The 44,453-nt window shown below is 69.1% G+C and carries 48 protein-coding genes and 7 pseudogenes; 31 read left to right on the top strand and 24 right to left on the bottom strand.

Annotation, left to right across the window (positions count from 1 at the left end; genetic code table 11):
* The first annotated feature begins 270 nt into the window (after positions 1–270).
* Positions 271–708, top strand: a complete 438-nt coding sequence (locus ACWCQ6_RS24150; protein ID WP_451092392.1) for a GNAT family N-acetyltransferase — start codon at positions 271–273, stop codon at positions 706–708.
* Here ACWCQ6_RS24150 and ACWCQ6_RS24145 read toward each other — a convergent pair.
* Together ACWCQ6_RS24145 and ACWCQ6_RS24140 are read right to left on the bottom strand one after the other, a co-directional pair.
* Entirely contained in the window at positions 684–905 is a 222-nt protein-coding gene (locus ACWCQ6_RS24145) for a hypothetical protein (RefSeq protein WP_451092390.1), read from the bottom strand. The genes ACWCQ6_RS24150 and ACWCQ6_RS24145 overlap by 25 nt on opposite strands.
* A 1,010-nt stretch (positions 906–1,915) precedes the next feature.
* A complete protein-coding gene (locus ACWCQ6_RS24140) occupies positions 1,916–2,794 on the bottom strand; it encodes an alpha/beta fold hydrolase (RefSeq protein ID WP_451092388.1) in 879 nt (292 codons plus the stop codon).
* Positions 2,795–2,906: 112 nt separating this feature from the next.
* On the opposite strand from ACWCQ6_RS24140, the pseudogene ACWCQ6_RS24135 reads away from it, so the two are divergent.
* Positions 2,907–4,843: pseudogene (locus ACWCQ6_RS24135) on the top strand (AfsR/SARP family transcriptional regulator).
* Positions 4,844–4,954: 111 nt separating this feature from the next.
* On the opposite strand, the pseudogene ACWCQ6_RS24130 reads toward ACWCQ6_RS24135, so the two are convergent.
* The 3 genes and pseudogenes from ACWCQ6_RS24130 to ACWCQ6_RS24120 all read right to left on the bottom strand — a co-directional run.
* Positions 4,955–5,404: pseudogene (locus ACWCQ6_RS24130) on the bottom strand (Tn3 family transposase); the annotation flags it as partial.
* A gap of 182 nt (positions 5,405–5,586) precedes the next feature.
* On the bottom strand, positions 5,587–6,267 hold the full coding sequence (locus ACWCQ6_RS24125) for a tyrosine-type recombinase/integrase (RefSeq protein ID WP_451092386.1): 681 nt from the start codon (positions 6,265–6,267) through the stop codon (positions 5,587–5,589).
* A gap of 49 nt (positions 6,268–6,316) precedes the next feature.
* On the bottom strand, positions 6,317–6,523 hold the full coding sequence (locus ACWCQ6_RS24120; RefSeq protein WP_451092384.1) for a DUF5988 family protein: 207 nt from the start codon (positions 6,521–6,523) through the stop codon (positions 6,317–6,319).
* A 139-nt stretch (positions 6,524–6,662) separates the two neighbouring features.
* Between ACWCQ6_RS24120 and ACWCQ6_RS24115 the strand changes: the two genes are divergently transcribed.
* The 4 genes and pseudogenes from ACWCQ6_RS24115 to ACWCQ6_RS24100 form a co-directional block, all read left to right on the top strand.
* Positions 6,663–6,995, top strand: a complete 333-nt coding sequence (locus tag ACWCQ6_RS24115) for a hypothetical protein (RefSeq protein WP_451092382.1) — start codon at positions 6,663–6,665, stop codon at positions 6,993–6,995.
* A gap of 42 nt (positions 6,996–7,037) precedes the next feature.
* Positions 7,038–8,555, top strand: coding sequence for a helix-turn-helix domain-containing protein (locus ACWCQ6_RS24110; protein WP_451092380.1), 1,518 nt, complete (start codon positions 7,038–7,040; stop codon positions 8,553–8,555).
* Positions 8,556–9,125: a transcriptional regulator gene (locus ACWCQ6_RS24105; RefSeq protein ID WP_451092378.1), complete on the top strand. Its 570-nt coding sequence runs from the start codon at positions 8,556–8,558 to the stop codon at positions 9,123–9,125.
* Between the two features lie 62 nt (positions 9,126–9,187).
* A pseudogene (locus ACWCQ6_RS24100) lies at positions 9,188–9,522 on the top strand (DUF2268 domain-containing putative Zn-dependent protease); the annotation flags it as partial.
* 18 nt (positions 9,523–9,540) lie between these two features.
* Here the strand turns inward: ACWCQ6_RS24100 and ACWCQ6_RS24095 are convergent.
* From ACWCQ6_RS24095 to ACWCQ6_RS24085, 3 genes are all read right to left on the bottom strand, one after another.
* The gene (locus ACWCQ6_RS24095) at positions 9,541–10,305 is read right to left on the bottom strand and encodes an SAM-dependent methyltransferase (RefSeq protein WP_451092376.1); all 765 of its coding nucleotides are present in this window, start codon (positions 10,303–10,305) and stop codon (positions 9,541–9,543) included.
* A 386-nt stretch (positions 10,306–10,691) separates the two neighbouring features.
* Positions 10,692–10,910, bottom strand: a complete 219-nt coding sequence (locus tag ACWCQ6_RS24090) for a hypothetical protein (protein WP_451092374.1) — start codon at positions 10,908–10,910, stop codon at positions 10,692–10,694.
* A 200-nt stretch (positions 10,911–11,110) separates the two neighbouring features.
* Positions 11,111–11,314: a hypothetical protein gene (locus ACWCQ6_RS24085; RefSeq protein WP_451092372.1), complete on the bottom strand. Its 204-nt coding sequence runs from the start codon at positions 11,312–11,314 to the stop codon at positions 11,111–11,113.
* A gap of 761 nt (positions 11,315–12,075) precedes the next feature.
* Between ACWCQ6_RS24085 and ACWCQ6_RS24080 the strand changes: the two genes are divergently transcribed.
* Both ACWCQ6_RS24080 and ACWCQ6_RS24075 read left to right on the top strand, forming a co-directional pair.
* Complete coding sequence (locus ACWCQ6_RS24080; RefSeq protein ID WP_451092370.1) at positions 12,076–12,528, top strand: MarR family transcriptional regulator; 453 nt, start codon at positions 12,076–12,078, stop codon at positions 12,526–12,528.
* Positions 12,525–12,836 (top strand): replication initiation protein, RepL2, encoded by a 312-nt coding sequence (locus ACWCQ6_RS24075; RefSeq protein ID WP_451092368.1) that lies wholly within the window; start codon positions 12,525–12,527, stop codon positions 12,834–12,836. The genes ACWCQ6_RS24080 and ACWCQ6_RS24075 overlap by 4 nt, the downstream gene beginning before the upstream one ends.
* Before the next feature lie 162 nt (positions 12,837–12,998).
* Here ACWCQ6_RS24075 and ACWCQ6_RS24070 read toward each other — a convergent pair whose 3' ends face one another.
* Positions 12,999–13,994 (bottom strand): alpha/beta fold hydrolase, encoded by a 996-nt coding sequence (locus ACWCQ6_RS24070; protein WP_451092366.1) that lies wholly within the window; start codon positions 13,992–13,994, stop codon positions 12,999–13,001.
* Positions 13,995–14,139: 145 nt separating this feature from the next.
* Here ACWCQ6_RS24070 and ACWCQ6_RS24065 point away from each other — a divergent pair, with 145 nt between their 5' ends.
* Positions 14,140–14,772, top strand: a complete 633-nt coding sequence (locus ACWCQ6_RS24065) for a helix-turn-helix domain-containing protein (protein WP_451092364.1) — start codon at positions 14,140–14,142, stop codon at positions 14,770–14,772.
* A gap of 127 nt (positions 14,773–14,899) precedes the next feature.
* On the opposite strand, the gene ACWCQ6_RS24060 is transcribed toward ACWCQ6_RS24065, so the two are convergent.
* Both ACWCQ6_RS24060 and ACWCQ6_RS24055 read right to left on the bottom strand, forming a co-directional pair.
* Positions 14,900–15,499: a cysteine hydrolase gene (locus tag ACWCQ6_RS24060; RefSeq protein ID WP_451092362.1), complete on the bottom strand. Its 600-nt coding sequence runs from the start codon at positions 15,497–15,499 to the stop codon at positions 14,900–14,902.
* A gap of 111 nt (positions 15,500–15,610) precedes the next feature.
* Positions 15,611–16,855 (bottom strand): MFS transporter, encoded by a 1,245-nt coding sequence (locus ACWCQ6_RS24055; RefSeq protein ID WP_451092360.1) that lies wholly within the window; start codon positions 16,853–16,855, stop codon positions 15,611–15,613.
* Between the two features lie 140 nt (positions 16,856–16,995).
* On the opposite strand from ACWCQ6_RS24055, the gene ACWCQ6_RS24050 reads away from it, so the two are divergent.
* Entirely contained in the window at positions 16,996–17,934 is a 939-nt protein-coding gene (locus ACWCQ6_RS24050) for a LysR family transcriptional regulator (RefSeq protein ID WP_451092358.1), read from the top strand.
* Between the two features lie 173 nt (positions 17,935–18,107).
* Here ACWCQ6_RS24050 and ACWCQ6_RS24045 read toward each other — a convergent pair.
* Positions 18,108–18,221: pseudogene (locus ACWCQ6_RS24045) on the bottom strand (AraC family transcriptional regulator); the annotation flags it as partial.
* A 197-nt stretch (positions 18,222–18,418) separates the two neighbouring features.
* On the opposite strand from ACWCQ6_RS24045, the gene ACWCQ6_RS24040 reads away from it, so the two are divergent.
* Entirely contained in the window at positions 18,419–19,648 is a 1,230-nt protein-coding gene (locus ACWCQ6_RS24040; protein WP_451092356.1) for an outer membrane protein assembly factor BamB family protein, read from the top strand.
* 49 nt (positions 19,649–19,697) lie between these two features.
* Here ACWCQ6_RS24040 and ACWCQ6_RS24035 read toward each other — a convergent pair whose 3' ends face one another.
* From ACWCQ6_RS24035 to def, 4 genes are all read right to left on the bottom strand, one after another.
* Entirely contained in the window at positions 19,698–19,922 is a 225-nt protein-coding gene (locus ACWCQ6_RS24035; RefSeq protein WP_451092354.1) for a hypothetical protein, read from the bottom strand.
* Between the two features lie 75 nt (positions 19,923–19,997).
* Positions 19,998–20,921 carry an RNA polymerase sigma-70 factor gene (locus tag ACWCQ6_RS24030; RefSeq protein WP_451092352.1) on the bottom strand — a complete coding sequence of 308 codons (924 nt, stop codon included), beginning with the start codon at positions 20,919–20,921 and terminating at the stop codon, positions 19,998–20,000.
* Positions 20,922–21,073: 152 nt separating this feature from the next.
* A complete protein-coding gene (locus tag ACWCQ6_RS24025) occupies positions 21,074–21,547 on the bottom strand; it encodes a carboxymuconolactone decarboxylase family protein (RefSeq protein WP_451092350.1) in 474 nt (157 codons plus the stop codon).
* Between the two features lie 401 nt (positions 21,548–21,948).
* A complete protein-coding gene (gene def / locus ACWCQ6_RS24020) occupies positions 21,949–22,608 on the bottom strand; it encodes a peptide deformylase (protein ID WP_451092348.1) in 660 nt (219 codons plus the stop codon).
* 126 nt (positions 22,609–22,734) lie between these two features.
* Between def and ACWCQ6_RS24015 the strand changes: the two genes are divergently transcribed.
* The 5 genes from ACWCQ6_RS24015 to hemC all read left to right on the top strand — a co-directional run bounded on the left by ACWCQ6_RS24015 (position 22,735) and on the right by hemC (position 25,737).
* Entirely contained in the window at positions 22,735–23,304 is a 570-nt protein-coding gene (locus ACWCQ6_RS24015) for a helix-turn-helix domain-containing protein (protein ID WP_451092346.1), read from the top strand.
* 331 nt (positions 23,305–23,635) lie between these two features.
* Positions 23,636–24,046, top strand: a complete 411-nt coding sequence (locus tag ACWCQ6_RS24010; protein WP_451092344.1) for a VOC family protein — start codon at positions 23,636–23,638, stop codon at positions 24,044–24,046.
* Positions 24,047–24,135: 89 nt separating this feature from the next.
* On the top strand, positions 24,136–24,378 hold the full coding sequence (locus ACWCQ6_RS24005) for a hypothetical protein (protein WP_451092342.1): 243 nt from the start codon (positions 24,136–24,138) through the stop codon (positions 24,376–24,378).
* Entirely contained in the window at positions 24,379–24,642 is a 264-nt protein-coding gene (locus ACWCQ6_RS24000) for a hypothetical protein (protein ID WP_451092340.1), read from the top strand.
* Positions 24,643–24,801: 159 nt separating this feature from the next.
* Entirely contained in the window at positions 24,802–25,737 is a 936-nt protein-coding gene (gene hemC / locus ACWCQ6_RS23995) for a hydroxymethylbilane synthase (protein WP_451092338.1), read from the top strand.
* 252 nt (positions 25,738–25,989) lie between these two features.
* Here the strand turns inward: hemC and ACWCQ6_RS23990 are convergent, their stop codons facing one another.
* Positions 25,990–26,724, bottom strand: a complete 735-nt coding sequence (locus ACWCQ6_RS23990) for a dienelactone hydrolase family protein (RefSeq protein ID WP_451092336.1) — start codon at positions 26,722–26,724, stop codon at positions 25,990–25,992.
* 100 nt (positions 26,725–26,824) lie between these two features.
* Between ACWCQ6_RS23990 and ACWCQ6_RS23985 the strand changes: the two genes are divergently transcribed.
* Positions 26,825–27,316: a MarR family winged helix-turn-helix transcriptional regulator gene (locus tag ACWCQ6_RS23985; RefSeq protein WP_451092334.1), complete on the top strand. Its 492-nt coding sequence runs from the start codon at positions 26,825–26,827 to the stop codon at positions 27,314–27,316.
* A gap of 65 nt (positions 27,317–27,381) precedes the next feature.
* Positions 27,382–27,585, top strand: a pseudogene (locus ACWCQ6_RS23980) (hypothetical protein); the annotation flags it as partial.
* A gap of 135 nt (positions 27,586–27,720) precedes the next feature.
* Here ACWCQ6_RS23980 and ACWCQ6_RS23975 read toward each other — a convergent pair.
* Complete coding sequence (locus tag ACWCQ6_RS23975) at positions 27,721–27,993, bottom strand: hypothetical protein (RefSeq protein ID WP_451092332.1); 273 nt, start codon at positions 27,991–27,993, stop codon at positions 27,721–27,723.
* 595 nt (positions 27,994–28,588) lie between these two features.
* Here ACWCQ6_RS23975 and ACWCQ6_RS23970 point away from each other — a divergent pair.
* From ACWCQ6_RS23970 to ACWCQ6_RS23955, 4 genes are all read left to right on the top strand, one after another.
* Entirely contained in the window at positions 28,589–29,104 is a 516-nt protein-coding gene (locus ACWCQ6_RS23970; protein WP_451092331.1) for a toxin-antitoxin system HicB family antitoxin, read from the top strand.
* Positions 29,105–29,180: 76 nt separating this feature from the next.
* Complete coding sequence (locus tag ACWCQ6_RS23965; protein ID WP_451092329.1) at positions 29,181–30,026, top strand: DUF4097 family beta strand repeat-containing protein; 846 nt, start codon at positions 29,181–29,183, stop codon at positions 30,024–30,026.
* Between the two features lie 97 nt (positions 30,027–30,123).
* The gene (locus tag ACWCQ6_RS23960; RefSeq protein ID WP_451092327.1) at positions 30,124–31,107 is read left to right on the top strand and encodes an ATP-binding cassette domain-containing protein; all 984 of its coding nucleotides are present in this window, start codon (positions 30,124–30,126) and stop codon (positions 31,105–31,107) included.
* On the top strand, positions 31,104–31,895 hold the full coding sequence (locus ACWCQ6_RS23955; protein ID WP_451092325.1) for an ABC transporter permease: 792 nt from the start codon (positions 31,104–31,106) through the stop codon (positions 31,893–31,895). The genes ACWCQ6_RS23960 and ACWCQ6_RS23955 overlap by 4 nt, the downstream gene beginning before the upstream one ends.
* A 480-nt stretch (positions 31,896–32,375) precedes the next feature.
* Here ACWCQ6_RS23955 and ACWCQ6_RS23950 read toward each other — a convergent pair whose 3' ends face one another.
* Positions 32,376–32,885 (bottom strand): GNAT family N-acetyltransferase, encoded by a 510-nt coding sequence (locus ACWCQ6_RS23950; protein ID WP_451092323.1) that lies wholly within the window; start codon positions 32,883–32,885, stop codon positions 32,376–32,378.
* 252 nt (positions 32,886–33,137) lie between these two features.
* Here ACWCQ6_RS23950 and ACWCQ6_RS23945 point away from each other — a divergent pair, with 252 nt between their 5' ends.
* Both ACWCQ6_RS23945 and ACWCQ6_RS23940 read left to right on the top strand, forming a co-directional pair.
* Positions 33,138–33,911 (top strand): hypothetical protein, encoded by a 774-nt coding sequence (locus ACWCQ6_RS23945; protein ID WP_451092321.1) that lies wholly within the window; start codon positions 33,138–33,140, stop codon positions 33,909–33,911.
* Positions 33,912–34,074: 163 nt separating this feature from the next.
* Positions 34,075–34,674 (top strand): DinB family protein, encoded by a 600-nt coding sequence (locus ACWCQ6_RS23940; protein ID WP_451092319.1) that lies wholly within the window; start codon positions 34,075–34,077, stop codon positions 34,672–34,674.
* Positions 34,675–34,856: 182 nt separating this feature from the next.
* Here ACWCQ6_RS23940 and ACWCQ6_RS23935 read toward each other — a convergent pair whose 3' ends face one another.
* Entirely contained in the window at positions 34,857–35,750 is an 894-nt protein-coding gene (locus tag ACWCQ6_RS23935) for an RNA polymerase sigma-70 factor (RefSeq protein WP_451092317.1), read from the bottom strand.
* 283 nt (positions 35,751–36,033) lie between these two features.
* On the opposite strand from ACWCQ6_RS23935, the gene ACWCQ6_RS23930 reads away from it, so the two are divergent.
* The gene (locus ACWCQ6_RS23930) at positions 36,034–36,483 is read left to right on the top strand and encodes a cupin domain-containing protein (RefSeq protein ID WP_451092315.1); all 450 of its coding nucleotides are present in this window, start codon (positions 36,034–36,036) and stop codon (positions 36,481–36,483) included.
* Positions 36,484–36,828: 345 nt separating this feature from the next.
* Here ACWCQ6_RS23930 and ACWCQ6_RS23925 read toward each other — a convergent pair whose 3' ends face one another.
* Positions 36,829–37,302 carry a carboxymuconolactone decarboxylase family protein gene (locus ACWCQ6_RS23925; protein WP_451092313.1) on the bottom strand — a complete coding sequence of 158 codons (474 nt, stop codon included), beginning with the start codon at positions 37,300–37,302 and terminating at the stop codon, positions 36,829–36,831.
* A 389-nt stretch (positions 37,303–37,691) separates the two neighbouring features.
* On the opposite strand from ACWCQ6_RS23925, the gene ACWCQ6_RS23920 reads away from it, so the two are divergent.
* A complete protein-coding gene (locus ACWCQ6_RS23920) occupies positions 37,692–38,150 on the top strand; it encodes a universal stress protein (RefSeq protein WP_451092311.1) in 459 nt (152 codons plus the stop codon).
* A gap of 278 nt (positions 38,151–38,428) precedes the next feature.
* Here ACWCQ6_RS23920 and ACWCQ6_RS23915 read toward each other — a convergent pair whose 3' ends face one another.
* Positions 38,429–38,740, bottom strand: coding sequence for a hypothetical protein (locus ACWCQ6_RS23915; RefSeq protein ID WP_451092394.1), 312 nt, complete (start codon positions 38,738–38,740; stop codon positions 38,429–38,431).
* Between ACWCQ6_RS23915 and ACWCQ6_RS23910 the strand changes: the two are divergent.
* The 4 genes and pseudogenes from ACWCQ6_RS23910 to ACWCQ6_RS23895 form a co-directional block, all read left to right on the top strand.
* Positions 38,740–39,261 (top strand): annotated as a pseudogene (locus tag ACWCQ6_RS23910) (sigma factor-like helix-turn-helix DNA-binding protein); the annotation flags it as partial. The gene ACWCQ6_RS23915 and the pseudogene ACWCQ6_RS23910 overlap by 1 nt on opposite strands.
* A 414-nt stretch (positions 39,262–39,675) precedes the next feature.
* A complete protein-coding gene (locus ACWCQ6_RS23905; RefSeq protein WP_451092309.1) occupies positions 39,676–40,317 on the top strand; it encodes a class I SAM-dependent DNA methyltransferase in 642 nt (213 codons plus the stop codon).
* Between the two features lie 209 nt (positions 40,318–40,526).
* Positions 40,527–41,198, top strand: a complete 672-nt coding sequence (locus ACWCQ6_RS23900; RefSeq protein ID WP_451092307.1) for a HEAT repeat domain-containing protein — start codon at positions 40,527–40,529, stop codon at positions 41,196–41,198.
* Between the two features lie 3 nt (positions 41,199–41,201).
* Positions 41,202–42,206 carry a HEAT repeat domain-containing protein gene (locus ACWCQ6_RS23895; protein WP_451092305.1) on the top strand — a complete coding sequence of 335 codons (1,005 nt, stop codon included), beginning with the start codon at positions 41,202–41,204 and terminating at the stop codon, positions 42,204–42,206.
* A 162-nt stretch (positions 42,207–42,368) separates the two neighbouring features.
* Here the strand turns inward: ACWCQ6_RS23895 and ACWCQ6_RS23890 are convergent, their stop codons facing one another.
* A complete protein-coding gene (locus tag ACWCQ6_RS23890) occupies positions 42,369–43,547 on the bottom strand; it encodes a GDSL-type esterase/lipase family protein (RefSeq protein WP_451092303.1) in 1,179 nt (392 codons plus the stop codon).
* Between the two features lie 89 nt (positions 43,548–43,636).
* Positions 43,637–44,206: a TetR/AcrR family transcriptional regulator gene (locus tag ACWCQ6_RS23885; RefSeq protein WP_451092301.1), complete on the bottom strand. Its 570-nt coding sequence runs from the start codon at positions 44,204–44,206 to the stop codon at positions 43,637–43,639.
* Between the two features lie 71 nt (positions 44,207–44,277).
* Here ACWCQ6_RS23885 and ACWCQ6_RS23880 point away from each other — a divergent pair.
* Positions 44,278–44,358 (top strand): annotated as a pseudogene (locus tag ACWCQ6_RS23880) (FBP domain-containing protein); the annotation flags it as partial.
* Positions 44,359–44,453: the final 95 nt, after the last annotated feature.

Genomic DNA, 44,453 nt, shown 5'->3' with positions numbered 1-44,453 from the left:
AGGCACTGACCAGTACAGAAGGGTCAAGCTGCCGTCGGTGTGCGATCCAACCGCAGTGTTACATCCGATGAAATTGCGGCCACTTGGAACATCGGTGTCAGATCGCGCGTTAAGCCCTCGTCGGCCCTGGTAGGCGGCCGGCGAGTCGCCAGCGACGGGGCCGATCTGAAGTCGTAGTGGTAATGACGGCTATTCGTCGGGGGTGAGTGGTCGACAGACCCGTCCTGCTGGAGCGACGGTGCGGTGTCGGTCGACGGATAAGCTCCTGGCATGAACATCCGTGTAGAGATCATCCGGGAGGCGAGTCAGGAACTCGTCGACGCTTTCAGTAGGTTGCTTCCGCAGTTGTCTTCGACTGCCAAGCCCCTTGACTACGAAGCGATCGGCCGGATGGTGACCTGTGATGCCAACACGGTGCTCGTCGCACGAACGCCTGACGCGATCGTCGGCACCCTGACACTGGTGCTGTTGCCCTTGCCGTCCGGCTTGCGGGCCCGCGTCGAGGACGTGGTCGTCGACAGCGCGGCGCGAGGCCAGGGAGTCGCTGGCCTTCTCACTCAGGAGGCCCTGCGGCTCGCCCGGGAAGCGGGTGCCCGGACGGTTGATCTCACCTCCCGACCGGATCGTGCGGCGGCGAACCGGCTGTATGAGCGTCTCGGCTTCCAGGCCCGACAGTCCACGGTCTACCGCTCCTCGATCGATGCGTAGGCGAGGTAGTCGGTGCCAGCTCGTTCCGCGTAGCGCATCGCTGTGATGGCGCTGATTCCCAGTGCGTCCGCGAGGACAGAGGGCGGGGCCTCGCGGACCATCTGCAGCCAGGCGCGCGAACGAGCGGCCAGGGGCCGGATGCCGATAGCGCGCAGGATGTTCGCGACGGCGTGGACGTGCATCGGGCGGCCGGGCATGAAGCCGGGAAACAGTGAATGGAGGTTGGGTTCGCGGCTGTGTTGAGCCCAGGGGGGCCGTCAGATGAACGCGAATCACGGCTGCCGCCGGATCTGGCACGTCCAACCAGTCTGAACCGAAGCCGACCTGGAGCCCGCCAGGACCGTCGCGTAGTTGATCGGTGCGAAGTTTGACGATCCGGGAGAGCGGCTGGCCGAAGAGGACGAGCATCAGGCCGATGGCCCGATGGCCCGATGGCCCGATGGCCCGATGGCCCGATGGCCCGATGGCCCGATGGGCAGCGGGCAGGGTGTCGTGGAGTAGGAGCGCCCGCATGGTGTTCAAGTACTCGTCCTCACTGGCCAGGGGGCTGGTCCGGCTGGTCGGCAAGGGGAGGGTGATGTTGCGGACGAGACGCTGCCGGATGGCCCAGTAGAGGAGGTTGTTGGCGTGCTGGCGGGTAGTGGTGCCGTTGCCGAACCACGCGTCGATGTCGTGCTGGGTGCACTCGCCCAATGAGCGGCCTCGGTTCCCGAGCCAATGCAGGAACTGGACGGCGACGGTGACGTGCTGCTTGGCTCGGAGGACGGCGCCGGCGGCCACGGGTGCGGTGCGGGCCTGGTCCCGTAGCCGCCGCTTCAGGTGCCAGCGGCTGTAGCGTTCGATGAGGCGGCGCTGGTCGGGGTCGTTGATCGCGTCGAGCTTGGGAGTGCCCGCTGCCGCATCGAATAGCTCCCGGTAGCCGTCGAGCCACTGCTGCACGACCTTCACCGACCAGGGAAAGACGGTCAGGACGCTGCGGCGCTTGGGCGCGGAGCCCTTGGCCGCCTTGCCCCAGCGGACATAGACCACGCCCAGGTCCCCGAACTCGGGGGCGTGCGGGTTGCGGCCGAAGTCGGCGAGTTCCAGTTTGATCACTTCGCGGCGGCGCAGCCCCCACGCCAGCGAGGAAAGGAAGAAGACGCTGATCTCCGAAAGCCGAGGGCCCAGCCGGCCGACCGTGCCCCGCCGGTGAGTCGAACCGGGGAGCTCAGCGGGCCAGCAGGTCCTGGATCGCCTCCGCGATCTCGTCGGGTGCCTCCTCGGCCATGAAGTGCCCCGCTCGGGTCAGCCGGTGGTCCAGGTCCGATGCCCACGGCTTCCACACCGTGGCGGCGTCATAGCCCAGCTGTGCGCCCCAGTCCTGTTGGATGACCGTCACGGGCATGGCCAGCTGCGCCCCTGCGTCCAGGTCCGCCTGGTCGTGCGTGACGTCGATGCCCGCCGAGGCCCGATAGTCCGCGACGATCGACGTCACTGCCGCGGCGCTCGCCCGCAGGTATTCGGCACGCACATCCTCCGGCATGGCGGTCGCGTCGTTGGCCCAGGCGTCGAGGAACGAGCCGAAGAACACGTCCGCGCTATTGGTGATCATCGTCTCCGGCAGGCCTGGCGGCTGTGCCATGAGGAAGAGGTGGTAGCCGACCGCCGCCGGGACGCCGTGCAGGACGTTCCACATGTCGAGCGTCGGCACGATGTCGAGGATGCCCAGGTGCGTGATGGTCTCGGGATGGTCCAACCCCGCCCGGAAGGCGATCAGGGCGCCCCGGTCGTGGCCGACGAGGGCAAAGCGCTCGTGCCCGAGCGCCGCCGCCAGGTTCACGACATCGGCGGCCATGGTGCGCTTGGCGTACACATCGGGGTCGGTGGCCGCCGGCTTGTCGCTGGCGCCGTAGCCCCGCAGGTCAGGACAGATCACCGTGTGCTCGTCGGCGAGCCGCTCGGCAACGTGTCGCCACATCAGGTGGGTCTGGGGGAAACCGTGCAAGAGCACGACCGGGCTGCCGCTGCCGCCGACAGCGGCAGCCAGCTCGACACCGTTCACACCGGGCAGGCGGATGTGATCGAAGCCGGGAATGGTGAGCGCCATGAAGGGCCGTCCTTTCGGGTCGGGGACTGACCCGATCAGCCTGTGCGACAACGATCAGCAGCCGATCAGTACGGTTGGGCGCAGCCGGCCCCCAGCACGGAGGATGGGGGGCATGCGAATCGACGTGCTCGGTGCCGTGCGGGCCCTCCGCGAAGACGGCAGTGCGGTTGACCTGGGCGGACCCCGCCATCGTGAGGTACTCGCCCGGCTCGTCGCCGCCGAGGGACGGATGGTCACCACCGACACCCTGGTCGACGACCTGTGGACCGATCCACCGGCCCGCGCCGTGGGCGCTTTGCGTACGTTCGTTGCCGCGCTGCGCCGCGCCCTCGAGCCCGACCGGCCGCCCCGCAGTCCGCCGCGCGTCATCGTCACCGAAGGTCCCGGCTACGTGCTGCGCCTGCCGCGCGAGGACGTGGACGTGCATCGGTTCCAGGACACCCTGGCCCGGGCCCGGCGCAACCCCGACACGGTGGCCGAACTCGGCGCGGCGCTCGCGTCCTGGCGCGGAGTCGCCTACGCCGACGTACTCGGCTCCCCATGGGCGCAGCCGAGCGGATCCGGCTGGAGGAGCTGAGGTTGGAGGGGGTGGAACTGCGTGCCCGTATCCTCCTCGAGTCCGGGGACGGGGCCGATCTCGTCGCCGAACTGGGTGCCCACGTCGCCGAGCACCCGTGGCGCGAGCCGGCCTGGGGGCTGCTTGCCCGCGCGCAGTACCGCGCGGGCCGCCAGGCCGACGCGCTGGCCACCCTCCGCCGCGCCCGCACGATGCTCATTGATCAACTCGGACTGGACCCCGGTGCCGATCTTCAGCGCTTGGAGATGGACATCCTCAACAGATCCACGCCCCTCGAAGACGCCCGCACCGCGTGGGGCGGCCCTGGTGTCCGGCTCGGCCCGCGCACCACCGTGGAGCTGGCCCGCACTCTCGCGCTGGCGGGCGGTGACGCCCTCGTCCACTCGCGGCGCGACCGCCTCGCCGCAGCCCAGGCGGCGGAACGCACGGGAGACGTCTCCCTGACCGCTCGGATCATCGGTGCCTACGACGTGCCCGCCATCTGGAGCCGTGCCGACGACCCCGAGCAGTCCCGCGCCGTCGTCGCGGCTGCCGAGCGGACCCTCACGGCGCTCGGCCCGGACAGCCCCGCCGACCTGCGCGCCCGCCTCCTGGCCACGATCGCCGTCGAGAGCCGCAGCGCCGACCTGTCCGGGAGCGAGCTGAGGCGCGCGCAGCAGGCGGCACGGCAGGCCGAGGCGCTGGCACGGGACCTGGCCGATCCCGCCCTGCTGACGTTCGCCCTCAACGGGGTGTTCCTGCAGTCCTTCACCCACCTCGGGCTCGCGGCGGTACGGGACCAGATCGGCGCCGAGATCCTCGACCTGGCCACCCGGCACGAGCTGCCGAACTTCGCCGTACTCGGACGACTCATCCGCCTTCAATCCGCCTCGGCCCTCGGCGACCTCGACGCCGCAACTTCACATGCCAAGGCAGCCGAACAGCTCGCCGCCACCACCGAGGCGCCCCTCGTCTCCGTCCTCACCCGGTGGTTCAGGGCCCGGGCCACGGCCGCCCGCAGCACCGAACCCGGCGGACCGACCGCCGCCACGGCCGCAGCGCACTTCCGTGCTGCCGAGGACGCCCTCCGGGCAGCCGGAATGCCCGGGCTGCACCGCGGCCTGTTCCCGCTCGCCCTACTGGGCCTGCGCTTGCTGCACGACCGGCCCGCGCCCACCGACCCGCACCTCGACTGGGGCCCGTACCGTCCTTGGGCGCAACCCCTCGTGCTGCTCGCCCAAGACCGGGGCGAGGAGGCCCGTGCCGCGCTCGTCGCGACGTCCGAACCACCGCGTGACCACATGCAGGAGGCCCTGTGGTGCCTGACCGCCCGCGCCGCCGTACGCCTTGGCGAGCGCGGAATCGCCGCACACGCCGAGACCGCCCTGCGTGATGCCTGCGCAGAACACGCCGGCGCAGCCAGCGGCATGCTGACCCTGGGCCCGGTGGCGCGGTACCTGGCAGAGGCGGAGGCATGTGCCGGAGCGAGGTGAGCGAAAGCAATCCGCGAACCCTGAGCCGCCCAGTCCGGCACGGGACGGAAACATCCTGTCCAGACCGGGCTGATCGCGGCATGAAGTGCGTGAACAGCGCGATGCACGGTGGGAGATGTGGTGATGGCCGATGCCGCCCGGCTCGCCGTGGCGCACGCTCGTCTGGGACAACAGGTTGTTGAGGTAGGTGCCCGTGTGGTTGCCGTCCGCGGCGACTGTGGAGCCGTCACCCCGCACCTGGGGGATGTCCAGGCGGCTGTGCGCGTTGACCAGGTCGGCAATCGCCTCGTTCAGCGCGGGGATGGAGAAGTGCCGGTTCGTGGCCAGCGACAGCTCGTGCCCGGCGAGCCGGGATGTGGCGGGCGGCCTCGTAGGGACCCATGTTGGTGCCTCACGAAGGTGGTGATGACGTACTGGCCGAAGGGGCCCTTCAACTTCGGCTCGTGCCCGAGGCCGGGCCGAAACGGCGCCACCACTCCACCCGGTACGCCGTGCGGGAGATGATCCCGAGCAATGAGCGCTCCGGCATCCTCGCCTTGACCTCGTGTTTTCTTGCTCCACCGGACGAACTCACATCTGCGGTGGCCGCGGTCTGAGGCCGAGCAACCATCCGTGACTGGCAGTTCGCTCCAGACCGGCTCAGGCCGCAGGTCATCTCAGCCCCGATCAGCCCCGAGTCCGACTCAGCGCTACATGCCACCTGGCCGTAGCCATACGAGAACAGGGCTGTGAGTCCCGCGGGTTCACGCAAACTGAAGGGTTCTTGGTGGGAACCCAAGGGTCGGTCGCTGTGCTTCACGGTGCTGGCTCCGCGAGTTTGCCCCCAACTCACGACCACGCCGCTGCCTGGCTCTCTGGGCGGCCCATTCTTCAAGGCTCCGCGCTCCGGGCCAAGTTCTTTTGCCGAGGGCACTGTCGAGTGCTCGGCTGCCTGTTCCAGCAGTGCCCGCGCAGAGTCCGCGTAGCGGATGGCAGTCTTCTCGTCGATGCCGAAGACGAGCGCGAGGTGCCGCGGGCCTCTCCCAGCACCCGAGCGGCCTGCCGGGCCCGGACCAGCCAGGGGTTGGCCAGGTCGGAGTGGAGTTCCCGGTCGAACCGGCGGGTCCTTCCAGCCGCTTCGCGGCCCGCTGCTGCCCGGTCACCCAGGCGTCCTCGACCCGGGTCTGCTGGACGTGGATGTACCGCATTGTGGTGGCGATCCAGGAGTGTCCGAGGACCGCTTGGATCCCGAGCAGACCAAGGCCCCCGAGGTAGAGCTCGGACGCGCAGAAGGGCCGCAGGACGTGCGGCGTCAGCGTGTCGGCCCAGCCGGGCAGATGGGTCTTCGCTGCGGCGGCCAGGCCGTTGCGCAAGGCGTCGTCGCCGACGCGGCGCGAGGAGCCGTCGGTGTTCTTGCGCTCGGAGGGGGACAGCGGGCCCCGCATCGGTCGGCGCCTCCTGCCCCGCGGTGCGGCGGAGGACGCCTGAGGGGCCCTAGCCGGGAACCTCCGTGCGCTCCCACCATTCGTAGACGGGCAACTGCCCTTCGGTCGTTTCCTGGTGGCGTGAGGTGGCCCTGAAGTGTTCGTACCCGCCACGGAACGGGATCTTGATGTCGGGTCCGGGTGGGGTGAGCGGGACGATCCGGTCGGGAAGATCGTCGGGGCCGCCTTCGAGGACTGCTTTCGGTGCGTCGGTCATGGCGAGAGTTTCTCCGGGTGGTGGTCCGGCTCCTTCATGACGCGCCGAAAGGCCCATCGCCGCCCACCGCTCCCCACTCCGACGGCGCGCATGGTAACTTTGTAACAAGTTGGAGAGTATGTCTCCGGGAGGTGGACGGGTGCTGCAGATCCAGATCGGCCCCGAGCGCGCGGCGGACCCGGACGACCGCCTGATGCGGACCACCCTCGGGTGGCGCCGGGGCATGAGCGAAGACGAGGCGTGGGAAGCCGGCCGGGGCATCTGGAAGTTCAACGCCGACCGGGCCCTGTCGCAGGACGAGGTGCAGATCATCAACACCGAAGGCACGGTCCTCGCGGTCGCCAGGATCGTCGGCATCTCCAAGCACGGTGACCGTTACGCTCTCGAGGGCGAGCTCCTCCGCGACGATCCCCGCGTCGGCCGTCCGACCCGTAGCCCGCATCTGTCCCGTAACCCCGTCACCTACATCTGACGGGCCCCATGACACCTCAGTTGCCGCGAAGGGAGCGCTCTGGTGAGTGACTTCGACGCCATTGACGCGCTACTCGCGGCTGTCGGTCCGCAGGCCGAGCTCCCGCGGCCGGAGGTCCGCCGGGAGCTGCGGGAGCGGGCCAGGCTTTCCAAGGCCCAGGTGGCCCGTACGCTCGGCGTGAGCCCCAGCACGGTCGGCGCGTGGGAGAGCGGCCGCGACCCGGCGGACGAGATCCGCGCCAAGTACGCGTATCTGCTGGACGGACTGGCCGCCAAATTCACCACCGGGACGGCGAAGGAAGCGGCGCCCGCGGACAACGAGGGCGAAGCCACGGGCGAGACCGGCGACGAGACCGGGGACGAGGTGGAGTCCCTCGCCGCCGCCGAGCCGTGTGTGCTGTGCGGATCACCGGCCAGGCACCGGGTGGCGGGCTTCGCCCAGCATCTGGACCCGGCCGACTGTCGTCCTGCCGTCACCGCACCGCCCACCGTCACGCAGGCTGCCACCACGCAACCCATCGTCGCATCGCCCACAGCCGCGCCGCCCGAAACCCGGCCCTCCCGTGGCCCGGCCAAGCGCGCGTTCCAACAACAGTCCGGGCCCGGGGACCTGATCGGCCGGACGGTCCGGGCGGTGCTCGCCGAGCACCAGGGCGATGTCGACGCGGCCCTCGTGGCACTGCTGAAGCGGGCGATCCCGGACGCGATGCGGCTGCTGGACGAGACCCGCAAGGGAGCGCGGTACGACATCGTCGCGCACCCGTGGATCCCGGACATCCTCCGCAAGCAGACCTCCAGGGGCGCGGACCAGATCTGGGAGGCGCGCCCCAAGTGGACCCGCCGCGAACTGCCGCCCGGCCGCCACGAGGTGACCGCACTCGACATCAACGGCGCCTACCTCTCCGCCTTGAAGACCCACCTCCCGCTCGGCCAGCTGGAACACACCACCGGTTTCGCTCACGACCGCCGCCGCGCCGGCGTCCACCTGATCACCCCGCCAGAATGGGAACACGGGGCGGTGCTGCCCAACCCGATCGGCAACCGGGACGAGCCCGGTCCGTTGTGGGTCACCGAACCGACCCTGCGCCTCCTGCTGCGCCTCTCCGGCCCGAAACACGCTCTGTGCGCGCCCCCGGAGATCCACGAGTCCTACACGTCCGGTGCGACGGAGAACCTCCTTGAGAAGTTCCGCGTCGCCCTCAAGGACGCCCGGGACACGGCGATCGCCGAGGACGACGAGGTGACGCTGGAGTACGTGAAGGCGATGTACTCGAAGTTCGTCTCCACTATGGGGGAGTCGAACTACAACCGCGAGCTCTACCGCCCGGACTGGATGCACATCATCCGCAGCCAGGCGTTCTCCAACCTCTGGATGAAGGCCCTCAAAGCCCACAACGAGGGCCTCACCGTCGTACGCGCGATGGGCACCGACGAACTCCACGTCATCGGCGACTGGCACCGCGTCTTCACCGAAGGACGCGGCGTGACCGAGGTCAAGACAAAGGACATCTACACCGCGGGCACCGACGACACCGAGGACATGCCGGGGGAGGCGGAGTAGATGCCCGAGAGGACCATCGATTTCGGGAAGTTCGGTGCCCGGGGCATCAAGGGCAGCGACGCCGTCGCGCGCAAGCTCGACGAGCTGGCGGACGGCATCGTCACCCCGGTCACCGTGAAGCGCGGCCTGATGGCCCGGCTGCACTACCTGACCCGGACCGACCACAGCCGCAGGGCGGCAAGGGACGCCGGGCTGACGGTGACCGACCGGACGCTGAAGGCGTGGCTGGAGGAGCGGCGCCGGCCGTCCAACGCCAACCTGGAACGCATCGACGCCGCCTACCGCCAGGTGCGCCGCCAGAACGTCGCGCGGTACCTGCTCCGGCGCCTGAACGCCGACGGCGGGACGCGGGTGGAGATCCATCCGCTGAACCAGTCGCAGGTGCCGCGACCGCTTCAACGGGTGGTGGAGTACCGCACGATGAACGTCCGCCGCTGGGACCGCATCGTCGAGGCCTGGGCATCCGGCGACCAGCAGGGCCTGGACGATGCCTGGGAGGACGTCATCGTCGACCTGGGGTCGCAGTGGGGGCAGTACGAGTACGTCACCAACATCGGCTTCGCCGCGTAGCCGGTCGCTCCGCCGCCGCACGACTTGCTCCTCCTGCAACAGGAGGTCCTACGGTCCCTGCCATGAAGATTGTTGTTCATGACACGGCGTCCGCCATGTTCGATCTCTTGCACAGCCCGTCGGAGGAGCGGCCCGACGCCCTGCGGGACATGCTCGGCCCGCTGCAGAGCGGTGCGCTGCCCGAGGCCAGGAGTGCCGAGACCGTCCATGTCGTGCTGGTGCTCGGCGACCCCGATGACGACCACCTGACGGTGCGCAGCGCCGACTACTTCGGCATGGGCGGAATCCCGGGGCGATCCAGCTGACGATGTGGCCCACCGCGACCAGCCTGGCGAAGATCGGCGATGTCACCGCGTATGAGCTCCACCACAACGTGCGGTACGCCAACGTGTTGTGGTGCAGGTGCCACTGCCGGTCAGCCCATGGGGACCAGCGTGAGGTAGGCCATCCCGAGCACACCCCGGTAGCCCCTCAGCCAGCTCGCCCGGTGCCGTTCCACGCGCTCGCGGGTCTCCTTCGCCAGCGGGTGGTCCGGGTGAGTGGCCAGCCACTCCTCCGCGTCCGACTGATAGCCGGACTCGAAGTCCTCCCACTCGTCGTCGCCCGCCGTCTCGATCCAGACGGGCCGGAACCCGGCGGACACGGCGAGGTCGACGAGTCCGGCCAGATCATGGAACTCGTCGGCACGGGCGTTTGGCCACATCGCGGCCAGTTCGGCCGTGGTGGGGGAGCGCTGCCAGAAGCACTCGGCGAGCAGGACCCGCCCGCCGGGCGTGACGATCCGGCGCAGCGCACGCAGGGCGCCCGCAGTGTGCTCGGGCGGTTCCGCAGTGCTGAGGGCGTGGCTGGCTCCGAGACACAGGACGAGGTCGGCGGACCCGTGCGGCGCCTCCTCGGCGGCCCCTTCGACGAACTCCACGCGTCCGGTCAGTGCACGGGCCTCGGCGTTCGCGCGCCCCCGGGCGATGTCCTCGCCGTTGAGATCGATTCCGGTCCCGCTCGCCCCCGGCACCGCTTCGAGGACCCGGAGCATCAACTCCCCCCAGCCGCAACCGATGTCCAGCACTCGTGCGGGGGCGGCCCGGCCGAGCCGGTCGACGATCCGCGCGGCCCGCGCCTCGGAGAGGGGGCCGTGGAAGGTGAGCCGGGTCAGGCGAGGCGGAAGATCGGTCTCAGTCATGCGGCACACGCTAACGCCGATGGGCCTGCCACGTACACCGAGTTTCGCTTCCGCCGCACCGGATCACGTCGGATTCATCAGGGCCACAGGCCGACGTTTTCCCGTCCGACGCGGACCTCCACCAGATGACGTCCTTGTCGAGCCGGGACTTCCGGACGGCTTGGGCCATCGTCCGGCAGACGTACCTTCGGAATCGGAGTACGCCCCGAACAAGCCCGATCGCGCCCCGACCACGTCCCAAGCTGCGATCGACCGATGAGATTTGATACCGCTCATGACGTCGCAGCGCCCCGGAACGGGGGAGTGTCCGGGGCGCTGCTGCCTGTGTGCCGATTCGCGGCGCGGGGCGGTGTTTCAGACCTTGGCTGCGGAGATCTTTACGTCGTTCACGGTGCAGGCCGGCGGGCCTTGGCGGTGGCCTGCTTCCTGGCGACGGTCTCAGTGGCGGTGCCGGTGGATCCGGATGCGCCCGAGCCGACGGTGGTCGAACCCGAAGCGTCCGTGCTTTTGTCGCTCTTGCTGCTCGTGCCCTGCTCGGCGGAGACGATCACGGCGGCCCCGCTGCCCGTCGGGCTGTCGTCACTGCCGCAGGCGGTGAGCGCCATGCTGGGGGGCGGCGATGCCAGTCGCGGCGAGTACGGCAGGAGGGCGGACGGAGGTACGCAAGTGGGACTCCCCGTGAGCTGTGCGGTGGTCGGTGCTTGCTGCCGAGGGTGGCGGCTGGTCTGTTCATAGTTTTGGCCTCCGCGCTGTCGTTATGGTGACGTCCGGCTGACGTATCACTGACGCTCTTACCGCACCTCCGTCAGGGGACGAGGAGCAGTCGGCCCAGGATGCCGCCCTCGGCCAGTCGGCGGTGGACCCGCGCCGCTCCGTGGAGGGGCAGGGCGCTGGCCGCCCGCGCCCGGACGAACTCCTTGTTCCCGGCCCCGGCGTAGACCACCAGCCGCAGCCCGCACGGGGGCCGGTTGTCACTCCTGCTCGGCGCGCGCGACGCGAAGAACGCCACGGCAGCAAAGTGACGCCAGCGAAATGCGGCTCTTCGCGCCCACTGGTCGGTGCATCCTCGGCCCCTGAGGGGCCTCCGATGCGCCGACGGGGTCCGCAGGGGATCGGGCGACTGCGGGAGTTCAGGGGTGGTAATGGGCAGAGGGGCTGAGGTCGGTGGGGCTGATCGAGGCATACATGGCGGGTGTTCCGTCGCCTGCGGCCGCGTCGTGGCGTGCTTTCGCGGGCTGAGGAAGGGGGGTGCGAGCAAGGGTTTCACCGACGGGACTGAGCGGGGACAAGCATGAGGGCCCTGTCGGAAGTCACGGAGCCTCGCCTTGCACGACTGCTTTTCGCAGCCCGAGGTGCTGTGGAGCTGTCGGGTCGACGGCCTGTCCTACCTGTTAGAGAGCGCGCAGATCTCAAAGCTTCCTTGACCTGCCAAAACACGTACTTCCATCGGGTTCTGTCGATCTGGCAGCCAGTTCTGAGGATCGTGCACCCGGTTTCTGGGATCTGGGTAGGCCGCTTCAAGGATCGTGGTGCCCAGATCCTGAGAACCGTGACCACGTCCGTAGGACCTGAGTAGATTGACGTCACGTACATCAGCAGGTGCCGTAATCAGGGTGCGTCGGCCGCAGTGACGGATCGATGACAGGCCGATCGACACGTCCTGGGAGCAGGGTTCATGCACTTGGTGCTCATGTACGTTAAGTTCATCTGGTCGGCCCCCGGGTCGCTGTTCATGTACATCGCAGCTATGCCCAGTCAGGGGAGGGCCCGTTGGGAGCGGTACGCAGACTGGTCGATGCCGACACGGGCGAAGCCATTCCCTATGCGCCCTACGCCTTCTCCGGCGAACACATCCAGGTCGACAAGGCCAGGGTCGAAGCGATCACCGAGAGCAGGGAATTCACCCCGAGCCAGAAGTACATGGTGCTGTGGTGGATCGGAGTCTCCCCACAGGGCATGGCGCCGCTGAGGGCGACCGGTGCGGACATCGCCAAGAAGGTCGGCATGACCGCCGATGCCGTCGGCAAGATCAACCGGAAACTTCTGAAGCGGCGCATCCTGGTCGAGCGCGGACGTATCGGCAACTACAGGCTGTACCGCATCAGCCCGTACATTGCCTTCCACGGAACCGGCGTCGAGCAGCGGGAAGCGATCAAGACGTGCAACCCGCCGGACATCCCCGGCTTCGACAACACCATTCCTTCGCTCTGGGAGGCTCAGTGAACAACGACGACAAGCAGAAGCTCCTGGACGTCCTCCACCGCACTGCCGGCATGACCGCCAACCAGCGCCTGGTCGTCATGCTCTACGCGATGCACCCCACCGACCGTGCCGGTGCGGTCATCGAGACCGGCGCCAACCTCGCCAAGCTCGTCGGTATGTCTCCGACTGTCTTCTCCCGGACCAGGCGCCAGGTCATCGAGGCCGGCTGGCTCGAGGAATCCGACCGGCTCGCACACATCAGCTACTACCGGCTCAGCGTGAAAAGCACAGGAGAGGACATCGTCATCCCCCTGCGCCGCGCAACCTGAAACGGCTTCGAGGGGCAGAGTTCATGTACGTGAGGTCAATGACTACGGGTCCCGGGACCCGTACTCATTGACCTCACGTACATGACAGTTGAGTGGACAAGCTCTACACCGCTCAGCCGACGCCGCCAGGCACGGCAGGAAGCGGAGGTGCGCCGCCACGGGTCACGCGGTGGGGTGCAGGGAATCGAGCCAGGCGGTCAGGAGGTGGTTGACCTCGTCGGGGCGTTCCTGCTGGAGCCAGTGGCCGCAGCCGTCGAGGATGTGGGAGGAGGCCAGGCCGGGGAGTGTGGCCGGGTAGGCGTTGATCGCGTCGGCCATCCAGGTCGTGGAGGCGTCCAGGCCGCCGCCGATGAACAGGGCGGGCTGCTTGATGGGGGCGCCGCTGTACGGGGCGAGGTCCTTCCAGTCGCGGTCCATGTTGCGGTAGCGGTTGAGTGCCCCGGTCATGCCGGTGCGCTCGAACTCTTCGGCGTACACGTCGAGGTCGCCCTCGGTCAGCCAGGAGGGCAGTCGGCCGCCGGGGAAGCGGTCGCGCAGTCGGCCGCCGGTGCGGTTCACGAAGTGTGGGTCGGACTCGGCCCTCGTCGGCATGGTGTCGGCGGACAGGGCTGCGTAGAAGCCCGCGAGCCAGCCCCGGACATCGGGCTCGATCTCGGCCTCGGCACGGCCCGGCTCCTGGAAGTACGAGACGTAGAACTCCTCGTCGCCGCCCATCTGCGCGAAGACGTCGGTGGGGCGGGGGCCGCCGGGCGGGGCGTAGGGGACGCTCAGCAGCCCGACGGCGCGGAAGACCTCGGGGTGGAGCAGCGCGGAGGTCGCCGCGATGTTCGAGCCCCAGTCGTGCCCGATGATCACCGCTGTCTGCTCGCCGAGGGCGTGCACGAGCGCGATGTTGTCCTCCACCAGGGCCAGCATCCGGTACGCGTCCGTCGCGGCCGGCTTGGAGGAGCGGCCGTAGCCGCGTACGTCGAGCGCGACGGTCCGGTATCCGGCTGCCGCGAGTGCCGGGAGCTGTCGGCGCCAGGAGTACCAGGACTCGGGGAAGCCGTGGACGAGCAGGACCAGCGGCCCGGAGCCCTGCTCGACCAGATGCAGCCGCCCGGCGGGGGCCTCGATGGTGCGATGGCGCAGGTCGGTGGAGGGAGTGGGCTGGTGCATGGCTTCTCCTCGGGTGCACGGGTGGCCGCGGTTACGTTCCGATCATGTGGTGCGGTGGCCGAGAGGGGCGACCAGCCTTGCCATTCGGGCAAACCTGCAGGACCGGGGCGGTGGATGCGGCCCGGCTGGAAGGAGCGGGGCGACGATGACGGACGACGGCACAGCCGACACGCTGGCAACCATGGGCCCCCGGCTGCGGGCCGTGCGCGAGCGGCACGGTGCAACGCTCACCGACGTCAGCCGTACGACCGGCATTGCCCTGAGCACGCTGTCGCGGATCGAGACCGGCCGGCGCAAGCCGACCCTGGAGGTGCTGCTGCAACTGGCGAAGGCGTACGGCGTCTCGCTGGACGAACTGGCCGGCACCGCATCCGCCACGGTGGCCGGAGCACGTACCTCCGTGCCGCGGCGTCCGGGGGAGGACAAGACGGTCCTGCCGCTGACCCGGTACGTCGGTGGGCTGCACGCCCACAAGCACGTCCTGCCCGCCACCGGCGAGCAGGACGTGCGGCCGCGGCAGGTGTCCCACGAAGGGTACGAATGGCTGTGCGTGATGTACGGACGGCTATGGCTGGCCCTCGGTGAACGCGACCTCGTCCTCACTGCCGGGGAAGTCGTCGAGTTCGACACCCGTACCCCACACGGAGTCGCGAACGCCGGATCCGACGGACCGGTCGAGTATCTGGTCATGTTCGGGCCCCAGGGCGAACGCCTGCGACGGCACACCGACGTCAACACCATCGCACCAGGCCGACCGGCACCGGGCGAGAGCAGGTGAGACAGAGGCCCGGACCCGATTGCGGTGGTGACGGTCGCCTTGGAGCGGGCTGCTGCGGAACGCGGTCAAAGGCGCGGAGTTCCGGGTGAGGTGCAGCGGCCGTGGGCGGGATCGGCTTGCGGTTCGGTCATGCGGTCCGGAGCAGGGCGTGCAGCTCGGCGGTGTCGATGATGTGGGCCCGTGAGGGGAAGACCCGGTGGAGCAGGAGGTTGTGGACTTCGGTGTCCGGGTCGGCGACGCCGTCGGACAGGACGTAGAGCCGGTAGTCGCGGTCGGCCGCGTCGACGACGGTGGACAGGACGGCACCACTGGTACTGACGCCGGAGACGATCAGCGTGGTGATGCCGTGCCTGCGCAGCTGCTGGTCGAGGTCGGTGGTGGACATACCGCCGTAGCGGATCTTGCGCACGACGATGTCGCAGTCCTGAGGAGCCAGCCGCTCGTTGATGGCAGTGGCAGGGTCCTCGTGGTGCATGACACGGTACTGGGCCAGCGGGGCGAAGGACCTGTTGACGGCCGGGATCGCGACCCAGTCGGCCTCGGTGAAGCCGAGGCGTACGTAGGCGATGGTGCCGCCCTTTGCGCGAACGTCGGCGATGGCCCCTTCGACGCGACCGACCAGGGCCTCGTACTCACCGCCGTCGGGCAGAGCGGCCAGGATCGCGGGCTGGCAGTCCATGACGAGAAGAGCGGTGTGCGCGGGGTCAAGTGCGAGGGCAGTGCTCACGCGAGTGTTCTCCTTGCTGGTGGTGTGCCCGGTCGACGCGGATGCGCACCGGCGCACCGGCGTACCGGCTGCGGCCTGCGCGCCTCAGCGGTGAGTCGAGGTGCGGGGGTGTCATGTGTGGCTGCGCGACGGTTCCGGCTCGCGCTGCGATGTCTGGTCGTGTCGGGGAAGCAGGAGCGGGGTGGCCAGGATGAGCAGTCCCGCGACCGTGAGAGCGGTGCGTGGGCCGGTGACGTCGGCGAGCAGCCCGCCGAGCGCGGTGAAGACGGCGATGGACGCCTGCTGGCCGATCGACCAGGCCGACAGAGTGCGGGCGACGAGATGCTTGGGCGTGCGTTCGAGCCGGTGGGTGGCGAGCACCGGGGTGTACAGGCTCATGTTGAGGATGATCGCCAGCTCGACGGCTATCACGGTGACGAGGCCGACGACGCCGGGGCGGACGAAGGCCAGGCCGATCAGCCAGACGGCACGCAGGGTGCCGACGGTACGGAAGACCCATTGCCGGCCGTAGCGGGCCACGACACGGTGGGCCAGCCGGGAGCCGATGAGTCCGCCGACACAGGGGGCGGCGAAGGCAAGGCCGTACTGCCAGGGCGGGAATGCGAGCTGGCGAAGCAGGAGTACGGCCAGCAGCGGCTCGGTGGCCATGATCAGACCGGCGACGAGCATGTTGTTGAGGTAGAGCGCCCGCAGACCGGGATCGCCCATGATGTGGCGCCAGCCGTCAAGCACTGCGCCCACCCGGACCGGGCTCTTGCCGGTTGACCGCGGTGCTTCTTCGCGGCCGCGGATCGCGGTGATGCCCAGCGCGGAGAGCAGGTAGCTGAGTGCGTCGGCCACCACGGTGGTGACCGGCCCGAACAGGCCGATGGCCGCCCCGCCCAGCGGTGGCCCGACCGCGATGGAGCTCCAGTTCGTGGACTCGAACCGGGCGTTGGCGACGAGCAGGTCTTCCGGCCGGACGAGGGCCTTGAGGTAGGCGCCGCTGGCCGCGTTGAACGCGATCTTGGCCGCGGCGACCACGACCGAGATCACGAGCAGTTGGACGAAACCGAGCCAACCGAAGGCATAGGCGACCGGGATCGTCGCCATGGCCGCGAACCGGGTCAGGTCCATCGTGATCATGACCGGGCGCTTGCGCCGAAACTCCACCCAAGGCGCCAGTGGCACCGCGATCAGCGCGCCCATCGCAGGCCCCACCGCGGACAACGCGGACACCTCGGCGGGGCCGGCGTGCAACACCAGTACGGCGATCAGCGGCAATGCACCGAAGCCCAGCCCGGACCCGTACGCGCTCACCGCATAGGCCGCCCACAGCCAGCCGAATTGCCGGCCCAACGGTGTTCTGCCCACCATGCTCGGCCCGCTCCCCTCGACGTCCCATCCGAACAAACCCGCGTTGACCGAGGAGAGCTAAACGGGCAGGGCAACAGCAGGTCAAACAACTGATCTGCCGTCCATTCACAACCATCCGTTGTTGACTAAGGTGGGCCCGCATGGATCTCGAAGTCGTACGCACCTTCGTCGCCGTCGCGGAAGCGGGTCAGTTCCAGAAGGCCGCCGCCGACCTGGCGATCACCCAGCAGGCTGTCTCCAAACGCATTGCCGCGCTGGAGCGCGATCTCGGCGTACGCCTGTTCACCCGCACACCGCGGCGCGGTGCCGAGCCCACCATCGACGGGCAGGCGTTCCTGCCCCATGCGCGCGAGCTGCTGCGTGTCGCCGAGCGCGCTGTCGCGTCCGTGCGCACCGGCCGCCGTCCGCTGCGCGTCGACGTGATCGCCTCCCGCGTCGCGCCATCGGGCCTGATGCGCGGCTTCCACCACGCGCATCCCGAGATCGACCTCGACGTGGTGATGCTGTTCGACGTCGAGACGGCCGTCGCCGCCATCCGGTCCGGTGCGATCGACGCCTCCTTCCGCGCCGTCGCCATGCCCGGCCGGCCCCTCCCCGAGGGCATCGAGTCCGTCCGGGTTCTCGACGAGCCGCACCAGCTCCTCACCGGTCCCGCCCACGCGCTGGCCCGCGCCCGGTCGGTGACCGTCGCCCAGCTTGCCGGGCACCGAATCTGGATGCCTGGCATCGTCCCCGGAACCGAGTGGGCCGCCTACTACGACGACCTCGTCGCCGAGTTCGGCCTCACCATCGAGGCAACTGGCCCCAACTTCGGCTCCGACACGCTCCTCGACACCATCGCCGACACCCCGGCCCTGGCCACCTTCACGACCGAGCAGACCCGCCTCGTCTGGCCCGCCGGCCACGGCCTGCGCCGCATCCCGGTGACCGACCCAACACCCGTCTACCCGCACTCGCTCCTCTGGCACCGCGACAACCCCCACCCGGCGCTGGCCACCCTCCGCGCCCACCTGGCCGCCACAGCGGTCGGCCACGACGCCGCCGGGACCTGGGCGCCGGGCTGGGTGATTCCGCGCTGAATGCCGCCGCCCACGGGGGCGTGGACCCGCACGGGAACAGTCAGCTCGTCCTGGCCGATCGGCGTTACGAGAAACCCGGCGAGGTCCCCTCCCCGGGGGAGGGAACATCCATCACATATACGCGGCTGGGCACGCCGGTTCGGTCTTCCGGGCCCGGCCGGCGACAGGCCGGTGCCGGCCCGGCACCGGAGCCGGTACTCCGTCGGTGTCGTGTCGAGTTCCCGGCGGAACGCCCGGATGAGGGTGTCAGTCGTACCGAACCCGCAGGCACCAGCCAATGTGGCAAGGAATTCGCATCCGCACAGAAATCGAAGTGCCCCTGCATCGCGCGGGCGGTAGCGACGGTTGTCCTGTGACGGGATCTTCACGGCCATGTCCCGACTGTGTGCCATCGGGCGGTCGGCCGAAAATTGGTGGTTAGCCTGACGGCGCTCAAGGTGTCCCTGGGGGACGTCGGAACAGTCGGACGGAAGTGGGAACAGAGATGGGCAGTCGTGCCGGGCACATGGTGTCGCGTAGGCAAATACTCAGACTGACCGGAACGGGGCTGGGGCTGGCCGCGCTCGGGGCCGGGGCCGTGGGGTGCGGTCCCGAGGAGGATGTGGACGTACCAGGCGGCAGTGCGACACCGGGCGAGGACAGGAACGGTGACACCTTCACCACCCCGCCACCGGGCACCGCTCCCGAGCCGCTGTGGAAGGCGAATGCCGCCAACGCCGGTCTGGCCGGCAACGACGCGCTCGCGGCGGTCGGGGATGTGGTCCTGGTGTCGGGTGATCCGCTGGTGGGACGGGGCATCGTCAGCGGCAAGGAGAAGTGGTCGCGCAGGGGCGTTACCACACCCGGCGCCAAACTCATCGTCGGCGGCGGCACGCTTTACCTCGCCAGCGCCGAGTACGACGGTGACGTGGTGGGTCTGGATCCGGCCTCGGGCAAGGAGACCTGGCGCAGCCGCCTGGGCAAGAAGTACGAGCAGCCACGCCCGATCGCGGCCGACGACCACCATGTGTACGTCCTCGCCGGCATTCTGGAGAAGGACTTCACGACGCCGAACAATGTCATCGCCGCGATCGACACCACATCCGGCAGGATCGCCTGGCACGAGCAACGCGACGCGGGGACCGAGGAGTTCGGCATCACCGCCGCGGCCGTCGGCGGGCGCCTGGTCTACACGGACTACCGGGAGAACGTGACCGTCCGGGAAACGGCGACCGGCCGGCAGCTGTGGACGAAGAAGATCAGCCGTTCCAACAACCGGCGCTTCGCCGTGCACGAGGGCCTGGTGATCGTGGCGGACGGCCGGCGGCTGCGAGCGTTCGACCTGGCCGACGGCAAGGAACGCTGGTCGCTCCGGACGGAGGAGTTCAGCTCGTTCAACGACCCGCACGTCCTGGACGGGGTGCTGTACGCGGCCGACAGCGCGCGCGGCATGTGGGCGGTGAACCCCGGTACGGGCAAGCGGATCTGGCACAACGGGGACCTGCGGGAGTCGGCGACGCAGGCGTGGCAGTTCGCCAAGGTGAAAGGCACGCTGTACGGGGCGACCGAGTTCGACAAGGACGGCGGCGTGCATGCCTTCGACGCGGCGACCGGGAAGCTGCGCTGGACCTACAACGACCACACCGGTGACATCCAGCGGTGGTACGTGGTGGCAGCGGGCGACCGGCTGGCCGCGATGCACGGGAAGCGTCTCTACGCGCTGCCCGCAGTGTGATCGGGTCGTGCGACCCGGGCGTTCCCGGTCGCACCCCCCCGCACGTCGTCTACACGTCGTCCCAGGCCATCGAGCTCATCCTCCAGCCGACCGGCGTCCGGATGAACTGGGTGGTCTTGCGGCCCTCGCCCTCGAACCGCTCGCCGTTGAGGATGCCGGACTTCTGGTACCGGCTGAACCGGTGCGCGAACGATGAGTTCCGGGGACGGTGCTCTCGCCGGTACCAGTGGGGGTGTCGGCCGCGTCGTAGGGCGCGGCGAAGAAGTGCAGGCACTGTGCCGGTTACCGAAGGCGGTCTTCCGCAGTACGCACCAGTCGGACGATTCCGCCGCAGCTGCCGCAGCCGAGGTCAGTTCATCTGCCGGCGGACCCGCTTCACCTCACGGTCGACGGCCCAGGCGTCGGCGACCGGCCCGAGGTGGCCGAGCTTGTCGGGGTTGATCACCCCGCGGACGGTCTGAATCCTGCCGTCGAGCACCTCAAGAACCATGGTGTTCAGAACTCTGCCGTCCCGGTCGCGGAAGACCGCGCCGGGCTGGCCGTTGACCTCGTGCGGCTCGCACGTCACGCCGATCCGGAACAGCCAGGGGAAGGCCGTGCCCAGCAGCCGGGCCACCTTCTCCGCACCCACGACGGCCTTTGCCAGCTGCGGGGCCTTGCTGCCGCCGTCCCCGACCAGCTGCACATCGGCGGCCAGCAGATTCTGCAGCCCGCCCACATCGCCGTTCTTCAGCGCGTCGAAGAACCGCGTCGCCAACTCCCGTCGCTCCTGGGAGTCCGCCGCGAACCGCGGCCGTCCGGCCTCCATGTGCCGCCGTGCCCGTACCAGCAGCTGCCGGCACGCCGCCTCGGAACGCCCCACCGCCGACGCGACCTCGTCGAACCCGAACGCGAACACCTCCCGCAGCAGGAACACCGCCCGCTCCAGCGGGCTGAGCCGCTCCAGCAGCAACAGCGCCGCCATCGAAACCGAGTCGGCCAGCTCCACCGACCGCGCCGGATCCTGGTACGGATCGCTCAGCAGCGGCTCGGGAAACCACGGCCCGACGTACTCCTCCCGCCGGAACCGCGCGGAGCGCAGCACATCGATCGAGATCCGGGTCACCGCGGCCGACAGAAAGGCCTTGGTCGACGTGGGCCGGGTCGTCGAACCGTCGAAGCGCAGCCACGTCTCCTGCACCGCGTCCTCGGCCTCGCTCACACTGCCCAGAATCCGGTAGGCAATCGAGAACAGCAGCGGCCGCAGCTCCTCGAACTCCTCGACCTTGCTCATACCGACTCAACTCCCCAACTCGCCAATGCAGGCAGCCCCCGCGACCGGGCCGGGCCACCGGCGGGCTGCCGGACCCCGCGAGCCCGGCCTGATCCAAACGAAACACGCCCTGGCTGTATTGCCCCCGAGCCCGGCCCAGTGACTGAGACCACTCAGTGGAACTGGCCGGGCTCGTAGGAGCCGGCCGGCTGCTGGGCGATGACGTTCAGCCGGTTCGCCGTGTTCATGAAGGAGACCAGGAGCACCAGGGAGGTGAGCTGCTCCTCGTCGTAGTGCTTGGTGGCGGCGGCCCACACCTCGTTGCTGATCCCGCCTGCCCCGTCCGCGATCCGGGTCCCCTGCTCCGCCAGCTCCAGTGCGGCCCGCTCGGCCTCGGTGAACACCGTGGCCTCCCGCCACGCCGCCACCAGATGCAACCGCACCGAGGTTTCGCCGGCAGCGGCCGCGTCCTTGGTGTGCATGTCGATACAGAAGGCACAGCCGTTGATCTGGCTCACACGCAGCGCCACCAGCTCCTGCGTCGCGGCGGGCAGCGGCGAGTCCTTGAGCGCCTTCCCCGCCGACATGAGGTGCTTGAAGGCCTTGCCGGCGGTCGGGCTGGCGAAGTAGTTCAGTCGCGCGTCCATGGTGTGCTCCTCCGTGGTCGTCAGTGGCTACACCCTTGAGACGAGACAGCTCGGCCCCCTGTGACACGGACGGATGTGACCTGTATCTCTGCCTCTCCTCCGCCCCCGCCGAGGAGATCGGCGCGCTCCTCACCACCTGATCGCCGACGGAGTCGCTCGTAGGGGCTGTCCCGTCGACGGCCCGACGCCCGCCTCAACCTCTACTGGACGTCGAGGCTGTCGTCGTCGCGCAGTTTCAGTCAGGGGACCGTGCGGTGCGGGGCGCCGTGGATCAACCATGAGCTCTCGAAGACGCCGTACGGAACGCCTGGCCGTCATGCGCCGATGGTCAGTCATGCATGTACCTATGCACCGCTCTGACCTGCGTTTATGTGTGTCATGGCAGAAAGGTGCGAGCGGATTCATTTGCCCAGCTTCGTGGCCAGGGCGGCACGCCGGGCGAACATCCTGTCCTTGGACTCGGCCATCTCGCGCAGGGCCGCCTTCCGTTCCCGCTGGGCAAGCCGGTCCAGATAGAGGTGGCCGCGCAGGTGGTCCGTCTCGTGCTGCAGGCACCGGGCGAAGTAGCCCCGGCCCTCGATCACCAGGGGTGCGCCGTCCTTGTCGCGGCCCCGTACGACGGCACGGTCGAGACGGGGCACCACACGGAACGGGCCTGGAACGGACAGGCACCCCTCGGATTCCTCGACCAGCCTGCGATCCCCGGCCGGCACCTCGTCCAGGACGGGATTGGCGATGTGCCCGACATGGCGCACCCCCCACTCGTCCGTGATGTCCCACACGAACAGCTGCAGATCCACGTCGACCTGGTTGGCGGCGAGACCCGCGCCCTCCGCCACCTGGTTCGTGGCGAACATGTCGTCCACCAGCCGCGAGAGCTCCGGTGTGCCGAACCGGGTGACCTCCCGGCACCGACGACGCAGAATCTCCTCCCCGACGACGGTGATACGACGCACCGCACCCCGTTCCACCTCCGGCGCGAGCCTCGGATAGGGCTCGACGGGTTCGCCCTGCACGCGGACCCGGCGGTCGTGCGGGGTGTCACCGAACCGAACAGCCATGGATCACCAACGCCTTCCGTGCGTCCCCGAGCCGGCCAGGGGCCGTACTCGGTGCTCCGAACTCCGAACTTCGGTCGGTCACTGTCGACTTGACCGAATGCTTTGCAAAGTAGCATCCTTTGCAAAGTGAGCGATGAAAACCGTCAATCGGCACCCGCGGGACCGCCGTCGCGACGCGCCCGGCAGTCCCTCCCGGACCATCCCGTACGCGTCGCCCTGCTGGACCTCCTTGCCGAGGTCGGCACTGTCACGTCCACGCAGGCCGCTGCCAGGCTCGGCCACAGCTCCGGCCTCTGCTCCTTCCACCTGCGCCAGCTCGCCCGGCACGGCCTCATCGAGGAAGTGCCGCACGAGGGCGGGCGGGCGCGACCGTGGCGACTTTGCTGGGAGTCCCCCCAACCCTCCGGTCAGGAGGCACCGGAACAGTTCGACGTGCTCGCACGCGGGTTGGAGGACGAGAGTTACCAGCGCTGGCTGGCCCACCGGGACCAAGCACCGGCCGAGTGGCAGCACGACGAGTCCTTCAGTGCCGTCGTCCACCTCACTCCGGCGGAGATGACCGAACTCGCCGCCTCCATCCGCCTCCTGCTGGCCGACTACCGCGAACGGGACCAGCGCCCCGCGGCCCGCCCGGCAGACGCTGTGGCGGTCGCCGCGGTCACCAGGCTGTTCCCCCTGCTGACCGAGCAGCCCTGAGCCGGATCCGCGTGCCCGATGCCGAGCGTTTCGGGTCGGGTCGAGCATCTCGGGTTCGAGTCGATTCCGCCTTGTCGGCAGTGAGCCGGGGGCGCCCGTGCGATCCGGGCCGGTGGTCAGGAGGAGGGCGTACGCGTACGCCCTCCTCCGCGCACGGTTCTCCGGACGGACGGGCCGCTCAGCCGGTCCGCACCTCGGTGGCGCGAGTGCGCACCGCTTCGTGCGCCACGTCGCCGCCCCGGCTCACGACGGCAAGGACAATGCGGCGCGCGTACGTGCCAGGCCCCGCTGGCCCGGCCTGATCCGGACGAAAGACCCTAGCATGATCGTTATGGACATCACCATTCACACGAGCGTTCTCCCGCACGACGACCCGGACGAGTCCCTGGCCTTCTACCGCGACATCCTCGGCTTCGAAGTCCGCAACGACGTCGGGCAGGGCAAGATGCGCTGGATCACGGTAGGCCCCGCCGACCAGCCCAGCACGTCCATCCTCCTGGCCCCGCCGGCCGCCGACCCCGGGGTCACCGAGGACGAGCGCCGGACCATCGCCGAGATGATGGCCAAGGGCACCTACGGCTGGATCCTGCTGGCCACCCGGGACCTCGACGGCACCTTCGACCAACTGCGGGCAGGCGGCGCCGAGGTCGTGCAGGAGCCGACCGAGCAGCCGTACGGCATCCGCGACTGCGCCTTCCGCGACCCCGCGGGCAACCTGGTCCGCCTTCAGGAACTGCGCTGAGCGTTCGACGCAGGCGACCGGGGCGGCAGGACCGATCAGGAATCAAGAAGCACCGGCCGTCGGGCCGCAACCTGCTGGCGGGCGACCGGGTGCGACTCAGCCTCGGGCCGACGCGCGACGTCGTCGTCATCGACGGCACCGCCGAGCCGGTGGACCTCGCCGACCTCGGCGTCGAGGCGGGCGACACGTTCGCGGCCAGGACCGGCCCGCCGGTGATGCGGACCGCGTCGCAGTGCAGGTCCGCGCGGATCTCCCGCATCTCACGCTGGACAATGTCCGGGAGGAACGGTTCGTGGGTCGTGGTCCCGCCGGAGGTGAAACCGGTGTCGTAATTGATACCGAAGGCGGCTCCGGAGCAGGCGGGTGGCAGCGATACGGACGCGGCGTGGCTGACACTGCTGGAGCGCGCCGTGGCCCGGGGCGAGGCGTCGGACGGTGCGGCGCATCCGCGCGTGGCATCGGTGCCGATGATGCTGCTGCGGGGCGAATACGCCCTGCTCGGCCTGCCCGAGGTCCCCGACGAGGTGCTGACGGAGATCGTGGACGAGGTCTTCCTCCCCCTGGTACGTGGACGCGCGATCGATACCGAAGGGTGAATGGTCCGGCCCCGACCCTGCTCCTGCTCGGAATGCCGCGCTCCGTCACGCGTTTTCCTCGCACACCTGCCCGATCAAGCCAACTTGCTTGCCAATCCCGCGACATGGGCGTCCGAGGTGCTCGCCGTAACCCGTACCTGACGGTCTATCGTGAGCGGTATGTCCGCCCCTGAGCTGATCCGTATCGTGTCCCGCGACTCGCCCATGGCCCTCGCCCAGGTGGAGCGCGTCCGTGCCGAGCTGGCCGCACTCCACCCCACCACCGCCACCGAAGTCGTCCCGGTCAAGACGACAGGTGACAAATGGATGGGCGACCTCGCCCAGGTCGAAGGCAAGGGCGCGTTCACCAAGGAGGTCGACCAGGCACTGCTCGCCGGGGAAGCCGACCTCGCGGTGCACTGCGTCAAGGACATCCCCGCCGACCGCCCCCTGCCCGCCGGGACCACCTTCGCCGCCTTCCTCGAACGCGACGACATCCGCGACGCACTTATCCACCCCGACGGCCTGAGCCTCGACCAGCTCCCGCCCGGCACCCGGATCGGCACCTCCTCCGTACGCCGCATCGCTCAACTGGCCGCATCCCACCCGCATCTGGAATGCGTACCGATGCGCGGCAACGCCAACCGCCGCCTGGAAAAGCTCGCCGCAGGCGAGGCCGACGCCCTGCTCCTGGCCGTCGCCGGACTCGAACGCATCGACCGCACCGACGTGATCACCGAGATCCTGCCGATCGAGGTGATGTGCCCGCCCATCGGAGCCGGCATCCTGGCCCTGCAGTGCCGCGAGGGCGACACCGCCCTGATCGACGCCGTCAGTCCACTCGGCCACCCCGCCACGTACCGCGAGACCACCGCCGAGCGGATGTTCCTTCACGTCCTCCAAGGCCACTGCAACAGCCCCATCGCCGGATACGCCCAGGTCGAAGGCAACGGCGAACTGTCCCTCCGGGCCAAGGTCTTCACCCCCGACGGCAAGACCGTCCTCAACGCCCACGAATGGGCCGGCCCCCTCGACCCCGCCACCCTCGGCACCTCGGTCGCCGTCAGCCTGCTGCGCCAAGGCGCACGCGAGCTGATCGACGGCATCGCGCACTGACGCCGCTTCGTCCGAAGTGCGTCCGCCGCCGACGGCATCGGATACGGGCGGGGGTCAGCACCGCCGCTCGCGCGGGTACTGCGAAGACTCCAGGAAGGGTAGGCCGGATCGGCCTTTTTCGCCTACGGGCTCCTCATGCTTCTCGTGAGTGTTGAGGTGGCTCCGGGCAGGGACGTACGGATCTCGGCCACGACCGGCTCCAACTGGGCACAATCCGCCCGTCGGCCGCCGACTGATCGAGCTGCCGGAGCGTCAGTTCCTGGACAGGGTACGGTCCAGGAGGGGGAGCAGACGGTCCCAGTGGTGCTGCATCCCGGAGGGGCTGAAGGCGTCGGTGTCGGACATGGTGAAGCCGTGGACGGTGCCGGGGTAGATCTCGGAGGTGTAGTCGACACCTGCGGCATCCAGGGCCCGGTTGAGCTCGCCGAGCGTCTCGGGCGTCAGGTCGGATTCGGCATGGCCGAGGTGGACCTGGGCGGTGAGTTTGGAGAAGAGGCCGGGCCCGTCGGCGCCCACAGGGCCGTGGAATGCGGCGACTGCGGCCACCTGACCGGGGTGGGCCGCGGCGGTGCGCATCGCCAGGAGGCCGCCGATGCAGTAGCCGGTCACCGCGACCGGTCCGGCGCCGACCTCGGGCTGGGCGGTGAGGAACCCGAGGTAGGCGTCGGCGTCGCTCAGGACACGTTCGGCGGTGTGCTCCTCGATCAAGGGCATCAGCCGGCCGATGATCGCGGGCCGGGCCTCTTCTCCGATGTGCTCGGGAAGCTCGATCACCGGTGCCGGGCCGTGCCGGTAGAAGAAGTTGGGGACGAGCACGTAGTAACCGTGCCCGGCCAGTTCGCCGGCCAACTCCCGCAGCACGGGCCGGATGCCGAAGGCATCCGCGTACAGCAGCACGCCGGGGTGCTGCCCGCCTCCGTCGGGGAAGGCGACGAAAGCGTCGGCCAGGCCGTCCGCGGTGGGAATCTGCACTGTCTTGGTGGGCAAGATATTCCGTCCTTGGAGTCCACTCAATCAATGTTGGTTTCACCAACGTTTTTGGCGTGAAGGAACGTACATCGTTGGTCGCACTAACGCAATCGGTAGGATGGGTGCCGTGATCAGGGCCGAAACCGCGGACATACCCGACGACAGCGCGCTCAGGACGCCCGACAGGCTGCGTCGACGGGCGAGCCGACTGCTGTCGCAGCTGACCATGCGGTCGGACCGGCTGATCACCGAGGGGCTGGCCCGGACCGACGCCCGCAAGTGGCACTACGCCGTGCTCGCCTCGCTGGAGGAGTATGGGCCGGGCAGCCAGGCGGAGCTGAGCAGGCGCTCCGGCATCCACCGCAGCGACATGGTCGGCGTGCTCGACGAACTGGCCGGGCGTCACCTCGTCGAGAGGGAACCGGACCCCGTCGACCGGCGCCGCAACATCATCACGATCTCTGCCCGGGGCCGCCGCCACCTGCGCCTCCTCGACAAGGTCCTGGACGAGCTCGACGACGAACTGCTCGCGCCGCTGAGCCCGGCCGAACGAGACCAGTTCGTGCGCTTGCTCATCCGTCTGCTGGACCACCACACCCGTACCTCCTGACACTTCGGCCGACCGGCGCCGCACGCCATACCCAGGTCTGACGCCGAAAGCCGGCCGCTGGTCCGATGCCCGGACAGGGCGGTCAGGACAGGGTCAGGGATATGGCCCTCCGGCCGCGTGCCACCACTCCCGAAACCCGGCCCGCAGCAGCCGCGTCCGCTGGGCGTCACCGATCGAGAGCCGGAGGGCCTGGCCTGATCGCCTGCGGCCTGTCCGATACAGAACTGGCGGAGCACCTGCACCTGAGCCTCGCCCTGGTCAAGACGCACATCGGAAGGCTGCTGGTCAAGCTCCGGGCACGCCACCGCGCGCAACTGGTGATCGTCGCCTACGAGACGGGCCTGGCAGGCGCGCACCGGCCCGCACCGGCCCGGACCGGCCATGAGTTGAGCCGCATGGTCGCTCTACCGCAGGTTGTCGGTACCCCTGTGAGGGTCGCCCGCGGCGGGGAGCGGTTGGTGTCCTTCGTCCCAGTGGTTGGACCATCCGCAGAGGCCGCATGCGTATCTGCCGTTGAGGCCGTGGATCTCGGCGTCGCAGCCGCGGCATCTGGTGGTGGTGATCTCGGGGGTCATGGCGGGGCCGGGTGCGGTGGACGACCAGCCGCACTGGTTGCTGCAGGTCCAGGACCCGTCGGGGCCCTGGGTGGCCGCTGCGCCGCAGTTTCCGCACGTCATCGGAGACCTCCCCGGGGTGGCCCCGCCGACGGGGTGCGGTGAGGCCGGGGCCAGTCTGGCAGGGGTTTGGGGGTGCTGGGGAGGGGTTCGGGATGCGAGTGACCTGTTCTGGGGTGGTTCGGCGCATGGTTCGCGTTCATTTTCGAACAGGTGCGGCATCGATACGTGTCCAAGTACGACTACCGCAAGTGCCGGGGCTCGCCCCTCTGCCCCTTCCTCCCTCTGCCCCTCGCCCCTTGTGGCCGGGGCCCCGGCCACGGGCGAGTCCGCGCGTCTCAGCCGGCGGGGGAGTCGCTGATCTTGCCGAGCGGGCTGATCTGAATCGGGCGCCATCGCATGGCGCCAAGTGGCATCGAGTGACACCAAGTGACGCCAAGTGGCACCGCGTGGCACCAAGTGGCATCGAGTAGTGCCACTTGGTGCCACGTGATGCCAAGTCGTGTCTCGTGAGGTGCGTGAGTACGCGTGGTGCCACACTGGATCGGCTCGCTCATTTCTGTATTTTCGCAGGTCGAGGCGAGTTTTCTTGGGTCAGCCCCAGAGGGGGTGCCATTGGGGCTTGCGGGCGGTGTCATATTGGTGCCATGATGGCGCCATGGACCTCACCCCGTATGTCGACACTCTCCGCCGTGAACTCGCGGTGGCCGCCGAAGCCGGCGGGGAAAATGCTCGTGAGCTGGCCGAGCGGCTCACCGCTCCGCTGGAGTCGGCGACCCGTCTGACCATGCTCAACGTGCTCTCCGCCGCGATGGACGAGATCACCCGAGAGCTCGCTCCCGGCTCGGTCGACGTACGGCTGCGCGGTCTCGACCCCGACTTCGTAGTGACGCTGCCGCCTGCCGGCGGCGGCCCCGCGGAGCCGGCCGCACCCGTCGAACCGCTCAAGGCGCAGGCTCCCGTAGAGGGTGACGAAGGTGGCACCGCCCGCGTGAATCTGCGTCTGCCGGCCCACCTCAAGGCGCGCGCCGAGGAGGCCGCGAGCCGCGAGGGTCTGTCGGTCAACGCGTGGCTGGTCCGAGCCGTTTCGGCCGCGGTCGACGGCGGTGGCGCATCGCGTACGACGGAGCGGACCCGCACCATCGGTCAAGGCTTCACGGGCTGGGTGCGCTAAGGGCGCCCGCCGCACTTCACCCACACCACGTCCCACCAGCGGGGACGCCCCAAGGACTCATGAGGACGGTACAGCCATGCCTTCTTTCGACACTTCCGAACCGATCTCGGCCACCGCTCACGTGGACGCCGGATCCATCCAGTTCAGCGCGGGCGACCGCCACGACACGGTCGTCGAGGTGCGGCCCCGCGACCCGAAGCGGGACCAGGACGTGCGGTCGGCCGACCAGACCGAGGTCACTTACGCGAGCGGCGTCCTGACCGTCAGGACGCCCAAGCAGCGCAACCTCTTCGGGCGCACCGGCACCGTCGACGTGACGGTCGAACTGCCCACGGGCTCGCACGTCGACGTGAGCGGCGCCTGGGCCCAGGTGCTCGGCGAGGGCCGGCTCGGCGAGGTTCGTGTGAAGGTCTCCTCCGGTGACGTCCGCCTCGACACGACCGGGCCGCTCCAGCTGACCGCCTCCCACGGCTCGATCACCGTCGACCGGGTCGAAGGCATGGCCGAGATCGCCACCAGTTCCGGCAGTCTGCGCGTCGGCAGCGTCGACGGCCCCGCCGTACTCAAGAACTCGCACGGCACCACGACCGTCGGCACCGTGACCGGCGAGTTGCGGGTGAGCGGCGCCAACGGCGACATCGACATCACGCGCGCCGGGGGATCGGTGGTCGCCACCACCGCCCACGGCACCCTCCGCGTCGCCGAAGTCGCCCGTGGCAGGGTCCAGTTGGAGACCTCTTACGGCGCCATCGAGGTCGGCATCCACGAGGGCACCGCCGCTTGGCTCGACGTCAACTCCGCCCACGGGCAGGTACGCAACACACTCGCCTCCTCCGAGGCTCCGGAGGAGACCGAGGAGACCGTCGAGGTCCGCGCCCGGACCCGCCACGGCAACATCGACGTACGCCGAGCCCGCCCCTGAACATTGGCCAACCCGGCCCTGCGTACCACCTCGCTCCCACTCCTCAGCCCCAGTCGCTTCAGCCTTCGAAAGGGAGGGCTCCGTGCATTCTTCTGTCATGTCCACGTCCAATCGGGACGGTAACGCGTCGTCCGACGCTGTCTCCGCTGTCGGTCTGCGCAAGTCGTACGGCGACAAGACCGTTCTCGACGGCGTTGATCTGCACATCCCGGCCGGGTCAGTGTTCGCGCTGCTCGGGCCCAACGGCGCCGGCAAGACGACCGTCGTGAAGATCCTTTCCACGCTCATCACCGCCGATGGCGGCCGGGCCCAGGTCGCGGGCCACGACGTCGCCACGTCACCGGACGGGGTACGCGCGGCGATCGGCGTCACCGGGCAGTTCTCCGCCGTTGACGGCCTGATCACAGGCGAGGAGAACATGCTCCTCATGGCGGACCTGCACCACCTGTCCAAGCACGAGGGGCGGCGGATCGCTGCCGAGCTGCTGGAGCGCTTCGACCTCACCGAGGCGGCGAAGAAGCCCGCCTCCACCTACTCCGGCGGTATGAAGCGCCGCCTCGACATCGCCATGACCCTGGTCGGCAACCCGCGGATCATCTTCCTCGACGAACCCACCACCGGCCTCGACCCCCGCTCCCGCCACAACATGTGGCAGATCATCCGCGAACTGGTCACCGGCGGTGTCACCGTCTTCCTCACCACCCAGTACCTGGACGAGGCCGACGAACTCGCCGACCGCATCGCCGTCCTCAACAACGGAAAGATCGCCGCCGAGGGCACCGCGGAAGAGCTGAAACGGCTGATCCCCGGCGGCCACATCCGGCTCCGCTTCACCGACCCGTCCGTGTACCGGTCTGCAGCCCACGCGCTGAGTGAGGCCACCCGGGACGACGAGGCGCTGTCGCTGCAGATCCCCAGCGACGGCAGCCAGCGCGAGCTGCGCTCCATCCTCGACTGGCTCGACTCGGCCGGCATCGAGGCCGCCGAGCTGACCGTGCACACCCCCGACCTCGATGACGTGTTCTTCGCCCTGACCGGCTCCGGCGTGCCGAGCCAGAAGACCAAGGAGGATGTCCGATGAGTTCTCTCTCCCTCGTAGTCCGCGACTCGTCGACGATGCTGCGCCGCAACCTCCTGCACGCGCGGCGCTACCCGTCCCTCACACTGAATTTGCTGCTCACGCCGATCACGCTGTTGCTGCTCTTCGTCTACATCTTCGGCGACGTGATGAGCGCGGGCATCGGCGGCGGTGCTGCGGACCGGTCCGAGTACATCGCCTACCTCGTGCCGGGCCTGCTGCTGATGACCATCGGCAGCACCACGATCGGAACCGCCGTGTCCGTCTCCAACGACATGACCGAGGGCATCATCGCCCGCTTCCGTACGATGGCGATCCACCGCACCTCCGTGATCACCGGGCACGTCATCGGCAGCGTGCTGCAGTCGATCGCCAGCGTGGTTCTCGTGGGCGCCGTCGGCGTGACCATCGGCTTCCGTTCCACCGACGCCACCGCCCTGGAGTGGCTCGCGGCATTCGGACTGCTCGCACTGTTCGCCCTGGCACTCACCTGGATCGCCGTCGGGATGGGCATGGTCAGCCCGAACGCCGAGGCGGCCGGCAACAACGCGATGCCGCTGATCTTCCTCCCGCTCATCTCCAGCGCCTTCGTCCCGGTCGACGCGATGCCGGGCTGGTTCCAGCCGATCGCCGAGTACCAGCCCTTCACGCCCGCCATCGAGACCCTGCGGGGCCTGCTGCTCGGCAGCGAGATCGGCAACAACGGATGGATCGCGATCGCCTGGTGCCTGGCTCTCTCCGCGCTCGGCTACTACTGGTCGAAGACGCTCTTCAACCGCGACCCGAAGTAACCGGGACGCCCGAGGGCGGCGCACTCCGACACACGTCGGGGTGCGCCGCCCCGTTCGCGTTCACGGTCTTCCGCGTTCGGAGCGCGTCGAACGCGTCTGGAACGCCTCCGCCGTGCAGTGGCGCATCGGCGAGTGATGCATCCGTGAGCCGCCCATATGAACGACTCCGTGGATACCGAGGCTTCTGCGCCTTCCGATGTCATTGGGCACGTTGCCGAGGTCTCGGAGGTCCTTACCGGACTGCGTCCCGACCTGATCGGCGTCCATCTGCATGGTTCGGCCGTTCTGGGGATTCAACGCTGATCGCAGTGACGTGTGGGACCTGCGCACGCGAAGCCCGGGCGCCCGGCCGGCGGCGGCGATCCGAAGTTCCCAGGTTCCGAGCCCGACCACCGGGCGCCGGCCGACACCACCCCGACGATCTGCCGGGACCCTTGTGAGGCGTCCGTCGATCACGACCAGCAACACAGCACTCGATGTTCAGCCCTGGGCCTCGGACGGGGCAGTGAACGAGATCCAGGTATCGGGCGGCAGTTCCGGGCGCCCCGGTACCGGCCTGCGTTCCTCGGCCCACGCCTTGCCGGCGATCTCGGTGGCAACGCGACGCCAGAAGGCGACCGCGGTCGAGTTGCCCTGCTGAAAGGCGACCTCCCACGGCCCGGGGTGCTTCGCCACGACCTCCCGAACGGCACGCAGCCCGATCCCCGCCCTACGTACACCACGAACCACGAAGAAGCTGTTCAGCACGCGCGTCGGGGCGGTGAGGCTGCGGACGAGGGCGAGACCAACGGGGGACGCGTCACTGGTCAGGAGGTAGGGCGCCCAGTCGGCCTGGGTGAGGGCGGCGTGGAGCCGATCGCTTCGGTAGGTGCCGTCCGGGTTGGGCAGCACACCGCTGTACTCCGACATGTCATGTCGAAACAGCAGCCAGAGGCGCTCCAGTATCGGCCGGTCATCCGGATCGGCGAGGCGCACGGATACATCGGTCATGGATCTCCTCCGTGTGAAGCGGTGCGGTTCGGCGGTGGGCTGGGCATCTCGGGGTCGTTCAGCCGGCCCGTGGACGGTACAGGGCATGAAAAAAGCCTCCCTGGCGGAGGCGAGGCCCGACCCGGAAAGCGTAAGTGCTGAGACATAACTCATCAGGCTCACGAATGGGCAGTCAATTAGGTTACTGGTAAAGGTATTTAATGTTCGGTGCCGACGATGGTGATGGCCTCCGCGCCCGCATTGCGTAGTCGGGTGTTGGTCTGGAGGCCGGCCGTCCCGTTCGCCGGTGAGCTGGTCACCGTCAGGGGGCAGGAGGAGCGGCGCACCCCCGTGAAGGACGTCCGGATTCGGCCCAGCCACTTGGCCCTGCTCCCGGATTCCCGATTCCTGCTGGTGAGCGGCCGCGCGTTCCGGAACGAGACCGAGGGCTCGTGGACGTCCAACACTGTGGTGTTCTCCGCGCAGGGGAGACCTGAAGCGGAGTTCTGCGTCGGCGATGACATCTCTGCCCTGGTCACCGACGTCCACGGCGGCATCTGGACGGCCTACGGAGACGAAGGCATCTACGGCGGCCACCCCGAGTCGGGAGCGGGCCTGGCAGGCTGGAACATCCAGGGCCGGACGGCCTGGGTCCCCGAGGGACGGCTGCCCGACCACCCGCTGGAAGGCTGCACCGCCGCGACCGCGAACGAAATGGTGTGGCTCGTCTGGTACTCCGGCAGCAGCCGGGGCAGCACCTTCCTGACACAGATCTCTCCATCCACCGGCGAGGTGGCCAGCTCTCCCAGCCCCGTCCCCGATCCGGACGGGTTCGCGGTCCGCGGCAACCGGGCGGTACTCACCCGCCGGAACCACAACAAGCGGTCCGTCGAGCTCGTACGTGCCGAACTCGACGGCACCACCTGGGCAGTGACCAGCCGCCGCACGCTTCGCGTGCCCGGGCGAGTGGTCATGCGCTGCGGCCAAGGCCGCAACGGCTCCCTCTGGCTCCGCGCAGGCAACACCTGGCTCCGCACAGAGGCATGAACACCCCCGACACCATCGCAGCCGATCCAACTCCGACGGCAGGTGGTCCTGGTTCGACGTCGCGCAGAACCGGAGGCTGAAGCTCAAGCTCAGCACCCGCCTGAACCCTGATGTCCCATCTCGTCGAGCCCGATTGTCAGTGCCGGGTGCAAGACTGCCCGGCATGATCGAACCGAACCCGAAAGCGGATCTTCTCCGTTACCTGCAGGAGGGGCGCGACGCCCTGATATGGAAGCTCGATGGGCTCTCGGAGTACGACATCCGCCGCCCGCTGACCCCCACGGGTACGAACCTGCTGGGGCTGGTCAAGCACATCGCAGGCGTGGAGCTGGGGTACTTCGGTGACACGTTCGGGCGGCCGTTCTTTGCCGAGGATCCGCCGCCCTGGTGGTACACGGAGGACGCAGAACCCAATGCGGACATGTGGGCCACCGCGGACGAGTCGCGCGAAGACATCGTTGGGCTGTACCACCAGGCGTGGGAGCACTCCAACAGCACGATTGCGACGCTGGAGCTCGACGCGATCGGACACGTCCCGTGGTGGCCGGAGGAGCGGCGGGAGGTGACGCTGAACCACATCCTGGTGCGCGTCATCTCCGACACCCAACGGCACGCCGGCCACGCCGACATCGTGCGAGAGCTCATTGATGGATCCGTCGGATGCCAGGAGGGCAACGACAGCATGCCACCAGAAGATCGGGCATGGTGGGAGAAGCACCGGCGTCGGCTGGAGCGGGTAGCGCGAGAAGCCGACAACGGCTGATCCTGCTCTGCCCTGCTCCCGCCGACGGGCCGCCGCGCGTCCACCTCGCCCGCCGAGCGTGGCAGCGCGGTCAGCGGCTCCGAGCAGGCGGCCGCCCACCCGGTGAGCCGGCCCTGGACGAGCACCGCTCCTGTGACACTCGCGGGGCCACGACTTCTTGCTGAGACACCGAGTCCGGGCGCTCAACTGTTCAAGGAGGCCACATAGGGCGACAACTTGGCCGGATTCATGACCCACATGATCCGGTCGATTCCCTCCACGGACACATCCACGGACAGCAGAGCCACAGCGTTCCCGGCGGAGGAGACGAGCACGGCCGGCAGCCCGTTGGCCTCCGTCCACCGCAGCTCCGACCCGGGCCAGAAGCGCGGCGCGAAAGCCAGGAGGTACTTGGAGACGTGCGTTCGTCCGACGACCGGGATCTTCGAGGCGGCGCGTATCCCACCACCGTCGGAGTAGCTGATGACGTCTGCGGCAAGGACCTTTTCGAGCACTGTCAGGTTCCCGGTCCGTGCCGCGTCCAGGAACACTCCCAGCAGGCGCCGGTGGTCGGCGGGGCTGACCCGCTCCCTGCGCTCGGCGGCCAGGTGCTTGCGCGCCCGGCTGACCAGCTGGCGGGCGTTGGCCTCGGTCGTCTCCAGGATGTGCGCGACCTGCCGGTAGGGGTATTCGAATGCCTCGCGCAGCACGTAGGCGGCTCGTTCCACCGGGTTCAGCTTCTCGAGGAGCAGCAGGACCGCCAGTTCCACGGCCTCGGCCCGCTCCGCCCCCACCTGCGGGTCCAGGTCGGTGCTGACCGGCTCGGGCAGCCACGGACCCGTGTACGACTCCCGGCGCACCCGGGCGGACTGGGCGGAGTTGATGGCCAGACGGGTGGTGATCGTGGTCAGGAAGGCCGCCGGTTCGAGGACGTTCTCCCGGTCGGCCGCCTGCCAGCGCAGCCAGACGTCCTGCACGATGTCCTCGGCCTCCACCGCGCTGCCGAGCATCCGGTAGGCGATGCCGAACAGCTGGGGGCGTACGGCGAGGAAGTCCTTCGTCGCCCTGTTGAGGGAAGCGTCGTCGCCAGTGTGCATGGTCGCCCCTTCGGCTTGATCGCCGTCATCTTACAAACCGGGCGGAGCGGGGCGTTCGTTCAGCGGAACGCAGCCAGGTCGGCGCAGCTCTCCGGCTGCTGGTTGCTTCTCGCGTCCGTGCAGGGCGCCTTTCTCCTCTGCCAAGACCCTCTCGGACCTCGTACATGTCACAGATCCACACGCTGTTCGGTCAGCACTGCGAACGGTCATGGAGCAGCGTCCGAGTACGTGGCACACGGAGCGCCCCACCCATGACATGGCGGCCCACGGAAGGTGCACAACAGTGTCGGACAATCACGCAGCGCACATGCACGGAGCCGGCGACCGGGCGGCGTCCGAGAGTTGGATGACCGCGGCGCAAGTGCTTCAGGACGCCGCGCCGCTGACGATCCCCGAAGGCGCCTCGGCGATGACCGTCCAGATCGAGTGGGAGCCCGGCGACCCGGGAACCCCGCCGCACCGCCACTCCGGGCCCGCCTTCGGGTACGTCGTCGAGGGCGCGGTCCGCTTCGAGTTGGAGGGCGAACCCGAGCGGGTGGTGGGGGCCGGTGGCACGTTCTGGGAGCCGGGCGGCGACGTGATCCACTACCAGGACGGCAACGCGCTCAGCGACGCGCGTACCCGGTTCGTGGTGACCATGATGTGTGCGCCGGGAAAGCCCATGCTCGAACTCGTTCCCAAGGAGGAACTGGAGCAGCGCGTCCATCTGCGTGCGCCGCGGCCCACCGAGTGAGACCACCGGCGACGGCCGGGCACCCCGGTATCACCGTGCGCCGATGACAGCCTTGCTGCTCCTGCTCATCTTGCCGCGGTCGCCAGGCCGTCGGTCGCGGTCGGACCGGGCGCGACGGCGTTCACCGGACCCCGACGCTGCGAGGGCGATGGCTGTGGCCCGGCCGATGCCAGATCCCGCGCCCGTGACGACGGCGACGTGGCCCGAGAAGCGCAGTGGTGCGGAGCTGGAGATGAGGTTTCTCTGTTCGTTGCTTCGATGAACCCGGAAGCCCGCCTCTTTGTCGCAGGCCGGGGAAGGGGCGACGAGGAGGCGGGCGGCACGTCCGCCGACGTGCCCGGCGGCTCAGCCGAACTGGCCGGGCTGGTAGCTTCCGGCAGGCTGCTGGGTGATGACGTTGATGCGGTTGTAGGCGTTGATGACGGCGATGAGGCCGACCAGCGCGGCCAGTTGGTCCTCGTCGAAGTGCTTGGCGGCGTTCTCCCAGGCTTCGTCGGTGACCCCGCCGGCGGCGTCGGCGATCCGACTGCCCTGTTCCGTCAGCTCCAGCGCGGCACGTTCGGCGTCGGTGAAGACCGTGGCCTCCCGCCAGGCCGCCACCAGGTTGAGGCGCTGAGCGGTCTCGCCCGCGTGGGTGGCATCCTTGGTGTGCATGTCGGTGCAGAAGCCGCAGCCGTTGATCTGGCTCGCGCGGATCTTCACCAGTTCCTGTGTCGCGTGCGGCAGTGTCGAGTCCACGACCACCTTGTTGGCCGAATTGATGTGCTTCATGAGCTTGAGCCCAAGGGCACTGCCGAAGTAGTTGAGACGCGCATCCATAGTGTGCTCTCCTCGCCGTAGTGCGGATTCACACTGTTGACCGGGCCGTCCGGTGAAATGTGACGGACAGGCGGTGTGACCTGCATCATATTTCGGAGGGTATGTGCGCTTCTGTCATGACGTGCGTTCGTGCTGTGCCCCGCCGCCACGTCCGCGGAAGGGCAGGCGCTGTCTCCGTAACCCTGCGCCGCACCGGCAGGGAACGACCTTGCCTGTACACACCGTGTTCGATTGACACCGCAGACGGGCCGTGACCGGTGGCCCGGCCCCCGTCCGGCCCTCTCGGACTGCGCGGACTGCGCGGTCGGCCTGAGGCTGGAGGCCGGGCCAGGCGGCGGCGGACCGCGGGCCCGTGCAGTCGTCCTCCGCCATCGAGCAGCGGAGGAACCATGGCTGACCAGCACGAGGAGACCGGCCGCATCGTGGTCGGGGTGGACGGATCGGAGTCGTCGAAGCAGGCCCTGCGCTGGGCCGTGCGTCAGGCGGAGCTGACCGGTGGTGTGGTGGAGGCAGTGACCGCCTGGGACATTCCGCAGTTCCACGGCGCGCTCGGCTGGTTGCCCCCGTCGAGCAGCGACGAGGCGGCCCTGGAGGGCCGGGCGCGCAGAGAACTCGCGGAAGCCATCGAGGAGACCGTGGGATCGCAGCCGCCGGTGGAGGTGCGTACGGAGGCTCGCTACGGAACCGCTGCCGGTGTGCTGCTCGAAGCGTCCCGCGGCGCGTTCATGCTGGTGGTCGGAAGCCGCGGTCTCGGGGGCTTCTCGGGGCTGCTGCTGGGATCGGTGGCCCAGCACTGCACCCAGCACGCTGCCTGTCCGGTCGTCGTGGTCCGTGATGGTGACCAGTGAACCCGTGACGAGCCGCCGATACAGCAGGATGACATTGAGCCGTGTCGGTCGATCACCCGCGGATGGTGGCGACCACCAGAGCCATCGCCGAGCGCCTGTCAGCAGGTGACCGGCTGTTCTACCGCTACTCGCACGAGGAGACCTCCGACGGCCTGCCCGGCGACGAGGGCGACTTCGACCTGTGCAGTTTCTGGCTCGTCGACAATCTCATCGGGGAGGGACGGACCGAGGAAGCACCGTGGTACCCGGCCCCGGGACGCGAAGCCCCGTACCGGAGTTCAGCGCCGAGCCAGAGCCAGCACGCTCAGACCGAACATCAGGACGCCCAGGGGGAGACGGACCGACGGGACGTGTGCGATGCCGAGCACGACCTGGGCCGAGGCGAGTACCAGGAAACCCGACGCGTGCCAGACAGGCCGGGGCGAGCCGCCGCCCGGCTTCCACGCCAGCACCGCCGCGAGCACGTACAGCATCGATGCCCCGTACATCACACGGGCTCCGACACTGTGCAGCGTCTCTCCGTAGGACGCGGTCAGCAGCAGTCCGGCGGAGACCGCCTGAAGGAAAATGGTCAGGGTCTGCAGAGCGATCGCCCGCGGAGCGGGTGGCGTTCGTCCTGCACGATGTCTTCCGGTACCCGTTCGCCGAGATCGCCGGGGTTCTCGGCCGAACCCCCGCGGCCTGCAAGCAACTGGCGGCCTCCGCCCGGCGGCGGGTGGGCGTCGCGCGCGCTCCGGTGACGGCGACCGGCCGGACCGACGTGGTGCGGCGCGTCAAAGAGGCATGGGAGACCAACGACATCGCAGCCCTCGTCGGTCTTCTCGACCCGGCCGCCGTGATGACCGCCGACGGCGGCGGCATGGTCGGCACCGTCCTGCGCCCGGTCGAGGGCGGCGCGCGCATCGCCCAGTACATGGTCGCCATTGCCGACAAGGCCCCAGGGCTCGAACTCATGGAGCGGTCGGTCAACGGTGTGCCGGGCCTGGTCGCCCAGCGCGACGGCGCCGTCATGACCGTGGCCTCGTTCGATGTCTCCGACGGGCGCGTCACCCGGATCTGGGCGGTCCGCAACCCGGAGAAGCTGCGGCCGTGGGCGCTTGCCGGACGATGACCGTGCCGGACCGGGGTAGGCGTGGGTGCCGGAGCACGGGGCGGTCGGACGGGACTTGTCACAGATCGAGCCGACGGCGGTGGGGACTTCGGCGCGCCTTGTGCCGCTGGTCACCGTCCGGGGCGGTCGGCAGCATTGGCGGGCGTCGCACGGCGGGTCACCGCCCGACAGCCCGCGCGATCAGAGCCGGAGGTACGAGAACGAGGACGTCGTGTCCGGGGGATGGGCGGGGCAGTCCGACGCATGGCGGTGCCGCAACGTCCGCGAAGGAACAGCGTGATCACCGCCGTACGGCAAAACGCCACACCGGCAGTCCTCTCCGCCTCGCACAAAGTTGCCAATTACTGATGCCATCCGGACACCGAAGCCATGGCGAAGGGAGGGCGCGGCCGACAGGCTCTAGTGTCCTCGCTCGTGACTGAAATTTCCTCGTATCACCGTGTGACAGCTGATGCCTACGATGCCATCGCTGTTCTCTATGCCGAATTGCCCCGCGATGACCTCCACACTCTTCCGCTGGATCGCGCGGTGCTCGCCGCGTTCGCCGAGACTGTGCGGGCCGCTGGTTCCGGGCCAGTCGCCGAGTTGGGATGCGGCCCTGGACCTGTCACTGCCCACCTGCGGGATCTGGGGCTGGACGTCTTCGGTGTCGACCTGTCGCCGGTGATGATCGATCTCGCCCGCAAGACATACCCGGACCTGCGGTTCGAGATCGGTTCCATGGACGCCCTGGAGCTGACCGATGGACAGTTGCAGGGCATCGTGTCCTGGTATTCGGTCATTCACACCCCACCGCAGGGCGTGCGCCAGTACTTCGCCGAGTTCCGTCGGGTACTCGCGCCCGACGGAGCTCTTCTGCTTGCTTTCTTCGAGTCGGAGGGCGAGCCGATCACGACGTTCGACCACAAGGTGACGACGGCCTACCGATGGCCTGTCGACGACCTCGCGGAGCTGGCCGGTGAGGCCGGCTTCACCGAGGTCGGCCGGATGCTGCGCGAACCATGTGAGGGGGAACGGTTCCGCCGGGGGCATCTGCTGATGCGCGCAGGGAAGTGACTCCCGGCGGGCCGGGGAACCCTGAACCTCAATGGTGGCCAGGGCTCGGCAGGGAAGGCGTCCGTGACATTCGGCGGGCGGTGCGGAAACGGCCGGCCGTGGGACGACGCCGATGGTCGGGTGCGCGGACGCCGTACCCGGACAAGGGCTCAGGCGCTTGACCTTGACACAGTGACAAGGAATTCACTGTGGCCGAGGAGGTGGTCCTGATGACCATGCCGAAAGAGGGCACGAACACGACGCGAGTTCTCCAGGGGCTGGAGAACAACAACTCGTCGGTCCGGCTGCAGGCAGCGCTGACGGTCGGCACGACCCCGGACCCGGGGTTCGTCGGCAAGCTCATCGAGCGATGCGCCGTCGAGCCCGAGTTCTACGTACGCGAAATGCTGACGTGGGCACTCACCCGCCACGCCGCATCGATGACGGTCCCGGTGCTTCTCGGCGAAGTCCGCTCGGAGCGTGTGCAGGCAAGGAGCCAGGCCTTGCACACGCTGTCCAAGATCGGGGACCGGCAGGCGTGGCCGGCGATCACACCGGCGCTGCTGTCCGACGCCGACGACGAGGTGGCCCGGAGCGCCTGGCGGGCAGCGGTCGTGCTGGTGCCCGAAGGCGAGGAGTACGCGTTGGCCTTGGCGCTGGCGACGCAGCTCGGACGCGGCGAATGCGAGACGCAGCTGAGCCTCAGCCGGGCGCTGATCGCGCTCGGGGAGGTGATGCTGCCGGCACTGGGCGCCGCGACGACGGATCCCGACCCTCGCGTGCGGGCGCACGCGATCGCCACGGAACGGCTGTGGCACGACCCGGATGCCGGATTCGAGTTCGCGATCGAGGAGGCGAAGCGCATAGTGGCCCTCGGCGGGGCCGACGAGGAGGGGCGGTAGGCAGTGTTGATCGGTGATGTCGCGCAGCGGTCCGGGGTCAGCGCCCGCATGCTCAGGCATTACGAATCGCTCGGCCTGGTACGGCCGACGGGCCGTACCGGCTCCGGCTACCGGGAGTACTCCGGCGAGGACATCCGGCGAATCTTCCACATCGAGAGCCTGCGGTCCTTGGGGCTGTCGCTGCGCGATGTCGGGCGCGCGCTCGACGACCCCGGCTTCGCGCCCGCGGAGCTCGTCGACGACCTCATCCGCCGGACGCGAGACCGCATCGCAGCGGAGACGGAGTTGCTCACGCGACTCCGTCGGATCGGTGCCGCGGAACCCGCCGGCTGGGAGGAGGTTCTCCAGATCGTCACACTCCTCCAGGCGTTGGGGTCGAAGAACGCGGGAGCGCGGCAGCGCGCGGCCCTGTCCGCGGTCGAGGAAGTGCCCGTCCCGGTGGAAGCACTGGTCGAGGCCGTACTGAGCGAGCCGGACCCGAACGTCGCCGGAGCGCTTCGCTGGGCTCTGGCGCAATCGGGCGGGGACGGGCCGGCACTGCTGGCCCAGGGCCTCGGCTCACCCGCCGCCGAGGTACGGAAGCGTGCCGTCCAGTCCATCGCCGAGATTCCGAACAGTGAGGCGACCGCATTGCTGCACGACGCTCTTACCAACCCCGACATCGTGGTCCGCAGGTACGCGGCACTGGCACTCGGGGCACGTGGAGCAGCCGACGCGGTCCCGACGCTCATCGACATGATCGTCGAGGGGAGCAACGACGCCGACGCAGCCGATGCACTGAGCACGCTGGCGAGCGATCCCGCGCTGGAGGCCCGGATCGCTGCCGGGCTTGTCGACCGCCTTGCCCACAACACCGTTGAACTGCCCGGGCGACGACGGCTGACACAGGCGCTCGCGGACATCCCGGGAAGCCTGGTGTCATGTGCCCTCGCGGATCTGTCACATGACGAAGACCGTGCCGTTGCGCTTACCGCGACGTACATTCTCAAGCTGCGCAACACGCGATAGCGGGCATGGTGGCTCCGGACACTGATCGCGCCCGAAGCGTTCGGCGATGGCCGGCATCAGACTCTCGGCGAGGGCATCGGCATCGGCTGGTGCGCCACGGGTGCTCGGGCGGTGTGCCAGGCAGCCGTTCCTGGTCAGCCGGTCCCGGTCAGCTGGTCCCGGTCAGCTGGTCCCGGTCGCGAAAGGGCCGCCTTCGCCGAACGCGAGCCGCCCGAAGTTCTCGCCGATGCGGCGGTGTCCTGCCGGATCGGGATGGACTTCGTCGGGCAGCGGAAATTCTGCGTAGTCCTTCTCACCGTAGAGGGCACGGCCGTCGAGGTAGTGCAGGTTCGGGTCGTCGGCCGCCCGCTGCTCGACGATCCGGGCGAGTTCGTCGCGGATGACGTTGAGCGTCAGGCGCCCGGCAGCGCGTTCGGCCGGATCGCCTGTCGCTCTGAACCGCAGGGAGCCGGCGTCGAAGTCGGGTGCGAGAGGGCCGGGGGTGTCCTCCTGGACCGGGCACAGGATGGGGGACACGACCAGCAGTGGTGTGGTCGGATGCCCCTCACGGATGGTGTCGAGGAAGCCGTGGACCGCGGGGGAGAAGGCGCGCAGGCGCATGACATCGCTGTTGACGACGTTGATGCCGACCTTGACGCTGATCAGGTCCGCGGGTGCGTCCCTCATCGCACGGGCGGTGAACGGGTCGAGCAGCGCGCTGCCGCCGAACCCCAGGTTGACGAGATCCACCCGGCCCCGGGCGGCTGCCAGGGCCGGCCAGATGACGGTCGGATGAGTGGCGTTCGAGCCGTGGCTGATGGAACTGCCGTGGTGCAGCCACACCCTGCGCCCGCTGTCCGGAGCCTTCTCGACGGGCGCATCGGTGCGCAGGGCGATCAGTTCGGTGATCTCCGTATGCGGGAGCCAGATCTCGATGTCCTTGTCACCCATGGGCAGTTCGGTGAACCGGGCGGTGCCGGCATGCCCAGGTGACAGCTCGGAGGTCTGGGCGACCATGTCGGTGATCGTGCGTACGTTGCCGCCGGCCACCGTGGCCTGGGCGGCGAGACGACCATCGACCAGCAGGTCGTACACGCCGTCCGCCGGGGCCGGGAAGCCTCGGTAGACGCGTTTGGTGGGCAGTGTGTCCAGTTCGATCGTGGTGGCCCGGGTGCGGAAGACCAACCGCACGCCGGAGGGCTGGGCCTCGGCCACTGCCAGTTGGTCGTCGGGGATCTGCCGACGTGCCCGGGCGGGCAGCCGATGGGGCAGCAGACCGTGCGCGGTCGCTTCCACGTCGAGGAAGCCGCGCAGGATGTCCGTGGTGACAGGTGTGGTGATCGTGTCGTGCTCGGTGTTCATTTCCTCAGCCCGTTGACCAATATGTCTGGAACGTTCGGATGCGCGGGTGCCCGGCGCGGGTGACCGCCTCCGGCGGTGCGGGCGGCTGGTCAGGGTGTGGCCCGGTTCCGTAGCAGCGCGTCGAGGGAATCCACGATCCACACCCAGGATTCCTGCGAGTCGGGGGCGCTGTGCTCGAAGCCTCCGGCCAGCTCCAGGCTGACGTAGCCGTGGAAGACGCTGCCCAGCATCCGTACCGCGTGCGTCTGGTCCGGCTCCGTCAGGTCGTAGCCGCGCAGGATCGCCCGCGTCATCTGTGCGTGCCGCACTCCGGCGCTGGCGGCCGCCGTCTCGGGATCGAGTCTGAGGCGGGCGGCGGCGTAGCGGCCGGGGTGCTCCCGCGCATAGTCGCGATAGGCATCCGCAAAGGCGGCCAGGGCGTCCTTGCCGGCACGCCCGGCCACGGCATCGGCGACCCGGTCCGCGAGTTCCTCCAACGCGAACAGCGCGATCCGGGTCCTGAGCTCATGGGAGTTCTTCAGGTGCGAGTACAGACTCGCGACCTTGACGTCGAACCGCCGGGCGAGCGCCGAGACGGTCACCTGATCGAAACCGACCTCGTCGGCCAGTTCCGCTCCCGCCAGGGTCAGACGCGCCGGCGTCAGTCCCACTCTGGCCATGATCTTCCTCCCATCCAGCTATGGCTATTATGCATTTGCCTAAAGGCCTTAGGTAAACCAGCGTGTCCTTTGTGAGACCTCTGGCCGCGCGGGAGATCCGCACCGCCTTCGTGAACTGCACCAAGGGAGAGGCCAAGCGCCTGTCCTCGCCGAGCGGCCCCGCCTGCCCCGCCAAGCTCGTCGGCATGTCCGAGGGCCAGAGTTCATGTACGTGAGGTCAATGAGCACCGATCCCAGGGACGGTGCT

This window comes from Streptomyces sp. NPDC001880 (assembly GCF_053594575.1).
The sequence above is the reverse complement of the archived record's forward strand: the minus strand, read 5'-3'. Positions and strand labels throughout refer to the sequence as shown.

Bases quoted from the DNA above. Each gene is read 5' to 3' on its own strand.
- ACWCQ6_RS24150 (WP_451092392.1), top strand. From the start codon at position 271: ATGAACATCCGTGTAGAGATCATCCGGGAGGCGAGTCAGGAACTCGTC.
- ACWCQ6_RS24145 (WP_451092390.1), bottom strand. From the start codon at position 905: ATGCCCGGCCGCCCGATGCACGTCCACGCCGTCGCGAACATCCTGCGC.
- ACWCQ6_RS24140 (WP_451092388.1), bottom strand. From the start codon at position 2,794: ATGGCGCTCACCATTCCCGGCTTCGATCACATCCGCCTGCCCGGTGTG.
- ACWCQ6_RS24125 (WP_451092386.1), bottom strand. From the start codon at position 6,267: ATGCGGGGCCCGCTGTCCCCCTCCGAGCGCAAGAACACCGACGGCTCC.
- ACWCQ6_RS24120 (WP_451092384.1), bottom strand. From the start codon at position 6,523: ATGACCGACGCACCGAAAGCAGTCCTCGAAGGCGGCCCCGACGATCTT.
- ACWCQ6_RS24105 (WP_451092378.1), top strand. From the start codon at position 8,556: ATGCCCGAGAGGACCATCGATTTCGGGAAGTTCGGTGCCCGGGGCATC.
- ACWCQ6_RS24095 (WP_451092376.1), bottom strand. From the start codon at position 10,305: ATGACTGAGACCGATCTTCCGCCTCGCCTGACCCGGCTCACCTTCCAC.
- ACWCQ6_RS24090 (WP_451092374.1), bottom strand. From the start codon at position 10,910: ATGGCGCTCACCGCCTGCGGCAGTGACGACAGCCCGACGGGCAGCGGG.
- ACWCQ6_RS24070 (WP_451092366.1), bottom strand. From the start codon at position 13,994: ATGCACCAGCCCACTCCCTCCACCGACCTGCGCCATCGCACCATCGAG.
- ACWCQ6_RS24065 (WP_451092364.1), top strand. From the start codon at position 14,140: ATGACGGACGACGGCACAGCCGACACGCTGGCAACCATGGGCCCCCGG.
- ACWCQ6_RS24055 (WP_451092360.1), bottom strand. From the start codon at position 16,855: ATGGTGGGCAGAACACCGTTGGGCCGGCAATTCGGCTGGCTGTGGGCG.
- ACWCQ6_RS24050 (WP_451092358.1), top strand. From the start codon at position 16,996: ATGGATCTCGAAGTCGTACGCACCTTCGTCGCCGTCGCGGAAGCGGGT.
- ACWCQ6_RS24040 (WP_451092356.1), top strand. From the start codon at position 18,419: ATGGGCAGTCGTGCCGGGCACATGGTGTCGCGTAGGCAAATACTCAGA.
- ACWCQ6_RS24030 (WP_451092352.1), bottom strand. From the start codon at position 20,921: ATGAGCAAGGTCGAGGAGTTCGAGGAGCTGCGGCCGCTGCTGTTCTCG.
- ACWCQ6_RS24025 (WP_451092350.1), bottom strand. From the start codon at position 21,547: ATGGACGCGCGACTGAACTACTTCGCCAGCCCGACCGCCGGCAAGGCC.
- def (WP_451092348.1), bottom strand. From the start codon at position 22,608: ATGGCTGTTCGGTTCGGTGACACCCCGCACGACCGCCGGGTCCGCGTG.
- ACWCQ6_RS24010 (WP_451092344.1), top strand. From the start codon at position 23,636: ATGGACATCACCATTCACACGAGCGTTCTCCCGCACGACGACCCGGAC.
- hemC (WP_451092338.1), top strand. From the start codon at position 24,802: ATGTCCGCCCCTGAGCTGATCCGTATCGTGTCCCGCGACTCGCCCATG.
- ACWCQ6_RS23985 (WP_451092334.1), top strand. From the start codon at position 26,825: ATGGGTGCCGTGATCAGGGCCGAAACCGCGGACATACCCGACGACAGC.
- ACWCQ6_RS23975 (WP_451092332.1), bottom strand. From the start codon at position 27,993: ATGACGTGCGGAAACTGCGGCGCAGCGGCCACCCAGGGCCCCGACGGG.
- ACWCQ6_RS23970 (WP_451092331.1), top strand. From the start codon at position 28,589: ATGGACCTCACCCCGTATGTCGACACTCTCCGCCGTGAACTCGCGGTG.
- ACWCQ6_RS23965 (WP_451092329.1), top strand. From the start codon at position 29,181: ATGCCTTCTTTCGACACTTCCGAACCGATCTCGGCCACCGCTCACGTG.
- ACWCQ6_RS23960 (WP_451092327.1), top strand. From the start codon at position 30,124: ATGTCCACGTCCAATCGGGACGGTAACGCGTCGTCCGACGCTGTCTCC.
- ACWCQ6_RS23955 (WP_451092325.1), top strand. From the start codon at position 31,104: ATGAGTTCTCTCTCCCTCGTAGTCCGCGACTCGTCGACGATGCTGCGC.
- ACWCQ6_RS23950 (WP_451092323.1), bottom strand. From the start codon at position 32,885: ATGACCGATGTATCCGTGCGCCTCGCCGATCCGGATGACCGGCCGATA.
- ACWCQ6_RS23940 (WP_451092319.1), top strand. From the start codon at position 34,075: ATGATCGAACCGAACCCGAAAGCGGATCTTCTCCGTTACCTGCAGGAG.
- ACWCQ6_RS23935 (WP_451092317.1), bottom strand. From the start codon at position 35,750: ATGCACACTGGCGACGACGCTTCCCTCAACAGGGCGACGAAGGACTTC.
- ACWCQ6_RS23925 (WP_451092313.1), bottom strand. From the start codon at position 37,302: ATGGATGCGCGTCTCAACTACTTCGGCAGTGCCCTTGGGCTCAAGCTC.
- ACWCQ6_RS23920 (WP_451092311.1), top strand. From the start codon at position 37,692: ATGGCTGACCAGCACGAGGAGACCGGCCGCATCGTGGTCGGGGTGGAC.
- ACWCQ6_RS23900 (WP_451092307.1), top strand. From the start codon at position 40,527: ATGACCATGCCGAAAGAGGGCACGAACACGACGCGAGTTCTCCAGGGG.
- ACWCQ6_RS23890 (WP_451092303.1), bottom strand. From the start codon at position 43,547: ATGAACACCGAGCACGACACGATCACCACACCTGTCACCACGGACATC.
- ACWCQ6_RS23885 (WP_451092301.1), bottom strand. From the start codon at position 44,206: ATGGCCAGAGTGGGACTGACGCCGGCGCGTCTGACCCTGGCGGGAGCG.